The organism is Isoptericola sp. NPDC058082 (assembly GCF_042885055.1).
Lineage (GTDB): Bacteria > Actinomycetota > Actinomycetes > Actinomycetales > Cellulomonadaceae > Isoptericola.
The window spans coordinates 537,161-593,408 of sequence record NZ_JBHVSQ010000001.1; the positions used below are offsets into that span (position 1 = coordinate 537,161).

At 75.8% G+C, this 56,248-nt stretch carries 51 protein-coding genes, 1 pseudogene and 1 riboswitch (1 of these 53 only partly in view); of the genes and pseudogenes, 27 read left to right on the forward strand and 25 right to left on the reverse strand.

Annotated features, from left to right (window positions below):
• Positions 1–85: 85 nt before the first annotated feature.
• The 7 genes from ACFVS0_RS02530 to ACFVS0_RS02560 all read right to left on the reverse strand — a co-directional run bounded on the left by ACFVS0_RS02530 (position 86) and on the right by ACFVS0_RS02560 (position 8,229).
• Complete coding sequence (locus ACFVS0_RS02530; RefSeq protein WP_430587070.1) at positions 86–3,055, reverse strand: DEAD/DEAH box helicase; 2,970 nt, start codon at positions 3,053–3,055, stop codon at positions 86–88.
• Positions 3,056–3,121: 66 nt separating this feature from the next.
• Positions 3,122–4,105 carry a diacylglycerol/lipid kinase family protein gene (locus ACFVS0_RS02535; protein WP_430587071.1) on the reverse strand — a complete coding sequence of 328 codons (984 nt, stop codon included), beginning with the start codon at positions 4,103–4,105 and terminating at the stop codon, positions 3,122–3,124.
• A 49-nt stretch (positions 4,106–4,154) separates the two neighbouring features.
• Positions 4,155–4,895, reverse strand: coding sequence for a twin-arginine translocase subunit TatC (gene tatC, locus ACFVS0_RS02540; protein WP_430552016.1), 741 nt, complete (start codon positions 4,893–4,895; stop codon positions 4,155–4,157).
• 36 nt (positions 4,896–4,931) lie between these two features.
• Positions 4,932–5,231, reverse strand: a complete 300-nt coding sequence (tatA, locus tag ACFVS0_RS02545; protein ID WP_430587072.1) for a Sec-independent protein translocase subunit TatA — start codon at positions 5,229–5,231, stop codon at positions 4,932–4,934.
• A gap of 436 nt (positions 5,232–5,667) precedes the next feature.
• Positions 5,668–6,105 (reverse strand): hypothetical protein, encoded by a 438-nt coding sequence (locus ACFVS0_RS02550; protein ID WP_430587073.1) that lies wholly within the window; start codon positions 6,103–6,105, stop codon positions 5,668–5,670.
• A gap of 5 nt (positions 6,106–6,110) precedes the next feature.
• Entirely contained in the window at positions 6,111–7,109 is a 999-nt protein-coding gene (locus ACFVS0_RS02555; RefSeq protein ID WP_430562486.1) for a helix-turn-helix transcriptional regulator, read from the reverse strand.
• A complete protein-coding gene (locus tag ACFVS0_RS02560; protein WP_430587074.1) occupies positions 7,102–8,229 on the reverse strand; it encodes a helix-turn-helix transcriptional regulator in 1,128 nt (375 codons plus the stop codon). The genes ACFVS0_RS02555 and ACFVS0_RS02560 overlap by 8 nt, the downstream gene beginning before the upstream one ends.
• Before the next feature lie 130 nt (positions 8,230–8,359).
• Between ACFVS0_RS02560 and ACFVS0_RS02565 the strand changes: the two genes are divergently transcribed.
• The 8 genes and pseudogenes from ACFVS0_RS02565 (at position 8,360) to ACFVS0_RS02600 (ending at position 15,367) form a co-directional block, all read left to right on the forward strand.
• On the forward strand, positions 8,360–9,559 hold the full coding sequence (locus ACFVS0_RS02565) for a DUF3866 family protein (RefSeq protein WP_430587135.1): 1,200 nt from the start codon (positions 8,360–8,362) through the stop codon (positions 9,557–9,559).
• A gap of 9 nt (positions 9,560–9,568) precedes the next feature.
• Positions 9,569–10,306 carry a DUF4129 domain-containing protein gene (locus ACFVS0_RS02570; RefSeq protein WP_430562484.1) on the forward strand — a complete coding sequence of 246 codons (738 nt, stop codon included), beginning with the start codon at positions 9,569–9,571 and terminating at the stop codon, positions 10,304–10,306.
• The gene (locus tag ACFVS0_RS02575; protein ID WP_430587075.1) at positions 10,303–10,905 is read left to right on the forward strand and encodes a hypothetical protein; all 603 of its coding nucleotides are present in this window, start codon (positions 10,303–10,305) and stop codon (positions 10,903–10,905) included. Before ACFVS0_RS02570 ends, ACFVS0_RS02575 begins: the two co-directional genes overlap by 4 nt.
• Positions 10,902–11,939 carry an AAA family ATPase gene (locus ACFVS0_RS02580; protein WP_430587076.1) on the forward strand — a complete coding sequence of 346 codons (1,038 nt, stop codon included), beginning with the start codon at positions 10,902–10,904 and terminating at the stop codon, positions 11,937–11,939. The genes ACFVS0_RS02575 and ACFVS0_RS02580 overlap by 4 nt, the downstream gene beginning before the upstream one ends.
• Positions 11,936–13,270, forward strand: a complete 1,335-nt coding sequence (locus tag ACFVS0_RS02585) for a DUF58 domain-containing protein (RefSeq protein ID WP_430587077.1) — start codon at positions 11,936–11,938, stop codon at positions 13,268–13,270. Before ACFVS0_RS02580 ends, ACFVS0_RS02585 begins: the two co-directional genes overlap by 4 nt.
• The gene (locus tag ACFVS0_RS02590; RefSeq protein ID WP_430562481.1) at positions 13,267–13,854 is read left to right on the forward strand and encodes a hypothetical protein; all 588 of its coding nucleotides are present in this window, start codon (positions 13,267–13,269) and stop codon (positions 13,852–13,854) included. The genes ACFVS0_RS02585 and ACFVS0_RS02590 overlap by 4 nt, the downstream gene beginning before the upstream one ends.
• A 40-nt stretch (positions 13,855–13,894) precedes the next feature.
• A pseudogene (locus ACFVS0_RS02595) lies at positions 13,895–14,467 on the forward strand (Dps family protein); the annotation flags it as partial.
• Between the two features lie 210 nt (positions 14,468–14,677).
• A complete protein-coding gene (locus ACFVS0_RS02600; RefSeq protein WP_430587078.1) occupies positions 14,678–15,367 on the forward strand; it encodes a GNAT family N-acetyltransferase in 690 nt (229 codons plus the stop codon).
• Between the two features lie 71 nt (positions 15,368–15,438).
• Here ACFVS0_RS02600 and ACFVS0_RS02605 read toward each other — a convergent pair whose 3' ends face one another.
• Positions 15,439–16,146 carry a hypothetical protein gene (locus ACFVS0_RS02605; RefSeq protein WP_430587079.1) on the reverse strand — a complete coding sequence of 236 codons (708 nt, stop codon included), beginning with the start codon at positions 16,144–16,146 and terminating at the stop codon, positions 15,439–15,441.
• Between the two features lie 185 nt (positions 16,147–16,331).
• On the opposite strand from ACFVS0_RS02605, the gene ACFVS0_RS02610 reads away from it, so the two are divergent.
• Complete coding sequence (locus ACFVS0_RS02610; RefSeq protein WP_430587136.1) at positions 16,332–16,940, forward strand: IMPACT family protein; 609 nt, start codon at positions 16,332–16,334, stop codon at positions 16,938–16,940.
• A gap of 19 nt (positions 16,941–16,959) precedes the next feature.
• On the opposite strand, the gene ACFVS0_RS02615 is transcribed toward ACFVS0_RS02610, so the two are convergent.
• From ACFVS0_RS02615 to ACFVS0_RS02625, 3 genes are all read right to left on the reverse strand, one after another.
• Positions 16,960–18,396, reverse strand: coding sequence for a UTP--glucose-1-phosphate uridylyltransferase (locus ACFVS0_RS02615; RefSeq protein WP_430551933.1), 1,437 nt, complete (start codon positions 18,394–18,396; stop codon positions 16,960–16,962).
• Positions 18,397–18,483: 87 nt separating this feature from the next.
• Positions 18,484–19,104, reverse strand: a complete 621-nt coding sequence (locus tag ACFVS0_RS02620) for an L-threonylcarbamoyladenylate synthase (protein ID WP_430587080.1) — start codon at positions 19,102–19,104, stop codon at positions 18,484–18,486.
• A gap of 66 nt (positions 19,105–19,170) precedes the next feature.
• On the reverse strand, positions 19,171–20,181 hold the full coding sequence (locus ACFVS0_RS02625) for a threonine/serine dehydratase (RefSeq protein ID WP_430587081.1): 1,011 nt from the start codon (positions 20,179–20,181) through the stop codon (positions 19,171–19,173).
• Positions 20,182–20,275: 94 nt separating this feature from the next.
• On the opposite strand from ACFVS0_RS02625, the gene ACFVS0_RS02630 reads away from it, so the two are divergent.
• Positions 20,276–21,214 (forward strand): LysR family transcriptional regulator, encoded by a 939-nt coding sequence (locus tag ACFVS0_RS02630; protein WP_430587082.1) that lies wholly within the window; start codon positions 20,276–20,278, stop codon positions 21,212–21,214.
• A gap of 9 nt (positions 21,215–21,223) precedes the next feature.
• On the forward strand, positions 21,224–22,726 hold the full coding sequence (locus tag ACFVS0_RS02635; RefSeq protein ID WP_430587083.1) for a lipase maturation factor family protein: 1,503 nt from the start codon (positions 21,224–21,226) through the stop codon (positions 22,724–22,726).
• 350 nt (positions 22,727–23,076) lie between these two features.
• Here ACFVS0_RS02635 and ACFVS0_RS02640 read toward each other — a convergent pair whose 3' ends face one another.
• The 3 genes from ACFVS0_RS02640 to ACFVS0_RS02650 form a co-directional block, all read right to left on the reverse strand.
• Positions 23,077–24,948 (reverse strand): ABC transporter ATP-binding protein, encoded by a 1,872-nt coding sequence (locus tag ACFVS0_RS02640; protein ID WP_430551938.1) that lies wholly within the window; start codon positions 24,946–24,948, stop codon positions 23,077–23,079.
• Complete coding sequence (locus ACFVS0_RS02645; RefSeq protein WP_430587137.1) at positions 24,945–26,723, reverse strand: ABC transporter ATP-binding protein; 1,779 nt, start codon at positions 26,721–26,723, stop codon at positions 24,945–24,947. The genes ACFVS0_RS02640 and ACFVS0_RS02645 overlap by 4 nt, the downstream gene beginning before the upstream one ends.
• A 402-nt stretch (positions 26,724–27,125) precedes the next feature.
• A complete protein-coding gene (locus ACFVS0_RS02650) occupies positions 27,126–28,826 on the reverse strand; it encodes a bifunctional hydroxymethylpyrimidine kinase/phosphomethylpyrimidine kinase (protein WP_430587084.1) in 1,701 nt (566 codons plus the stop codon).
• A riboswitch (TPP riboswitch) is annotated at positions 28,817–28,959 on the reverse strand. (Overlaps the previous gene by 10 nt.)
• Positions 28,960–29,087: 128 nt before the next feature.
• Between ACFVS0_RS02650 and ACFVS0_RS02655 the strand changes: the two genes are divergently transcribed.
• From ACFVS0_RS02655 to ACFVS0_RS02675, 5 genes are all read left to right on the forward strand, one after another.
• A complete protein-coding gene (locus tag ACFVS0_RS02655; RefSeq protein WP_430562473.1) occupies positions 29,088–29,759 on the forward strand; it encodes a hypothetical protein in 672 nt (223 codons plus the stop codon).
• Positions 29,760–29,847: 88 nt separating this feature from the next.
• Positions 29,848–30,660 carry a YcnI family protein gene (locus ACFVS0_RS02660; protein WP_430587085.1) on the forward strand — a complete coding sequence of 271 codons (813 nt, stop codon included), beginning with the start codon at positions 29,848–29,850 and terminating at the stop codon, positions 30,658–30,660.
• On the forward strand, positions 30,657–31,289 hold the full coding sequence (locus tag ACFVS0_RS02665) for a copper resistance protein CopC (RefSeq protein ID WP_430587086.1): 633 nt from the start codon (positions 30,657–30,659) through the stop codon (positions 31,287–31,289). The genes ACFVS0_RS02660 and ACFVS0_RS02665 overlap by 4 nt, the downstream gene beginning before the upstream one ends.
• 205 nt (positions 31,290–31,494) lie before the next feature.
• A complete protein-coding gene (locus ACFVS0_RS02670; RefSeq protein WP_430587087.1) occupies positions 31,495–32,946 on the forward strand; it encodes a hypothetical protein in 1,452 nt (483 codons plus the stop codon).
• 60 nt (positions 32,947–33,006) lie between these two features.
• On the forward strand, positions 33,007–33,285 hold the full coding sequence (locus ACFVS0_RS02675) for an acylphosphatase (RefSeq protein WP_430551944.1): 279 nt from the start codon (positions 33,007–33,009) through the stop codon (positions 33,283–33,285).
• On the opposite strand, the gene ACFVS0_RS02680 is transcribed toward ACFVS0_RS02675, so the two are convergent.
• A complete protein-coding gene (locus tag ACFVS0_RS02680) occupies positions 33,275–34,000 on the reverse strand; it encodes a class I SAM-dependent methyltransferase (protein ID WP_430562470.1) in 726 nt (241 codons plus the stop codon). The two genes, ACFVS0_RS02675 and ACFVS0_RS02680, sit on opposite strands and share 11 nt — an antisense overlap.
• A gap of 63 nt (positions 34,001–34,063) precedes the next feature.
• On the opposite strand from ACFVS0_RS02680, the gene ACFVS0_RS02685 reads away from it, so the two are divergent.
• Positions 34,064–34,804: a class E sortase gene (locus ACFVS0_RS02685; protein WP_430551946.1), complete on the forward strand. Its 741-nt coding sequence runs from the start codon at positions 34,064–34,066 to the stop codon at positions 34,802–34,804.
• 13 nt (positions 34,805–34,817) lie between these two features.
• Positions 34,818–34,979, forward strand: coding sequence for a hypothetical protein (locus ACFVS0_RS02690; RefSeq protein WP_380242702.1), 162 nt, complete (start codon positions 34,818–34,820; stop codon positions 34,977–34,979).
• 3 nt (positions 34,980–34,982) lie between these two features.
• Here the strand turns inward: ACFVS0_RS02690 and ACFVS0_RS02695 are convergent, their stop codons facing one another.
• Positions 34,983–35,975 (reverse strand): LacI family DNA-binding transcriptional regulator, encoded by a 993-nt coding sequence (locus ACFVS0_RS02695; protein ID WP_430562469.1) that lies wholly within the window; start codon positions 35,973–35,975, stop codon positions 34,983–34,985.
• 41 nt (positions 35,976–36,016) lie between these two features.
• Between ACFVS0_RS02695 and ACFVS0_RS02700 the strand changes: the two genes are divergently transcribed.
• Positions 36,017–36,889, forward strand: a complete 873-nt coding sequence (locus ACFVS0_RS02700; protein WP_430587088.1) for an LLM class F420-dependent oxidoreductase — start codon at positions 36,017–36,019, stop codon at positions 36,887–36,889.
• Positions 36,890–36,915: 26 nt separating this feature from the next.
• Here ACFVS0_RS02700 and ACFVS0_RS02705 read toward each other — a convergent pair whose 3' ends face one another.
• Positions 36,916–38,715 (reverse strand): ABC transporter ATP-binding protein, encoded by a 1,800-nt coding sequence (locus tag ACFVS0_RS02705; RefSeq protein ID WP_430551950.1) that lies wholly within the window; start codon positions 38,713–38,715, stop codon positions 36,916–36,918.
• A gap of 121 nt (positions 38,716–38,836) precedes the next feature.
• Between ACFVS0_RS02705 and ACFVS0_RS02710 the strand changes: the two genes are divergently transcribed.
• Positions 38,837–39,256: a hypothetical protein gene (locus tag ACFVS0_RS02710; protein ID WP_430551951.1), complete on the forward strand. Its 420-nt coding sequence runs from the start codon at positions 38,837–38,839 to the stop codon at positions 39,254–39,256.
• A gap of 32 nt (positions 39,257–39,288) precedes the next feature.
• Here the strand turns inward: ACFVS0_RS02710 and ACFVS0_RS02715 are convergent, their stop codons facing one another.
• The 7 genes from ACFVS0_RS02715 to ACFVS0_RS02745 all read right to left on the reverse strand — a co-directional run bounded on the left by ACFVS0_RS02715 (position 39,289) and on the right by ACFVS0_RS02745 (position 45,748).
• Positions 39,289–40,491 (reverse strand): RNA polymerase sigma factor, encoded by a 1,203-nt coding sequence (locus tag ACFVS0_RS02715; protein ID WP_430587089.1) that lies wholly within the window; start codon positions 40,489–40,491, stop codon positions 39,289–39,291.
• Positions 40,488–40,901: a YciI family protein gene (locus tag ACFVS0_RS02720; RefSeq protein WP_430551953.1), complete on the reverse strand. Its 414-nt coding sequence runs from the start codon at positions 40,899–40,901 to the stop codon at positions 40,488–40,490. The genes ACFVS0_RS02715 and ACFVS0_RS02720 overlap by 4 nt, the downstream gene beginning before the upstream one ends.
• A 91-nt stretch (positions 40,902–40,992) precedes the next feature.
• Complete coding sequence (locus ACFVS0_RS02725; protein WP_430587090.1) at positions 40,993–41,733, reverse strand: NIPSNAP family protein; 741 nt, start codon at positions 41,731–41,733, stop codon at positions 40,993–40,995.
• A 126-nt stretch (positions 41,734–41,859) separates the two neighbouring features.
• Entirely contained in the window at positions 41,860–42,042 is a 183-nt protein-coding gene (locus ACFVS0_RS02730) for a hypothetical protein (RefSeq protein WP_430587091.1), read from the reverse strand.
• 85 nt (positions 42,043–42,127) lie between these two features.
• Positions 42,128–42,403, reverse strand: coding sequence for a metal-sensitive transcriptional regulator (locus ACFVS0_RS02735; RefSeq protein ID WP_430587092.1), 276 nt, complete (start codon positions 42,401–42,403; stop codon positions 42,128–42,130).
• Between the two features lie 54 nt (positions 42,404–42,457).
• A complete protein-coding gene (locus ACFVS0_RS02740; protein ID WP_430587093.1) occupies positions 42,458–44,194 on the reverse strand; it encodes an FAD-dependent oxidoreductase in 1,737 nt (578 codons plus the stop codon).
• A 72-nt stretch (positions 44,195–44,266) separates the two neighbouring features.
• Complete coding sequence (locus ACFVS0_RS02745; protein WP_430587094.1) at positions 44,267–45,748, reverse strand: MFS transporter; 1,482 nt, start codon at positions 45,746–45,748, stop codon at positions 44,267–44,269.
• Between the two features lie 59 nt (positions 45,749–45,807).
• Between ACFVS0_RS02745 and ACFVS0_RS02750 the strand changes: the two genes are divergently transcribed.
• Positions 45,808–47,691: a hypothetical protein gene (locus ACFVS0_RS02750; protein WP_430587095.1), complete on the forward strand. Its 1,884-nt coding sequence runs from the start codon at positions 45,808–45,810 to the stop codon at positions 47,689–47,691.
• A 26-nt stretch (positions 47,692–47,717) separates the two neighbouring features.
• Here ACFVS0_RS02750 and ACFVS0_RS02755 read toward each other — a convergent pair whose 3' ends face one another.
• Positions 47,718–50,612, reverse strand: coding sequence for an AAA family ATPase (locus ACFVS0_RS02755; protein ID WP_430587096.1), 2,895 nt, complete (start codon positions 50,610–50,612; stop codon positions 47,718–47,720).
• A 139-nt stretch (positions 50,613–50,751) separates the two neighbouring features.
• Here ACFVS0_RS02755 and ACFVS0_RS02760 point away from each other — a divergent pair, with 139 nt between their 5' ends.
• From ACFVS0_RS02760 to ACFVS0_RS02785, 6 genes are all read left to right on the forward strand, one after another.
• Positions 50,752–50,997, forward strand: a complete 246-nt coding sequence (locus tag ACFVS0_RS02760; RefSeq protein WP_430587097.1) for a hypothetical protein — start codon at positions 50,752–50,754, stop codon at positions 50,995–50,997.
• Between the two features lie 200 nt (positions 50,998–51,197).
• Complete coding sequence (locus ACFVS0_RS02765; RefSeq protein WP_430587098.1) at positions 51,198–52,712, forward strand: sugar ABC transporter ATP-binding protein; 1,515 nt, start codon at positions 51,198–51,200, stop codon at positions 52,710–52,712.
• Positions 52,709–53,740, forward strand: coding sequence for an ABC transporter permease (locus tag ACFVS0_RS02770; RefSeq protein ID WP_430587099.1), 1,032 nt, complete (start codon positions 52,709–52,711; stop codon positions 53,738–53,740). The genes ACFVS0_RS02765 and ACFVS0_RS02770 overlap by 4 nt, the downstream gene beginning before the upstream one ends.
• Positions 53,737–54,786 (forward strand): ABC transporter permease, encoded by a 1,050-nt coding sequence (locus ACFVS0_RS02775; RefSeq protein ID WP_430587100.1) that lies wholly within the window; start codon positions 53,737–53,739, stop codon positions 54,784–54,786. The genes ACFVS0_RS02770 and ACFVS0_RS02775 overlap by 4 nt, the downstream gene beginning before the upstream one ends.
• Complete coding sequence (gene rhaS, locus ACFVS0_RS02780) at positions 54,783–55,829, forward strand: rhamnose ABC transporter substrate-binding protein (protein ID WP_430562458.1); 1,047 nt, start codon at positions 54,783–54,785, stop codon at positions 55,827–55,829. Before ACFVS0_RS02775 ends, rhaS begins: the two co-directional genes overlap by 4 nt.
• 62 nt (positions 55,830–55,891) lie before the next feature.
• On the forward strand, positions 55,892–56,248 hold the 5' portion of the coding sequence (locus ACFVS0_RS02785; protein WP_430551966.1) for a TetR/AcrR family transcriptional regulator. Its footprint extends 258 nt past the window's final position; the window shows 357 of its 615 coding nt (coding positions 1–357); the start codon lies at positions 55,892–55,894; its stop codon lies off the right edge, out of view.

A 56,248-nucleotide genomic window follows, 5' to 3' on the forward strand; every position in this document is an offset into this window, starting at 1 on the left:
CGCCCACCACACCCCAAAACAGCACAAATGGCTCCCCCCCCCCCGCATGGGTCGCCATCGTTCCCCCCCCCCCCCCCCGCTGCCGTCACACGCTGGAGTAGGCGACGACGCCGCGCAGCACGGCGGTCTGCGCCTTGCGCGCCGTGGCCCGCAGCGCGGGACGCGGGGCGGCCTTCGCCAGCTGGTCCAGCACGTCGAGCACCTGCTTGCACCAGCGCACGAAGTCCCCCGCCGCCACGTCCGTGCCGCGCAGCACCGCGTCGAGGTTCTTCCCGGACGCCCACCGGTGCACCGGGGCGACCAGGCCCAGGTCCAGGGGGCCCGTCGCCTCCAGGCGGTGCGCCGCCTCGAGGTCGGTCACCTCGGACCAGGCCCGGGTGGTGGCGTCCAGCGCGAGGGCGAGCCGCCCGTGCGGCCCGCCCGGCACGAACGGCTCGGACGCCTCCTCGCGGCGCCCCGAGTACACGACCGTCGACACCGCGGCCGCCAGCCCGGGCGCGTCCAGCTCGTCCCAGATGCCGCGGCGCAGGCACTCCGCGAGGAGCAGGTCGTCCTCCGCGTACAGGCGGCCCAGCCACCGCCCGTCGTCCGTGACCGCCAGGGTCCCCCGCTCCCCGCCGTCGTGGTCCGGCGAGGAGGCATCCTCGCCGGTGCGGGCCAGGTAGCCCAGCCGCGTCAGCACGTCGCAGGTGCGGTCGAACGTGCGGGCGATCGACCCGGTGCGCCCCTCGACGCGGCGCACCAGCTGCTCGTGCTCGGCGCGCAGCCGCTCCCACCGCTCCGCCCAGCGGGCGTGGTCGTCGCGGTCCGGGCAGCCGTGGCACGGGTGGGCGCGCAGCGCCGCGCGCAGGCGCTGCAGCTCGGCGTCGGACGCCGCGTCACCGCGTCGTCCGGCCTGCCCACCGTCGCGCCGCCCGGGGTGCCGGCCGGAGCCGCCGTCGCCCGAGAACGCGCCGAGCGCGTTGCGCATGCTCGAGGCCAGGTCGCGCCGCTGGTCGGGGCGGCGCGGGTTGAACCCCTTCGGGATGCGCACCACGCCGACCACCTCCACGCCGCCCGGCGCGTCCGCGAGGGTGAGCTTCTTGACCTGCTTCTCCTGGGTGAGCACGGTGGGCCGCGGCCCGTCGAAGCCCCGGTCGTCGCGGCCCGCGTCCAGGATGACGACGTACCCGCGCCGCCGCCCGGACGGCACCTCGACCACGTCGCCCCGACGCAGCTTCTCGAACGACGCGACCGCGTCGGCGCGCCGGGCCCCCGACGCGGCGCGCGACAGCTCCTTCTCGCGGTCCTTGATGGCGCGCCGCAGCCCCATGTACTCGGCGAAGTCGCCCCGGTCGCACGCCATCGCCTCGGCGTACCCCTCCATGGCCTCCGCGTGCGCCTGCGCCTGCTTCGCCAGGCCGACCACGCCCCGGTCGGCCTGGAACTGCGCGAAGCTCGTCTCCAGCACGTCGCGCGCCCGCTCACGGCCCACCTGGCCCACCAGGTTGACCGCCATGTTGTACGTGGGCCGGAAGCTGGACCGCAGCGGGTACAGCCGCTTGGACGCGAGCCCCGCCAGCGCCACCGGGTCGAGGCCCGTGTGGTCGACGACGACGGCGTGCCCCTCGACGTCGATCCCGCGCCGCCCCGCCCGGCCGGTGAGCTGCGTGTACTCCCCCGGCGTCACCGGCTGGTGCGCGGTGCCGTCCCACTTCACCAGCTTCTCCAGCACCACCGACCGGGCGGGCATGTTGATGCCCAGCGCCAGCGTCTCGGTGGCGAACACGACCTTCACCAGGCCGCGGGAGAACAGCTCCTCCACGGTCTCCTTGAACACCGGCAGCATGCCCGCGTGGTGCGCGGCGATGCCGCGCGACAGGGACTCGGCCCACGACCAGTACCCGAGCACGTCGAGGTCCTCGGTCGGGATCGTGGCGGTGCGCTCCTCCACCACCCGCCGGATCCGCGCCTCCTCCTCCGCGTTCGTCAGCCGCAGGCCCGCGCGCAGGCACTGCTGCACCGCCCCGTCGCAGCCCGCGCGGGAGAAGATGAAGTAGATGGCGGGCAGCAGCGCGTCCGCGTCGAGGGAGTCCACGACGGCGAACCGCGGCGGCGTGCGACGGTGCGCCACGGGCCCGCCGGCGCCCGGCCGGTTCCCGCCCCGGCCCCGGTACCCGCGGTCGCCGCGCCCCCGGTGCCCGTGCCGGCCGTGGCCCGACTCCGCCCGCGCCGACACGCGGAACATCGCCTGCAGGTCCGGGTTGATCGGCGGGTTCGTGCCGGGATCGGTCGGGTCCACGTGCCCCGCGTACAGGTCCATGAGGCGCGGCACGCCGCGCGGCTCCGGCGCCGAGACGACCACGTGCTGCCACAGCGGCACGGGCCGGCGCTCGCTGACGACCACGGCCGTGTCGCCGCGCACGGTGGCGAGCCAGTCGCCGAACTCCTCCGCGTTCGACACCGTCGCTGACAGGGACACGAGCTGCACGTGGTCGGGCAGGTGGATGATGACCTCCTCCCACACCGGGCCGCGGAACCGGTCGGCGAGGTAGTGCACCTCGTCCATGACGACGTACGCCAGCCCGTCGAGGGCGGACGACCCCGCGTAGAGCATGTTGCGCAGCACCTCGGTGGTCATGACGACCACGGGCGCGCCCGCGTTGATGGACGTGTCCCCGGTGAGCAGTCCCACGTTCGCGGCGCCGTGCCGGGCGACGAGGTCGGTGTACTTCTGGTTGCTCAGCGCCTTGATCGGCGTCGTGTAGAACGCCTTGCCGCCGCGCGCGAGGGCGAGGTGGACGGCGAACTCCCCCACCACCGTCTTGCCGGCGCCGGTGGGTGCGGCGACCAGCACCCCGCGGCCCTCCTCGAGCGCGACGCACGCGTCCACCTGGAACGGGTCGAGCTCGAACCCGACCTCCTGGCGGAACAGCCGCAGCTCGCCCTCGGCGTCGGCCTTGTCGCGCGCGCTGCGCTCCCGCGACGCGGCGTACCGCTCCGCGGGGGTGAGGGTGCCGGTGCCGTCGGGCGTGCCGGCGCGCGAGCCGGAGCCGGGACGGGATCGAGGGGTCATGCCATCAGCCTAGGCGTCGCCGCCCCGGGGTCCGTGCGGCGCCCCGGGGCGATTCGTGGCGCGCCCTCAGCGTGGTTCGACCAGCACCTGCAGGGCGCGGGCCCGCACCTCGACGCGCAGCGGCAGCGCGCCGAGCCGCTCGCCGTCCGCGTGCGCGACCGGCAGGGGACGCTCGCCCGCGACCCAGGCCTCCGGCCCGGGCTCGATCGTCACCGCTCGCGCCCGCACGACGTGCACCTTGCGACGCCGCACGTGCCCGCCGGTGAACATGCTCGGGAAGACGGCGAGCGCGCCCGCCTTCGACAGGTCGGTGGCGACCAGCACGTCCAGCAGGCCGTTGTCGAGGGAGGCCGACGGGGCGACGCGGATGCCCCCGCCGATCTGCGGCCCGTTCGCCGCGGTGACCAGCGCGGCGCGGCCCGTCCACGTCGCCGTCCCCGCCGGTCCGGGCCGCAGGCGCAGCCCGGGGCCCTCGACGACGCCGTCGAACGTCAGCCGGTACGACCAGGGGCGGTAGCGCACGAGCTCGAGCGCGGCGGCCACGGTGTACCGGGCGCTGCCGCGCGGGTGGCGCAGCCGGTTCGCGCGGGCGTTCACGGCGGCGTCGAGGCCGGCCGAGACCGCGCCCGCCAGCCAGCGCGGGCCGCCGGCGAGGCCGGGGCCCGTCGCGAGCGCGGCGTCGACGGGGCGACGGCCCGCGGGGCCGGCGTCCAGCGCCCGGCACAGCGCGGCGCCCGCCGCCGCGGGGTCGCGCACGGGCAGCCCGAGGGTGGCGGCGAAGTCGTTGCCGGTGCCGACCGGCACGATCCCCAGCGGGACCCCGGTGCCGGCGACGGCCTGCGCCCCCAGGTGCACCATGCCGTCGCCGCCCACCACGACGAGCGCGTCCACGGGCAGGCCCGTCCCGTCGACGGCGGCACGGGCCCGTGCCAGCGCGGCGTCCGCGTCGGGACCGGACAGGTCGACGACGTCGTGCCCCGCCCGGCGCAGCCCGGCCAGCACGCCCTCCCCGGCGTACGCGGCACGCCCCTTGCCCGCGGTCGGGTTCACGACCACGCCCAGGCGACGCGCGCGCGTGCTCCCCCCGTGCGGGTCCGGCTCAGACAGTGGGGGCGACCCTGCGCTTGTCGACGCGCCGGTCGTGCAGCACGCAGATCCCGAGGGCCCCGAAGTACAGCACGCAGATCGGCAGGGCCACGAAGATCATCGTCAGCGCGTCGGGCGTCGGCGTCATCACGGCCGCGAACACGAACGCGACGAGCACCGCCCACCGCCAGCCCTTGGCGAGCGTCTCGTGCCGCAGCACCCCGGCCATGTTGAGGCCGACGAGGAACACCGGCGACACGAATGCGATGCCGAACGCCAGCACGAGGCGCATGACGAAGCTGAGGTACCCCTGCGCGTCGGTGAAGTTCACCGCCCCGTCGGGCACGAACCCGGCCAGGATGTCCACGGCGTGCGGGAGCACCCACCAGGCCAGCGCGGCGCCGCCGAGGAAGAGGGGCACCGCGGCGCCGAGGAACCCGTAGGCGTACCCCTTCTCCCGCCTCGTCAGCCCGGGGGTCACGAAGGCCCACAGCTGGTAGAGCCACCACGGGCACGTCACGATGACGCCGAGGAAGAGCGAGACCTTGATCTTCATGTCGAGCGCCGACGCCATGCCCGTGAAGTTGAGCGCGATCGTCTTGCCCTGCTCGAGCGCGGCGACCTCGAGGGGCGCCTGCAGCGCGGAGAGCAGCGGTTCGTACAGGACCCATCCGGCGACCGCACCCACGACGAGGCCGCACGCGGCGAGGAAGAGCCGCTTGCGCAGCTCCAGCAGGTGCTCGCGCAGGGGCATGCGCCCCTCGGGGTCCCGGGTGTCTCCGGGCACCGACTACGCCCGCGGCTGCTTCGGGTCGATGAGACCCGGGATCTGCTCCTGGCCGCCCGCGGAGGCGGGGGGCGCCTGCGTGGCGGAGGTGGCAGGACCGGAGGTCGACGGCGACGTCGTCGTCGAGTCGTCGGACGGCTCGTTCGAGTCGTTGAGCTTGCCGTCGTCCGTGAGGTCCTTGACCTCCTTCTTGAAGATCTTCAGCGACTGGCCGACGCTGCGCGCCAGGTCAGGGAGCCTGCGCGCCCCGAACAGCAGCAGGATCACGACCACCAGCACGATGATGTGCCAGGGCTTGAGCATGCCCATGAGAATGGCTCCTCGTTCTCGTCCGCCCGTGGGCGGGGTGTGTCGGGGTCAACCCTAGTGGGTCCCCGCGGCGGCGAAGGTGACGTTCGGGTGACGACACGTCCCCATCATCGCTCCGAACAACGTTCCGGTCGCAGTTCCGGTCGCAGTTCCGGTCAGAACGGGTAGCCCTGCAGGACGCCGCGGCCGCCACGTCGACGTCGGGCAGCACGCCGTCCCGACCGCCCGGTCGAGGTCGGCCGGGGACGCGTCCTCCACGGTGGCGAGCGTGGCCCCCGTCGCCGGCGACACGACGGGCCGCGTCCCGGCCAGGCGGGTCCAGCCACCGACGTACGCGGTGCCGTCCCAGGTCTGCGGTGCGAAGGACGTCATCGTGCCCTCCCGGTGTGCGTGCACGGTGACGCTCCACGTCACGTCACGCCACGTCACGTCACGCAACGTCGCTCGACGGGGTGCGGCGGTGATGCGGAGGCTGGCGCCTCCGCGCAGGGGTGCGGGACCTCAGGTCGGCGTGCGCCGCCTTGTCGGCGTTCCGCGCGGCCAGCCAGCTCTCGGACTCCCACCGGCGCCACGTCGCCGCCCGGCGCTCGCGGCGGGCCGCGGCCCGCTCGGCCTTGAGCCGGCGCCGCTCGGCGACGCGCTCGCGCAGCACGACGGGGTCGTCGAACAGGGTGGGCGACGTGTCGACGCGGTGCGCCTCGGCCTCGGCGACGGCGGCGGAGATGCGGTCCGTCGCGGACCCGAGCACCTCTCCCGCGCGGGACGCCTCACGCAGGGCGCGCATCCCCGCGCGCCACAGGTGACGGCCCAGGAAGAACGCGCCCACGAGGGTCGCGACGACGAGCCCCGCCCAGATCCAGCCCCACATGCGGGTCAGCCTACGGTCTCGTCGGCGGTCGTCGCCGCGTACGCGGCGAGGGCGGTCCGGGCGGAGTGCGCGACGTCGTGCGCCACGTCGGGCGGGTCGACGGCGACGACGTCGGGCGCGTTGGCGAGCAGCAGGCGCCGCAGCCACGCCGGGTTCGTGACCCGCAGCCGCACCTCGACGGTGCCGTCGGGCAGGTCGCGCACGGACTCGGCGGGCACCTCCTCCGCGACCCACCGCGCCGCGGACGCGAGCCGCAACGTCGCCGCGGGGGCGCCCCGGTGTGCGACGGACGCCCACACGTCGGCGCCCAGGTCGCCCGCCACGGCGACGTCACGCTCGGCGACCGGCTCGTCGAGCACCCGGGCGTCGAGGATGCGGTCCACCCGGAACGTGCGACGCCCGTCCACCCGCAGGCACCACCCCACCAGGTACATGGCGCCGTCCTGGGTGAGCAGGCGCAGCGGGTCGACGTCGCGCTCGGAGGTGACGTCGGCCGCGTTCACGTACCGCAGGTGCAGGCGACGGCCCTCGGCGAGCGCGGTCGTGACGGCCGCGACCACCCGCGGGTCGCCCTCGCCCTCGAGCTGCACGTCGACGGCGCCCGCGGCCTCGCCGGTCGCGGCGGTCAGCTTGTCCAGGGCGGAGGCGACGACGGCTGCCCGCCGCCGGTCCGCCTGCACCGCGGGCGACGCGTGCATCGCGCGCAGCGCGGCGACGAGCGCCACCGCCTCCCGCGTGCCGAGCCGCAGCGGCCGCGTCATGCCGCGCGCCTGCGTCAGGGTCACGACGCCGTCCTCCAGCGAGAACGCGTCGAAGTCGATGAGGTCGTCCGGCATGTACCCGGGGGTGCCGGACACCCACAGGGCGTCCACGTCCTCGCGCACCTGCCGCGGCGTCACCCCGAACCGGTCCGCGAGCTCCTCCACCCGCACCGGCCCCGCGCCGTCGAGGAACGCCACCAGACCCAGCAGCCGCACCAGCCTGTCGTCGGCCCGCTCAGCCATCCGTCGCCTCCCCTGCCGTGCCCGCATCCCCGGCGTCGAGCCCCGCGGCCGCCTCCAGGCGGCGCAGCACGTCCGCGCGCAGCTGGGGCGGCGCCAGCACCACCACCGCCGGCCCGTACCCCGCCACCTCGTCCGCGAACGCCGACAGGCTGCGGAACTCCACCTCCAGCAGGTCGCGCCCGTCGTGGCGGCCGGCACGACGCGCGTCCTGGCCGCCGTTCCCGTGGTTCCCGTGGCTCCCGTCGTCGCCGTCGGCCACGGGCACCGCGCGCGCCCGCAGCGCCTGCGCCCGCTCCGGCACCACCGCCAGCCGCGCCCGCTGCGGCACCCCGACCCGCTCGCCGAGCATGGCGTCCACGTCCACCGCGTCGGGCACGTCGAACGCGCCCGCCTGCGACCCCACGCGCACCTTGCCCGCGATCCGCGACAGCCGGAACACCCGCGCCGCGCCGCGCGCCCGGTCGAAGCCCACCAGGTACCAGCCGCTGCCCCGCGCTGCGATGCGCCACGGCTCCACGTGCCGCGTCAGCTCCTGCCCCGTGCTCGCCGCCCGGTACCGGAACGACACGTCCCGCCGCTCCGAGACCGCCTCCAGCAGCGGCACGTACGCGTCGCCCGCCGCCCGCACCCGCGGTGCCAGCCCGGCCACCGCGTCCCCCGCGACCTCCCCCGCGCCCGCCGCCCGCAGCTTCGTCATCGCGCGCGACATGTCCGTGCGCAGCGTCTTGTCCGACCACAGCTGCGCCGCCAGCGCCACCACGCCCAGCTCCGCCGGCGTCAGGTCCACCGCGCCCAGCGCGTACGCGTCGTTGTCGATGCGGTACCCGACCTCGTCGCTGTGCCCGCCCCCGTCCACCGTGACGATCGGGATGCCCAGCGCCCGCAACGTGTCCTTGTCCCGCTCGAACATCCGCTCGAACGCCTCCGTCGACGGCGCGTCGCCGTACCCCGCCACCCCCGCGCGCACCTGCTGCTTCGTCATGGACGCGCTCGTGTTCACGAGCGCGATGACGAGGTTGAGCAGGCGCTCGGCCGGCGGGGTGCCCCGCGACGACGGCGCAGGGTCGGACGGCGCGGCGACGGGCGGGCCGGAGGCCGGGTCCACGGGGTTCGCAGGCATCGGCACCAACCTAGTCGCCGGTAGCCTCTCGTGGGTGACGACAGTGCCGAACCAACCCCAGCCCCGCACGCCCCGCGACGCCCGCGACGACGCGCCCACCGGGCACGTCACCTCGCACGTGACCTCGCACGTGACATGGCGCACCGGCACCGTCACCGCCCGCGGCGCCGCCTGGACCGGCGCCCGCGAGGTCACCCTCCGCCTCGACACCCCCCTGCCGTCGCGCGACCTCACCACCGCACCCTGGGAGGTCCGCGGCCTCGCCTACACCGCCCTCGTCGGCGACCCGGACGTCGGCGACCGCCTCCTCCTCAACGTCTCCGCCCTCGCCCGCGGCCTCGGCACCGGCGGGTACGCCCTCGTCGTCGGCCCCGCCGGAGACGCCACCGCCCTGCCCGCCGACCCCCACGCCGGACCCGGCCACCTCGTCAAGGCCCGCTACACCCCCCTGCAGGCCATGGTCCTCGGCGTCGACGAGCAGGAGTCCACCCACCACGACACGCTCCGCGACGCCGACGACCTCACCGGCCTGCCCGTCGTCGTCGCCGACCTGCACTCCGCCCTGCCCGCCGTCGTCGCCGGCGCCCGCCACGCCGCAGACCTCGCCGGACGACCCCACCCCCGCGTCGCCTACGTGATGACCGACGGCGGCGCCCTGCCCGCCGCCTTCTCCCGCACCGTCGCCACCCTCCGCGACACCGGATGGCTCGACACCACCGTCACCGTCGGACAGGCCTTCGGCGGCGACCTCGAGGCCGTCACCGTGCACACCGGCCTCCTCGCCGCCCGCCACGTCGCGGGCGCCGACCTCGTCGTCCTCACCCAGGGCCCCGGCAACCTCGGCACCGGCACCCGGTGGGGCTTCTCCGGCGTCGCCGCCGGAGAAGCCGTCAACGCCGCCGCCACCCTCGGCGGACGCCCCGTCGCCTCCCTGCGCGTCTCCGGCGCCGACCCCCGCGACCGCCACCGCGGCGTCTCCCACCACAGCCTCACCGCCTACGGCCGCGTGGCGCTCGCGGCCGCCGACGTCCCCGTCCCGGCCCCCACCGCCGACCTCGAGGCCCTGCCCACCTGGGGCGCCGAGCTCACCCGCCAGATCCACGACCAGGCCGTCACCCTCGCCGACGCCCCCGCCCACCACCGCGTCCTCGACGTCGCCGCCGACACCGCCCTCCTCCACGCCCTGCGCGGCTCCCCCGCCCGCCTGTCCACCATGGGACGATCCCTCGACGGCGACCCCTCCGCGTTCGTCGCCGCCGCCGTCGCCGGCGTGCACGCCGAGCACCTCAGCCACGAGCACCGCACCCACGAGGACGCCACCACCCGATAGCGTCGGCGCATGGCCCCACCGACGCGGACCCGGCACGCAGCACGCCGCGCCCTCGCGCCCCTCGCCGGGGCCGCCCTCGCCCTCCTCGTCGTGCTCGGCGCCGCCACCGCCACCCCCTGGCGCTTCCGCCTCCCCGACGTCGCCCTCCCCGGGCCCGAGGCCTCCGACCCCGTCCAGCCCCAGATGCCCGGCGACATCGTCCCCGGGGACCAGCCCCCGCCCTCCTACGACGTCATCACCTGGATCGTCGTCGCCCTCTCCGTCGCCGGAGCCGTCCTCGTCGCCGCCCTCCTGTGGCTCCTCGCCCGCCGCGTCGTCCGCGCCCTCGCCACCCCCGAGGACGACGACGGCGACGGCCTCACCCCCGGCCACGCCACCACCGCCACCGTGACCGACCTCCCCCTGCCCGAGCTCCAGGACGCCGTCGCCACCGCGCTCGCCCGCATCGACGACGCCGCCACCCCGCACGACGCCGTCGTCGCCGCCTGGGTCGCCCTCGAGGACGCCGCCGCCGAGCACGGCACCCGTCGCGACCCCGCCCAGACGCCGACCGAGTTCACCGCCCGCCTCCTCACCGCGCGCCGCGACGACGGCCACGCCGTCCCCGCCTCCGACGTGGACACCCTCCGCCGCCTCTACCAGCACGCCCGCTTCACCGACCGCCCCGTGCACCCCGACGACGTCCACGCCGCCCGCACCGCCCTGTCCCGCATCGCCCGCGCCCTCGACCCTGCCCCGCACCCATGACCCGCACCCGACCACCGCGCCCCGCACCCCTGCGCGCCCTGCTCACCGTCGCCCTCCCGGCGCTCGCGGCCTGCGCGGCACTCACCCTGACCGGAGTGCTCGACCCGCTGCACGCCGCTCTGCTCGTCGTCGTGGTCACGACGGCGGTCGTGCTGTGGCGGCGCCTCGACGACGGGGACGAGGCCCCGTGGCCGGACGTCGTCCACGACCGTCGCGAGGGTGCGCGCAACGACGTCAGCGAGCTGGGCTGGGCCACGTTCACCCGCAGCGGCGCCGTGGGCGACCGCGTGCTGCGCCGGGTCCGGGACCTCGCGGCGGCACGGCTCGCCGAGCGGGGCGTCGACCTCGCCGCGCCCGGCGGCCCGGAGGCGGCCGCGCACCTCCTCGGAACGGACGTCGTCGACGGGCTCGTCTCCCGCCGCCCCGTGAGCCGGGTCGAGGTGCACCGCTGGCTCGACGCGATCGACGCGATCGACACGATCGACGCGATCGACACGGTGCCGACGAGCGTGCCGATCCCGGTGCCGACGACACGACCGGCCGCGGCGCCGGCACCTCCCACGCCCCCCGACCGACCTGCAGGAAGGCCCCCGAGATGACCGTCGACCCGCCCGTCGACCCGCCCGCCGACCCGCCCGCCGACCTCGGGTCGAGCAGCCCGGAGCACCCCCTCCCCGTCACGGAGGTCGCGGCCCTGGGCCGACGCGTCCTCGACGAGGTCGGCACGGCCGTCGTCGGCATGCGCGACACCCTCGAGCTCGCCCTGGCCACCGTGCTCGCGGGCGGCCACGTGCTCTTCGAGGACGTGCCCGGGCTCGGCAAGACGCTCGCCGCCCGCTCGCTGGCCACCGCCCTCGGCCTCGACTTCGCGCGCCTCCAGTGCACCCCGGACCTGCTGCCCAGCGACATCACCGGCTCGTCGGTGTTCGACCCGGCGAGCCGCGAGTTCGTCTTCCGCCCCGGCCCGGTGTTCACGGGGCTCTTCCTCGCCGACGAGATCAACCGCACCCCGCCGAAGACGCAGTCCGCGCTGCTCGAGGCGATGGCGGAGCGGCAGGTCTCGGTGGACGGCGTCAGCCGGCCGCTGCCGCGCCCGTTCCACGTCATGGCCACCTCCAACCCCGTGGAGTACGAGGGCACCTACCCGCTCCCGGAGGCACAGCTCGACCGGTTCATGGTCCGGCTCGAGGTGGGCTACCCGGACCGGGCCCAGGAGCGGGACGTGCTGCTGCGCCGCGTCGCGCGGCGCCAGGAGGCGGCCCCCGTGCGCCCCGTCGTCGACGCCGCCGCCGTCCTCGCCATGCAGGCCGGCGTCGAGACGACCGAGGTAGACCCGGACGTCGCCGGCTACTGCGTCGACCTCGCGGCCGCCACGCGCACCCACGGGGCGCTCGAGGTGGGTGCCTCGCCCCGCGGCTCGCAGAACCTCCTGCTGCTGGCCCGCGCGGTCGCCGTCCTCGACGGCCGCGACTTCGTGCTGCCGGAGGACGTCAAGCGGGTGGCGGTCCCGGTGCTCGCGCACCGCCTCACCCTCACGCCGACGGCATGGGCGTCGGCGGTCCGGGCCCAGGACGTCGTGTCCGAGCTCCTCGCCTCCGTGCCCGGGCCCGCCACGGTGGGCCGGCGGGGATGACCGGCGGCACGCCCCGCACGATGTGGCGGCGCAGCCCGCAGGCCGCGGCCGGCCTCGGCGCCGGGGTGCTCGTGCTCGGCCTGGGCCTGCTCGCCGGCCGGGCCGACGTCGCCCTGCTCGGCGTCGCCCCGCTCCTCGGCGCGCTGTGGGCCGGCCGTCCCGGGGCGTGGCGCGCCGGCGCGCCGCGGCGGGGCACCGGCGTCGCGATCGACCCGACCTCGGTCGCCGCCGCGCCCGGTGAGCTCACCGCCGCCCTGCGCCTCGACCCGGCACCCGGGACGGAGCTGCTGCACGCCCGCGTCTCCGCGCCCGGGCACCGCACGGCCGGGGTCGTGGTGGCGGCCGGCCCGCGCGACCTGCCCCTCACGCTGAGCACCGTGCGCACCGGCCCGCAGCGCACCTTCCACGTCGACGCGCGCGGGTACGGCGCCGGCGGCACGACGACCGAGGACCCCGTCGCCGTCACCGCGCCCGACCGGCTCGTGCTCCCCACCGCGATGCCGCTCGGACGCGTGCCCGTGCCCCGGCGCCTGCGGGGGCTCACGGGCCCGCACACGTCCCGGCGGCTCGGGGACGGCGACGAGCTGCGCGACGTGCACGCCTTCGCACCCGGCGACCGTCTGCGCCGCATCGACTGGCACACCACCGCCCGGCGGTCCCCCGACCTCGCGACGCTGTACGTCCGGCGCACCTACGCCACGGCCGAGGCGACCGCCGTGCTCGTCGTGGACTCGCGCGACGACGTCGGCCCCGACCTGCGGACCTGGCGCGGCACCGGGCCGCAGCGCGTCGACGAGCCGACGTCCCTCGACCTCGCCCGGCACGCCGCCGCGTCCGTGGCCGCGTCGCTCGTCGCCGCCGGCGACCGGGTCGGCGTGGACGACCTCGGCCGCCGCCGGCGACCGCTCGTCCCCGCCGCGGGCCGCCGACACCTGCGCCGCGTGCTGCACGCGCTCGCGCTGAGCAGCCCGGTCGGCGTCCCCGCGCGTCGGCTGCGTGCGCCGCAGGTCCCCGCGGACGCCGTCGTGTACCTGTTCAGCACGGTGCTCGACGACGAGCCGCTCGCGCTCGTGCGGGCGTGGCGCGCCGTCGGGCACCCCGTCGTGCTCGTCGACACGCTGCCCGAGGTGCGCGGGGCGCGCGAGGAGCACATGCGCCTCGCCTGGCGCGTCACCCGGGCCGAGCGGGACGACCGGCTGCGGCGCATGGCGGCCGAGGGGGTGCCCGTCGTGCGCTGGGCCGGCGACGCGCGTCAGGAGGCCGCCCTCCGGTTCGAGGCCCTCGTCCGTGCCGACGAACGGCACCGGCGCCCGGCGGTGGGAGCACGATGAGGCGCACCCTGCCCGCCCGGGTCCGTGCCTGGTGGCGGTCGCGGTACGAGACGGGGCGCCCGCTGCCCGTCGTCCGCGTCCAGGTCGGGCGCAGCCTGCCCGGCCTGGTGCTCCGCACCGCGTTCGTCGTCGCCGTGGGCGCGCTCGTGGTGGCGGCCGGGGTCCGGACGGACCTGATCACCGAGCTGGTCCTCGTGCTCGCCGGTGTCGTCGCCGTCTGGGCCGCGGTCCGCCCGGGGCCGGCCCCGGCGCACGTCGCCCTCGTGACGGCGGCCCTCGAGCTGCTCGGGTCGAACGCCGCGCCGTTCGACCCGGCGGTGCTGTGGCTCGCCCCGCTCGGCTACGTCGTGACGCGGCTCGGGTGGTGGGCGTCGCACGTGGCCGCGACGGATCGCGTCGAGCTCGCGGCGCTGCGCCACGGCCTGGCGCGGGACGGTGTCGTCGTCGCGGTCGCCCTCGCCGTCGGGTGCGCCGCCTGGGCGCTCTCGGGTCGCCAGGTGTCCTGGCTCGTGGCCCTCGGGGTCGTGGCCCTGGCCGCGCTCGCGTGGATCGTCGTCCGGCGCGACGATGGCGAGGCGCGCTGACCCCACGGCCGCGCCGACCCGACGAGGACGGAGACCTCCGATGGCTGACCGCAACACCCCCCGCTACACGGTGCCCTCGCTCACGCCCCAGCAGGGAGCGAAGGTGGCGACCATCCTGCAGGAACGGCTCAACTCCCTGACCGACCTGCACCTGACCCTCAAGCACGTGCACTGGAACGTCGTGGGCCCGCACTTCATCGCGGTGCACGAGATGCTCGACCCCCAGGTCGACGCCGTGCGCGCCATGACCGACGCCGTCGCGGAGCGCATCGCGACGCTCGGCTCCTCGCCCGTCGGGACCCCCGGCGCGCTCGTCGCCGCGCGCACCTGGGACGACTACGCGCTCCGCCGTGCCTCCGCGATCGAGCACCTGGGCGCCCTCGACGAGGTCTACGAGGGCGTGATCACCGCGCACCGCAAGGCCGCGAAGGACACCGAGTCCCTGGACGACGTGACGAACGACCTCCTCATCGGCCATCTGCACGAGCTCGAGCTCTTCCACTGGTTCGTCCGAGCCCACCTCGAGAGCGCCGGCGGCGAGCTCTCGACCGCGGGTGCCAGCACGGAGACGGGCGCCGCGCAGAAGGCGGCAGCCGGCGCCCGGTCGGCGTCGACCCGCAGCGCGAGCGCGAAGGCCGCCCCGAAGACGACGTCGAAGACTGCGTCGAAGGCGCCCGCGAAGACGGCCGCGGCCAGGACGTCGTCCGCCAGGACCACGGCCGCACGGAAGAAGAAGTAGGCACGGCACCCGGCCGTCGTGCCCGTGCCCGCAGGGGGTGTCGTCCGCTCCGGCGGACGGCACCCCCTGCGGCATGATGACCCCGTGATCCGCCCCTACCGCGACACCGACCGGGCCGCCGTCGCAGAGGTCTGCGTCCGCACCGCCGCCGCCGGCTCCGACGCCCGTGGCCTCTACTCCGACGACCGCCTCATGCCCGAGGTGTTCGCGCTCCCGTACCTGGAGTACGCACCGGAGCTCGCGTTCGTCGTCGTGCGCGCCGACGAGGAGCCGGCGCGCGACGCCGCCCTCGCGGACCCCGCGGACGACGTCCTGCGCGTCGACGAGGGCCGCCTCAGCGGGTACGTCATCGGCGTCGCCGACACCCGCGACTTCGTGGCGTGGTGGGAGCGGGCCTGGGGCCCCGGGTTCGCCGCGCGCCACCCGGAGGCCGGCGCCCCGCCGTCGGGGCGCGAGCCCGGGTTCTCGGAGGCGGCCCTGCTCGACGCCGGGAAGGATCCCGGCCGCATGGTGCGCGGCATCACCGCCGGCGAGCTCGACCGGTACCCCGCGCACCTGCACATCGACCTGCTGCCCGAGAGCCAGGGCCGCGGGCTCGGTCGCGCGCTCATGGACACCCTGCGCGCGGCGCTCGCCGCGCGCAGGGTCCCCGGCGTGCACCTCGGCATGGACCCGGGCAACACGCGCGCCCGCGCGTTCTACGACCGGTACGGCTTCCAGGAGCTGCCGTCGCACTCCCCCGGCGCGCCCCTGCTGGGCATCGACACCGCCTGATCGACCCGCCCTTCCTTGCCCTGGGTGAGGCTATCGCAGGAGCACCCCCGGGTCTCAAGGCGCTTGGCACACTATTTTTGCTCGGAATCGGGCAGCTCGGCGGATGGCGCCACCTCCCTGCCGAGGTCCGGCACGCCCGCGTCCACCCAGGCCCGCCGCACCTGCTCGAACCGGGTGGGCAGCGGCGCCCGCACTGCTCCGTAGCGTGCGTTCGTCCGGTGGGCGAAGCGCCGCCACGACAGCACCAGCCCCTGCCGCGTGATCGGCAGCCCGCTCGCCACCGTCGTGCCGTGGTCGTGCGTGTGGTGCACGGTGAGCAGCAGCGCGCGGGGCACCGAGCCCTCCAGCTCGGCGGCGAGCTCGGTGCGCACCACCATCCAGTGCCGCAGCAGCAGCACGACCTCGGGCGGCAGGCGGTGCTCCCGCAGGGTCCGGTGCTTGCCGTGCCGCAGCAGCACCCTCCCCTCCCCCGGGTCCCGCGTGCCCCCGACGCGGCCCCGGCGCGCGGCGGCGTCCGGCTCCGGCCCCAGGTCGAGGTCCTCCGCCCGCACGCGCAGCAGGTCGCCGTAGCGCGCCCCGGTCGCCCGCGTCAGCCCGGCGATCACGGCCAGGCGCACCACCTCCGGCTTCCCGCCGGGGCGCAGCGCCTCCACGGACAGCTCGCGCCACACCCACTCCGCCTCGTCCAGCGTGACCGTCGGTCGCGGGTACCGGGTGGCGGGCGGCGCGGCGGGTCCGTCGGTTCCGGCGGCGGGGTTCTCCCCCGTGCTCTGCGTCATGGGGCCCATCCTGGCGCTTGGCACACTTTTTCTTCGGAGGTGGTCCGGCGTGTCTCCCCCCGTCGTAGCCTCGTGCGGTGAGCCGACGCGACAGCCCCGCCCCCGCGACGCTCCATGGTGGGCCACAGGGTGGGCCCCGGGGCGGGCTCCCGGGCACGCTCGCCGCCCCCGTCGACCACGAGCTCGTGGTGAAGAAGTCGCGGTTCCTGGCCCACGTGTCCCCGGCCGGGACGGTCGAGGAGGCCGACGCCGTCGTCGCCCGGCTGCGCAAGGAGCACTGGGACGCCCGGCACCACTGCGTGGCGCTCGTCGTCGGCACGCACGCCGACCAGCAGCGCTCCTCCGACGACGGCGAACCCTCCGGCACCGCCGGCGTGCCCATGCTGGAGGTGCTGCGCCGCCGCGAGCTGACCGACGTGGTGGCGGTCGTGACGCGGTACTTCGGCGGCGTCCTCCTCGGCGCCGGCGGCCTGGTGCGCGCCTACTCCGGCGCCGTCGCCGAGGCCCTGGACGTCGCCGCGGCCGACGGGCTGCTGCGCCGGCGCGAGGTGCTCACGGAGGTCACCGTCGACGTGCCGCACGCCGACGCCGGCCGCGTCGACCACCTGCTGCGCGACTGGGCGCAGGTCCACGACGCCGTGCTCGAGGAGCCGACGTACGCCGCCGTGGCCCGGCTCGCCCTGCTCGTGCCGCCGGCCGCGCTCCCCCGCCTGCGCGAGGACCTCGCCGCCGCCTCCGCCGGCGCCCTCACGCCGGTCCCGGGCGCCGACCGCGTCGTCGACCTCCCCGCCTGACTCACGACGCCGGGGGCGGTCAGGGGGTGACGCCGTCCGCGGTGACGGTCGCGCCGTCGGGCACGGTGGCGGGCTCGCCCGCGTCGGCCAGGGCGGCGTCGCCCTCGGCCCGCACACGGGCGCCGAAGGTCCAGTCCCCCTCGACCGTGAGCGACGACGCCGTCCGCAGCGACGGCGCGCCCTGGGCGAACCGCGCGTCGAAGCCCGCGATCTGCTTGTAGGTCTTCGAGAGCTTCACCAGCGGGACGTCGACCTGGGCGACCAGGCGGTAGTCGTCCGTGAGCTCGTAGACGTCCGAGCGCATGAGCAGCAGGTCGCTCGTCGTCTTCACCGGCAGGAAGCGCTCGCGCCCCACCTCGATCGCCGTCGCGCCCTCGAAGACCGCGACGGCCGCGCCCATCGCGGACTCGATCTGGACGACGGCGGGCGACGACGGGTCCGTCGGGTCCACGGTCTTCTCGTTCCGGATCAGCGGCAGCTCCAGCACGCCGCCGGTGCGGTCCAGCTCGGCCGCGAGCGCCTCCAGGTCGAACCAGAGGTTGTTGGTGTGGAAGTAGCGGTGCACGGTCGGGTCGAGCGAGACGTCGACGTCGTCCGGGTGGGTCTGCGCCGTCTCGCGCTGCACGATGCGGCCGTCGCTCCTGCGCACCACGAGCTGGCCGCCCTTGACGTCGGCGGGCGACTTGAGGCACATCTCCGCGGCGTACGGGGCCCCGGACGCCGCGAACCAGGCGGCGATCGCGCCGTCGGGGGCGGCGCCGAGGTTGTCGGAGTTGGAGACGCTGGCGTAGCGGAAGCCCGCGTCCAGGAGCGCCCGCACGACGCCGGACGCGTGCAGCGCCGGGTACAGGTCGCCGTGCCCGGGCGGGCACCACTCGAGCGTCGGGTCGGCGGGCCACTCGACGGGTTCGAGGGTGTCGGCGCGCAGCTTGGGCTCGCGGTTCTGGAGGAAGTCCAGCGGCAACCCGTCGACGGCCAGGTCGTCGTACGGCGCCAGCGCGGCGAGCGTGTCGTCGCGGGTGCGGAACGAGTTCATCAGCACCAGCGGCAGGCGGGCGCCCGTCGCCTCCCGGGCGGCGCGCACCTGCCGGACGATGACGTCGAGGAACGTGAGCGCACCGTCCCGCCCGCCGGTGCCGTCGGCGTCCTCCGCGGGCGCGTCGTCCCGCACGGTGAGCAGCGACTTCGCCCTGTCCATGCCCATCGAGGTGCCGAGCCCGCCGTTGAGCTTGATGATCGCGGTCCGCGCGAGGGCGGCCTGGGCGTCGTCGCCCGAGACCTCGAGGTCGGCGTGCCGCGGCAGGTCGGTCAGCGGCTCGACGTCGGCCTCGCGCACGAGCCCGCTCTCCCCCGACTCCAGCAGGTGGTAGAAGCGGGTGAAGGTCTCGATCGCGGCGGGGGCGACGCCCTCCGCCTGCATCTTGGATCGGGCCAGGGCAAGTCCGCGGTCGCTCATGGGCGCCACCCTAGCCGCGTGCGGGAGGGCCCGCGGAGGGCGTCCGGCGGGTCGGGCCGCCGGGTCGAGACCGTCGGGTCGAACCGCCTACTCGAAGCGGGACGGGTCGCCGGCGCCGACGCGGACGACCTCGGGGTACCCCTCGGACCAGTCGACGACGGTCGTGGGCTCGGCCAGCACCTCGCCGGCGTCGACGACGGCGTCGATCACGTGGTCGAGCTCCTCCTTGACCTGCCAGCCGTCGGTGAGGGGCTGGTCGGCACCCGGGAGGATGAGGGTGGACGACAGCAGCGGCTCCTCCAGCTCGCGCAGCAGCGCCTGCACCACCCGGGAGTCGGGGATGCGCACGCCGATGGTCTTCTTCTTGGGGTGCGCGAGCCGCCGCGGGACCTCCGGCGTGGCCGGGAGGATGAAGGTGTAGGGCCCCGGGGTGGCCGCCTTGATGGCGCGGAAGGCGCTGTTGTCGAGGCGCACGAGCTGGCCGAGCTGGGCGAAGTCCGCGCACACGAGGGTGAAGTGGTGGCCGGCGTCCAGGTGCCGGATCTGGCGGATCCGCTCCGTGCCGTCGTGCTGGCCGACGCGGCAGCCGAGCGCGTACCCGGAGTCGGTCGGGTAGGCGATGAGCCCCCCGTCGTTCAGCAGCGCGACGACCTGCCCGATCGCCCGGGGCTGCGGGTCGACGGGGTGGACGTCGAAGTAGCGGGCCATGCCCGGCAGCGTATCCCCGCCCCGTGCCGCGCCACCCGACGAACGCCCCGCGGCGCGGCGGGCGGATCAGGCCGCGAGGGCGCGGCGGAGCTCCGCCTCGCTCGCGTTGCCCCCGGAGCAGACGACGCCCACGCGGCGGCCGGCGAACGCGGCGGGGTGCGTGAGGACGGCCGCGAGGGCCGCGGCGCCGGCGCCTTCGGCGACGGTGCGCGCGCCGGTGAGGTAGAGCCGCTGGGCGGCGGCGATCGCGTCGTCGTCGACGAGCAGGAAGTCTGCCAGCCGCTCGCGCAGCACGGCCTGGGTGAGCGCGAAGCCGCACCCGACGGCGAGCCCCTCGGCGCGCGTCGCGTTGGCGGCGGTCCGCAGCTCGCCCGCGCGCCAGGAGTCGTGGGCGGCCGGGGACGCCGCGGCCTGCACGGCCACCACCCGCAGCCCGGGGGCGAGCGCGGCCGCGACGAGACAGGCGGCCGCGGCGCCGGACCCCCCGCCCACCGGGACGACGAGCACCTCGAGGTCGGGCGCCTGCTCCAGGAGCTCGAGCGTCGCGGTGGCCACGCCGGCGACGAGGACCGCCTCGTTCGCCGCGCCCACGAGGCGCGCCCCGCTGTCGCCGGCCACCTCGCCGGCGCGGGCCCGGGCGTCGTCGAACGTCGCCCCGTGCAGCACGACGTCGGCGCCGAGATCGCGCACGGCCTGCTCCTTGAGCGGGTTCGGGCCCTCGGGCATGACGATCGTGCACCCGGTGCCGGTGCGGCGGGCGGCGTGGGCGAGCGCCTGGGCGTGGTTGCCGGTCGAGTAGGCGACGATGCCTCGCCGGCGCGCCTCGTCGTCGAACCCGAGCAGGAGGTTCAGCGCCCCACGCACCTTGAACGCGCCCGTGTGCTGCAGGTTCTCGTGCTTGACGACGAGGCTCGCGCCGGTGGCGCCCGCCGCCGCGGCGGCGCGGTCCAGCTCCGGGTGCGACAGCGCGGGCGTGCGGACCACGAGCCCCTCGATCCGCCGGGCGGCGGCCAGCACGTCGCGCATCGTCGGAGGCGCGGGCACCTCGGGAGCGGGCTGCGGGGTCGTCGTCGTCATCACAGCAGGATCGCCGCCCGCCGACCGATAGGTCCAATGCCTGTTCCGACTGCTCGCCATCGATACGGCCGATGATTGGCCGTAGGCTGGCGGCGTGTCCGTCGAGCCCGCTCCCCCGCCCCACCTGGACCTCACGCGCCTGCGCGTCCTGGCCGCCGTCGCGCGCACCGGGTCGGTGACGGCGGCGGCGCGCGAGCTGCACTACGCCCAGCCGTCGGTGAGCCACCACCTGGCCCGCCTCGAGGCCGAGGCGGGGATCGCCCTGCTGCAGCGCGCGGGCCGCGGCGTCCGCCTCACCGAGGCGGGCCGCCTGCTCGCCGCCCGCGCGGAGGAGATCCTCGGCCGCGTCGAGGGCGCCCGGCGCGAGCTCGACGCCCTGGTCGGCCTCCGCGCCGGCCGCGCCCGCCTCGCCGCGTTCCCCTCCGCCCTCGCCACCCTGGTGCCCGCCGCCGTCGCGGGCCTGCGGGCCGCGCACCCCGGGCTCGGCGTCGGGCTGGTCGAGGCCGAGCCGCCCGAGGCCGTCGCGGCGCTCCAGGCCGGCGACGTCGACGTGGCCCTCGTCTTCCGGCACACCGACGCCCCGCACGCCCGCCCCGCCATGGACCTCTCGCGCTTCGAGGTCACGGAGGTGCACTCCGAGCCGATCACCCTGATCCGCCGGGCGGCGGACGGGACCAGCGGCTCCCAGGACGGCCCGCCGCCGCTGGCCGACCTGCGTGACGCGGCCTGGATCGCGGGGTGCGAGCGGTGCCGCGCCGACCTGGTCGCACGCTGCGCCACCGCAGGCTTCGACCCGCGCATCGCGTTCGAGACGGACGACTACGTGGCCGTGCAGGCGCTCGTCGCGTCCGGCGCCGGGGTGAGCCTGCTGCCGTCACTCTGCCTGCGCGCGCATCGCAACCCCGACGTCGTGGCGCAGCCGCTGCCCGGCGCCACCCGCGAGGTGCTCGCGCTCACCGTCGGCGCGCCGACCCCGGCGGCGCGCGCTCTCGTGCAGCGCCTGGTCGAGGCGGGCGACGCCGCCCGCGACTAGCGTGGAGGCGTGCCCGGGCAGCTGGCGTGGCAGCCGGACCAGCTCAGCGGCTGGTGGGCCACCGCCGACTACGACGTCGCCCGCGAGGTGCTGCAGCGCGGCGTCGGCGCGCTGCTGTGCCTGGCCTTCCTCCAGGCCCTGGGGCAGTTCCGCCCCCTCCTCGGCGACCGCGGGCTGCTGCCCGTGCGACGGTTTACGGCGCGGGTGAGGTTCCGCGACGCGCCGTCGCTGTTCCACCTGCACTACTCCGACCGGCTGCTGGTCGCGGTGGGCGTGCTCGGGACCGCGGGGGGCGCCGCCGTGGCGGTGGGCCTGCCGCAGACCGGGCCGTGGTGGGTCACGACCGTCGTCCTCCTGGCGCTGTGGGCGGGCTATCTCTCCATCGTGTCCGTGGGCCAGCGGTTCTACGCGTTCGGCTGGGAGACGCTGCTGTGCGAGCTGGCGTTCCTGGCCGCCTGGTTCGGCTCCCCCGCCGTGCCCGTGCCGTTCCTGCTCGTGCTCGCAGCCCGCTGGCTGCTGTTCCGGCTGGAGCTGGGCGCGGGGCTCATCAAGTGGCGCGGCGACCCGGCGTGGCGCAACCTCACCGCCCTCGACGTCCACCACGAGACTCAGCCGATGCCCGGCCCGTTCAGCTGGCACGCCCACCACCTGCCGCGCTGGTGGCACCGTACGGAGGTGGTCGGCAACCACGTCACGCAGCTGCTCGTGCCGTGGCTGCTGTGGCTGCCGCAGCCGCTGCCGAGCGTCGCGGGCGGCGTCGTCGTCCTGACCCAGGGCTGGCTGGTGCTGACCGGCAACTTCGCCTGGCTGAACTGGGCGGCGATCGTGCTCGGCGCGGCCATGGTGTCCGACGGCGTGTGGCGCGCCCTGCTGGGCGCCCTGCCCGGTGACCTCGGGGGCGTCACCCCGGCGGCCGCCGGCACGCCCGGCGTGCCGCTCGGCTACCTCGTGACCGTGTCGCTCGTCGTCGCGCTCCTCGTGGTGCTCTCAGTACGGCCGGCGCTCAACCTCGTGTCGCGGCACCAGAAGATGAACGCGAGCTTCGAGCCGCTGCGCCTCGTCAACGCGTACGGCGCGTTCGGCAGCGTGACGCGCAGGCGCGACGAGGTGATCGTCGAGGGCACGCTCGCCGCCATTCCCGGGCCCGACGACTGGCGCGAGTACGGGTTCCGCGGCAAGCCCGGCGACGTCCACCGCCGCCCGCCGCAGGTCGCGCCGTACCACCTGCGGCTGGACTGGGTGCTGTGGTTCGTGCCGCTCGGCGCGCCCGTGCCGTGGCTCCCGGTGCTGTGCCGGCGCCTGCTCGAGGCGGACCCGGCGACGCTCCGCCTCCTGCGCGACGACCCGTTCGACGGCGCCCGGCCGCGGTGGGTGCGGATGCGCCTGTTCCGCTACCGGTACACGACGCCGGACGAACGGCGCCGGACGGGCGACTGGTGGGTGCGGGACGAGCTCGAGACGATCGTCGACCCGGTGAACCTCGCCCTCCTGTCGCGCCCCGGGCGGTCGTGAATCCCAGGCCGCCGCGCACACGCGCGGCATCCTCCCTCTCCGGCGACGACGGCTGAGCTCCCCTGCGCTCCCTGGTCCCGCCGAGCTACCTCGGCACGTTCGGAACTACCTCGGCACGTTCGGAACTACCTCGGCACGTTCGGAACTACCTCGGCACGTTCGGAACTACCTCGGCCGAAGGACGCTCGCACACGGCCGTGAGCCGACAGCGGACGGGGGCGCCGAGAGGTTCTTTCGCGGGGACGTATCCCTCCCGAAGTGGAGGGCGCCCCGGCGCCCGTGAACGCGTCCCCGCGAAGAACCTCTCGGCCGGCTCGTCCCCCCACCAAGGTCTCGGGCCGGACCCGGGACTACACGAGCGAGTCCTGCCAGGCCGCGTTGAGCTTGGCGTAGTGCCCGTCCCCCGCCGCCAGCTCGTCCGGCGTGCCGTCCTCGATCACGCGGCCGTGCTCCATGACGAGCACCCGGTCGGCGATCGCGACGGTCGACAGCCGGTGGGCGATGATGATCGCCGTGCGGTCGGCCAGCAGCGTCTGCAGACCGTGCTGCACCAGCCGTTCGCCGGGGATGTCGAGCGACGACGTCGCCTCGTCGAGCACCAGCACCGCCGGGTCGGCGAGGAACGCCCGCGCGAACGACAGCAGCTGCCGCTGCCCCGCCGAGACACGGCCGCCGCGCTTGTTGACGTCGGTGTCGTACCCGTCGGGCATGTCCATGATGAACTCGTGCGCCCCGACCGCCCGTGCGGCGGCCTCGATGTCCGCCTGCGGGGCCCCGGGCCGCCCGAGCGCGATGTTCTCGCGCACGGACCCGCTGAACAGGTACGCCTCCTGCGTCACCATGACCACGGCGCGCCGCAGGTCCGTCGTCGACAGGTCGCGCACGTCGACGCCGTCGAGCAGCACCCGCCCCTCGCTCGCGTCGTAGAACCGGGTCACGAGCTTGGCGAGCGTGGACTTGCCCGCGCCCGTCGTGCCGACCAGCGCGACCGTCTGCCCCGCGGGGAGCGTGAGGTCGAGGTCGGGCAGCACGACGGGGCCGTCCCCGTACCGGAAGGTGACGTGGTCCAGCCGCAGGGCGCCCCGCGCGTGCGGCAGCGCCACGGGACGGCGCGGCTCGACGACGGTCGGCTCCTCCGCCAGCAGACCGGACACCTTCTCGAGCGCCGCCGTGGCGGACTGGAACGAGTTGTAGAAGTTGCCGAGCTGCTGGATCGGCTGGAAGAACCGCTTCACGTACAGCAGGGCCGCCACCAGCACGCCGACGTCCAGCCCACCGGAGTAGACCCGCCAGCCGCCGATCGCGAGCGCGACCGCGACGGCCACGTTCCCGATGAGCACGAGCCCCGGCTGGTAGCGGCCGTTGAGCCCCATGGTGTTGAGGTTCGCGTCGCGGTACTGCTCGCTGAGCCGGCCGTACTCCGCCTCGGTGGTCGACTCCCGGCGGAACGCGTGCACGGCCCGCATGCCGGTCATCGTCTCGACGAACTTCACGATGAGCCGCGCGGACGTGGTGCGCTGCTCGCGGTAGAACACCTGCGAGTGCTTCTGGAACCACCGCGTGAGCAGCCAGGCCGGCACGAGCGCCACCGCGAGCACGAGGCCCGAGCGCCAGTCGAGCAGGAACAGGCTCAGCCCGGTGAAGACCATGAGCATGAGCGACGAGACGACACCCGTCAGCCCGCCGTCGAGCAGCTCGCGCAGCGCCTCGAGGTCGGACGTCTGACGGCTGATGATGCGGCCCGACGTGTACGACTCGTGGAACTCCAGGCTCAGCAGCTGCGTGTGCCGGAAGACGCGGCGGCGCAGGTCCAGGAGCACGCCCTGGGCGATGCGCGCGGCCTGGCGGACGTAGGCGCCGGCGCACAGGCCGCCCACGACCGCGGCGACCAGGTAGGCCGCGCCGACCAGCACGAGGGTGCCGGCGTCGCCGTCCCTGAGGTCGGGCACGGCGGAGTCGATGGCGAGGGACACGAGCCAGGGGCCGGCCACCTGGCCGAGGGTCGAGACCACGACGAGGAGGCCGGCGAGGGCGAGGGCGCCGCGACGCGGCCGGAGCAGCTCGCCCAGCAGCCGCAGCGACCGGGACCTGACGTCGCGGGATGCCTGGGCGTCGAGCTGGGTGGCGTCGTCCGCCGTCGCGTCGGTGGGCCGGCGGTGGTCGTCCGGGTCCGGCCCGGACGTCGCGGGCCGGGACGGTTCCGGAGTGCTGGGGCGGCTCACCGCTGGACCTCCTCGTTCTGGGCCTGCTCGGGTTCCTCCTGGTCGGAGTGCTCGGCGCACTCCTCCCAGTCCTGCTCCAGGCTGGAGATGACGTGCCGGTAGTGCGCGTCGGTGGCGAGCAGGTCGCGGTGGGTGCCCACGGCCGTGATCCGGCCGTCCTGGAGCACGGCGACCCGGTCGGCGAGCGCCACCGTGGACGGCCGGTGCGCGATGACGAGGCTCGTCGTGCCGTGCAGGACGTCGCGCAGGCGCGTGGTGACGGCCTCCTCGGTGGCGACGTCGAGCGCGGACAGCGGGTCGTCGAGCACGAGCACGGCGGGTCGTGCCGCGATGGCACGGGCGAGCGCGAGGCGCTGCCGCTGCCCGCCGGACAGGGACAGGCCCTCCTCCCCGATCCGGGTCTCGACGCCCCGCGGCAGGTCGGCGACGAAGCCCGCCTGCGCCACCTCGAGCGCCTCGTGCAGGCGCCGCTCACGCTCCTCCTCCGGCACGGCGTCGGGGCCGGCCTCGGGGACGCCGAGCAGCACGTTGTCGCGGACCGACGCGGAGAACAGCGTGGGGTCCTCGAACGCGACCGCGACCGCACGACGCACGTCGTGCCGCCGCATGCGCCGCACGTCGACGCCGTCGAGCAGCACCTGGCCGGCGGTGACGTCGACGATGCGCGGCACCACCATCGCGAGGGTGGACTTGCCCGAGCCCGTGAGGCCGACGAGCGCCGTCGTGGTGCCGACGGGGAGCTCGAGGTCGACGTGCTCGAGGACCGGGCGCGACGCGTCCTCGTACCGGAACGAGACGTCGCGGAGCTCGACGTGGCCGCGCGCCGGACCGACCTCCACCGGGTCGGCGGGGTCGGCCAACGGGTTCGGGGTCTCCATGACCTCGAAGAAGCGGTCGACGGCCGTGCGGGCGTTGAGCGTCATCGACAGGGTCATGCCGAGGTCGACCACGGGGCCGTTGATCACGGCGGTCGTCAGGAAGAAGGCCACGAGGCTGCCGACGGTGATCTGCCCCTGGGCGGCGAGCACCGTGCCGAGCACGAGGCAGACGGCCAGCGTGACCTCGGGGATGAGCTGCAGCGACGTGGTGACGGTGGCCTGGTTGCCCGCCTTGCGGATCTCCGTGCGGCGCAGCTCCTCCGCCTGGTCGGTGAACGAGTCGAGGGCGTCGCGCCCGCGGCCGAACGCCTTGAGCACACGGATGCCGTGCACGGACTCCTCGACGGTGGTGGCGAGGTCGCCCGACTGGTCCTGGGACAGGCGCGCGATGACGCGGTACCGCCTCGAGAAGCGGAACGCGATGACCGTCACCGGGATCGCGCCCGCGAGGTAGACGAGGCCGAGCCAGCCGGCGGTGGCCAGCAGGATGCCCACCCCGACGACGATCGTCACGATGCTGACGACGAGCTGCAGGAGGCCGAAGACCAGCCAGCGTCGCAGCAGGCCGAGGTCGCCCATGATCCGGCTCAGCAGCTGGCCGCCGGGCCACCGGTCGTGGAACGCGACGGGCAGGTCCTGCAGGTGGCGGAACAGCGCCATCCGCAGCTCGGCCTCGACCCGCGTGCCGGGGTACATCACGAGGTTGCGGCGCAGCAGGACGAGCCCGGCCTCCGCGACGCCCAGGACGAGCACGAGGAGGACGGGCACCACGAGGGCCCCGAGGTCGTGGGCGGCGGCACCCTCGGCGAGCGGGCCCTCGACCAGGGTCTGCAGCACGCGCGGGATCGCCAGCGCGGCGAGGCTCGCACCGATCGCGGAGAAGAGCCCGCCGACCATGCGCGGCACCGCCGGCCGGACGTACGGGTAGAGCCGGCGCACCGACGCGAACGTGGAGAGCTCGGAGCCCGCGGGGGCGACGGCGGGCCCGGCGGCGGCGGCGGCCGTGCGGCCGGGCGGCCCCGCGGCGCGGCCCGGCGGGGTGCCGGTCGCGACGGGACGGCGGGGAGCGGAGGAGGCGGTGCTCCTCCTGGGACTTTCGGAGGGATCGGCGCGGCGGGCGCCTCGGCTGCGGCTGCGCGAAGTGCGCTTCGTGTCGGGCATCACACCTATTCTGTCACTCGCCTCCGACACACTTGCCCCGGTCACGCGGTGCGCCGCGAGCTCGGGACACCGCTTACCGCCGCGGGATCCCGCCGTCGCGCACGACGGCGGGACCCGGACGGGCCGCGGTGGACCGGGTCAGCCCACCGCGACGCGCCCGACCGTGGGCTCGACCGTGGGCTCGACCGTGGGCTCGACCGTGGGCTCGACCGTGGGCTCGACCGTGGGTGCCCCGGTCTGGTCGAAGAACGCCAGCTCGTGCTCGCACGCCGCGTGGAACGTCGCCGCCATCCGGTCCCGGGTGACCGGGTCGGCCGCCGCGGCGGCGCGGCGCAGGATCGCGACGGCCTCGCGCGTCGCGTCCGCGAACGCATCGTCCGCGTACGTGCCCAGCCACGCCCCGTACGGGTGACCCGGGTGGTCGCGGGCGGCCAGCCGCTCCCCCACGTCCTGGTAGATCCAGTAGCAGGGCAGGACGGCGGCGACGAGGGTCGCGTAGTCGTCGCCGGCCGCGCGCAGGTGGTCGAGGTACGCGGCCGTCGTGGGGCTGGCGGGCACGTCCTGCGGCTCCCCGCCCAGCCAGCGGGTGTGCAGGTCGAGCTCGGTCACCAGCGCGCCGTGCGCGCCGCCGGCCCAGAACGCCTGCTCGGCCCGCGTGGGAGCCAGCTCGCTCGCCCGCGCGAGGCAGCGCGCGTAGTCGCGCAGGTAGAGCGCGTCCTGCTCCAGGTACGTGCGGAAGTGGTCGGCGTCGAGCGTCCCGTCGCCCAGCGACCGGACGAACGCCAGGTCGTCGATCGCGGCGCGCACGCCCGCGGCGTCGTCCCACCAGCGGGCGACGACGTCCTCCGCCCCGTCCTGACCTGATGCCCCGCCCACACCGGACGCACCGGCCGGCGCGAGCGGCTCCGCGCCGCCGGCGCGCAGCCCCACCAGGTGGTCGATCGGACCGTTCCCGCCGCCGACCCGCAGGGCCTCCCCGGCCCGGATCGCCGCGGTCAGCCAGGCCTTCGTGCCGCGCAGCGCCTCGGCCCAGTCCCCCGTGCGCGCGTACCGCGCGGCCAGCCCGCTGGACAACGAGCAGCCGGTGCCGTGGGTGGAGGTGCTGGTCAGGCGCGGCCCGGGGAGCTCCGCCAGCACGCCCTGCGGCCCGACGAGCGCGTCCGGGGCCCCCGCCCCCGTCGCGCCCGTCCCCGAGGGGCCCAGGTGGCCGCCCTTCGCCACCACCAGGACCCCGTGCCGGGAGGCCAGGCGCCGCGCCTGCTCGAGCGCGCCGGGCCAGTCCGCGGCCGACGGTTCCTGCGCGAGGACCGCGAGCTCGGGCAGGTTCGGCGTCACGACGTCCACCCGGGACAGCAGGTCCCGCACGGCGTCCTCGGCCGCCGGGTCGAGCAGGCGGTCCCCGCTCGTGGCGACCATCACCGGGTCCAGGACGACGGCGGGTCGCGCGCCCGTCGCGCCGGGCGGCAGGGCGTCGAGCCAGGCGGCCACGGCGTGGGCCACGGGGGCGGAGGCGAGCATCCCGATCTTCACGGCGTCGACGGCCACGTCGTCGGTGACGGCGTCGAGCTGCGCGGCCAGGAACGCGGCGGGCGGCACGTGCACGTCGCGCACCCCCCGCGTGTTCTGCACGGTCAGGGCCGTGACGGCCGCCATCCCGTAGCCGCCCGCGGCCGCGATCGACTTGAGGTCCGCCTGGATCCCGGCGCCCCCGGACGGGTCGGACCCGGCGACGGCCAGGACGCGGGGGCGACTGCCCCTCGTCGGCGCCGGGGCCGCGGGAGCAGGGGCGGTGGAGCCGGCGCTGCCGGCGGAGCTGTCTTCAGGTGCACGCGCACTCATGTCGACATCCCTTCGCTAGTACGAGCTAGATCAGGTTCGACGGGTGTGTTCTCAGCGCCCGCCGGCCGGGTCGCGACGTCGTCGTGACGATGTCGCGGCGATGACCGGTCGGGACGCACCCCGTGTCGTGCCGCCCACCGTAGCCCAGGCCCGCGCGGGCGGCGGGCGGCGTCCCGCGGCGCGTGTCGGCGTCATGCCGCGCCTCGCCAGGCGCTCGCGCCGCAGGCCCGCGGCCTGTTCGCAGCACGGTAGGGTGCGGGGGTGCCCGTGGTCGTCCGTCGTGCGCGCGAGCTCCTCGTCGCCGGCACGACGCTCAGCATCGCGGCCGCCGCCCACCTCCTGGCCGGCGGCGCGCTCCCCGGGGCACCCCTCGCCTGGCTCGTCGTCGTGGCGCTCACGGCACCGCTCGCGGTGTGGACCGCCCGCCGCCGGCTGACGCTCCCCCGCCTGCTGCCCGCGATGGTCGCGCTCCAGCTCGTGCAGCACACGACCCTGTCCGTGCTCGGCGCGGCGGGCACCGGCGCCTCACCCGCGACCCTGCTCACGACCCTGCCCTCGACGCCGGGGGCCGCGCCGGACGGGCACGCCCTGCACGCGCTGGGCCCGGGCTCCCTCGGGCCCGCGACCGGCGGCGGGCTGCACCTGCACCACGCGGACGACCCCGGGACGACGTCCTGGATGCTCGCCGCGCACGCTGCCGCGGTGCTGCTCACCGCCCTGCTGCTCGCGGCGGGCGACCGAGCGGCCGTCAACGTCGCGGGCCAGCTGCGGCTCGTCGCGGTCCTCGTGCTGGGCCCGGCGGCGCCGCCCGTCGTCCGCGAGCCCGCCGTCGTCGTCGGGCGCACCTGGCACCCCCTCCGGGCCCGCGCCGTCCGGCGCACCCCGCCACGAGGCCCCCCGCTGCTCCCGGGCGCCCTCGTGCGCGCCGCCTGACCCTGCCCTGGTCCGTCGTCGGACGGGGGCGGGTCCCTCGTCGACCGACGACCCCTGACCACCCCTGAGCACCAGGAGCAGCACACCCATGTCCAGGACCATCCCTGCCCTCACCCCTGCCCTCCGCGCGCGCCGCTTCGCCGGCGCCGCCGCCCTCACCGTGCCGGCCCTCGTCCTCGGCGCGGCCGCGGCCTCCGCGCACGTGACCGTGACCCCCGACGCGGCCGAGGCCGGGTCGTACGCCACCCTCACCTTCAAGGTCCCGAACGAGTCCGCCGAGGCCTCGACCACCGCCGTGAAGGTCGACCTCCCCACCGACACCCCGTTCACCAGCGTGTCCGTGGAGCCCGTGCCGGGCTGGACGGCGAAGGTCACCCAGGCGCCCCTGCCCGAGCCCGTGGAGGTGCACGGCACCACCGTGACCGAGGCGCCGGCGAGCATCGAGTGGACCGCCGACGACGCCGACGCCGGCATCGCTCCGGGCGAGTTCCTCCGGTTCACCGTGTCCGCCGGTGCCGTCCCGGACGGCGTCGAGGAGATCGCCCTGCCCGCCACGCAGACGTACTCCGACGGCGAGGTCGTCGCCTGGGACCAGGAGGCGACCGGCGACGCGGAGCCCGACCTCCCAGCACCCGTCCTGCAGGTGCTCCCGGCGGCCGAGGACGGCGGCCACGGCACGGCGTCGGCAGCCGGCGCCACGCACTCGGCCGCGGACGCCGGCGCAGACGCGGGCACGGACGCGGGCACGGACGCGGCGGCCGACGACGACGCCTCCGGCACCCTCCCGCTGGCGCTCGGCGCGGCGGGCCTCGGTCTCGGGCTGGTCGGCGCCGTCACGGGTGTCGCCGCCCTGGCGCGGACCCGCGCCACCGGCACCGGCACCGGCACCGAGCAGCGATGAGCGCGCGACGCGCCCTCCCCGCAGCCGGGTCGCTCGCCCTCGCCCTCGGCCTCGGGGCCGCGGGGGTCGCCGGCGCGGCGCCCGCGAGCGCCCACAACGTCGTCGTCGGCACGTCGCCGGCCTCGGGGTCCGAGGTGACGGAACCGCCCGGGTCCGTCGACGTGACGTTCGACGACGTCGTGCTCGACCTGTCCGCGGAGGGCTCCAGCACGGTGATCACCGTGACGGACGCCGACGGCACCGACTACGCGACCGGATGCCCGACGATGCAGGACCGCACCGTGTCGGTGCCCGTCGCCCTCGGCGAGGGCGGTGAGTACACGGTCGACTGGCGGATCGTGTCGGCCGACGGGCACCCGACCAGCGGCGCGTTCTCCTTCACCTACGACCCGCCCGCCGGGGCCGGGGCCGCCACCCCGGGGACGGACGCGCCGCCGTGCGCCCCGGCCGGGGCCGCGGGCGCGGACGAGGCGTCCTCCGGAACCGCTGACGGCGCGTCGGCCGCCGAGGACGGCGGGGGCGGCGACGCCTCCGAGCTGGTCGTGGTGCTCGGCATCGCGGGCGGCGTCGTCGTGCTCGCCGGCGCGGCGGTGCTCGTGGCGCTGCGGCTCGCGCGACGTCGCGGCTGACGCACCGCACCCTGCGACGTGTCAGGGCGAGGGCCGGGTATACCGCGCCCTCGCCCCGACACGTCGCGGCGGCCCCGAGCTGTCAGGGTCAGGGCCGGATATGCCCCGCCCTCCCCCTGACAGGTCGCGGTCGTGACCCTCCGGGACGCCTGCGTCGTCGTCGGGTCGTCCCCGCACCGGGCCGGAGCCGCCTACGATGCCGAGCATGGATGCGGGGCAGATCGTCGGGATCGTGACGGGCCTGGTCGTAGTGGTCGTGCTGGTCACGGCGGTGGCCTTCTGGGCGGCGCGGCGGCGCAGGGCCGCGCGTGGGCGGGCACAGGACCTCGAGGCGGAGCTGCAGCGGCTCGGCGTGGAGGCGGGCTCGGCCCTGGTGCGCGCCGACGAGCGGGCCCGCCTCGCCGAGGACGAGCTCGCGTTCGCCCAGGCCGAGCTGGGCGACCGGGAGACGCGCGAGCTCGCACCGACCCTGCGCCGTGCGCGGGAGCGCCTGTCCGAGGCGTTCCATCTCAACCAGCTCCTGCACGACCACGTCCCGGACACGGACCAGCAGCGCCGGGAGTGGTCGGCCCGCGTCGTCGACCTGTGCCGGTCGGCCGACGGCTCGCTGGACGAGCTCGACCGCGGCCTCGCCGCCCTGCGGCAGACGGTCCGCTCGACGCCCGACGCCGTCGACCGGGTCGACCGCGAGCTGGCCCGGGTCCGCGAGGCCGTGCCCGCCGCACGCGCCGACCTCGAACGCCTGCGGGGGCAGTACGACGCGCAGGCCCTGCTGCCCGTCGCGGACAACCCCGAGCAGGCGGAGCGGCTGCTCGAGTTCGCCGGCCGCAGCACCGCCGCGGCACGCAAGCGCCTCACGACCCAGCAGGTCGCGGAGGCCGGGGCCGCGGCCCGCGCGGCGGAGGAGGCCGTACGCCGCGCGGAGGGGCTGCTGCGCGCCGTCGACGACTACGAGGCCGAGGCGCTGCGCGCGGAGGCGGCGCTCGGCGCGATCGTCGCGGAGTCGCGGGCCGAGCTCGCCCAGGCGCGCGCCCTCCCGACGGCTCAGCGGGCGGGACGGATCGACGGCGCGGTGACCGCTCTCGAGGACGCCCTGGCGGCGCTGCCCGCGCCGGGCACGCCGGGCGACCCGGTGGGCTCCCTCACCCGGGTCCGCGAGGCCAACACCGCGCTCGACGACGCCGTGGCCGAGCGGGCCGAGCACGACGAGCGCACCCGCCGGGCGGCGTCCCGGCTCGGGCCCGCGCTCGACGACGCCGAGCGGCAGCTCGCCTCGGCGCGGTCCGTCGTCGACGACTACCGCGCCCCCGTGGGCCCCGACGCCCGGACGCGCCTGGCGGAGGCCGAGCGCGAGGTGGCGCAGGCACGGGCGGCGCAGGACCCGGAGCGCGGCGTGGCCGCCGCCCGCCGGGGTGCCGCGCTCGCCGCGGAGGCCGCGACGCTGGCGCACCGCGACATCGCCCGGTCCGGGCAGGGCCAGCGCTGGGACGGCGGGTACAACGGCGGCCCCGACGGGTACGGCGGCGGGTACGGCTGGCAGGGTGGCCGGCGCCCCGGTGGTCGCGGCGGGTCCGACGTCTTCGGCGCCGTCCTGGGCGGGATGGTGCTGGGCGGCATCCTCGACGACATCGGGGACATCGGCGACATCTTCGACTGACGGTGAGTTCGACCGACCGTGACGGCGGCGTCGACGAGCACGACGAGCACGGGAGGGTGTATGGCCACCACGGTGCGGCGGCGGGTGCGGGTGCACGGCCGCGTGCAGGGCGTCGGGTTCCGCTGGTCGACCCGGGAGGCGGCGCGCCGCGCGGGCGTGGGCGGCGTCGTGCGCAACCTCCCCGACGGCACGGTCGAGGCGGAGGTCGAGGGCACGCCCGACGCGGTGGACGCGATGCTCGCGTTCCTGCGCGAGGGCCCGCCCGCGGCCCACGTCACCGGCGTCGACGTCGAGGAGGTCCCGCCGCGCGGCGACACGGTCCTCGTCGTCAGCGACTGAGCACGTCGCGCGGCACGTCGCGCGGGGCGTCCCGCCCCGGCAGCCGCGCCGCCACGTGCTCGACGACGCCGGCCCGCGTGCGCCCGTGCTCCTCGACCACGAGCCCGCGCTCGAGCACCCATCGCATCGGCCGGCGCCGGAAGTGCTCGCCGGCCAGGGGCACGCTCACGACGTCCGCGAGCGCCTGCAACGCCTGGAGCGGCCAGGCGCTGGACGCCACGTGGTCGGCCAGCAGGAGCAGCCCTCCCGGACGCAGCACCCGTGCCATCTCGGCCAGGGCCGCCCGCTCGTCGGCGATGCCGCACAGCGAGAACGTGCACACGACCGTGTCGAACGAGGCGTCGGGCAGGTCGAGTGCCTGCGCGTCGCCGACGCGCAGGTCGGCGTCCGGGTCGAGGCCGAGGCCGAGCCGCACGGCACGGTGCCGCGCGACGTCGAGCATCCCGGCGCTCTGGTCGACGCCCACGAGGCCGCCCGGGCGCGCCGTCACCGCGGGCGGGTAGTGCTCGAGGTTGAGCCCCGTGCCGACGGCGACCTCGAGGGTGCGGCCCTCGGCCAGCGCGCACACCCGCCGCCGCAGGCCGGGGAACATCCTCCGCTCGGCGGCCGTGAACGCCCGGTCGTAGCCCGCGGACTCGCGGTCCCACCGCCGTCGTAGCCGCGCCGCACGCCTGCGCTGTGCGCGCCCCCGCGGCACGCCGTCGTCGCTGGTCACCGCCCCAGGGTCCCACGACCGCAGCGACCGCGACAGAGCCGCGGACCACGTAGCATTTCGCACGTGACGAGTCCTACCCACGCCCGCCCCGTCCGACGCCGTGGCGTCGGCAGCGCCGTCGTGGGCGGCGTCGGCGAGATCCTCATCACCCTCGGGGTGGTGCTCGGGCTGTTCGTCGTGTGGCAGCTGTGGTGGACGTCGGTCGAGGCCACCGCCCAGGCGCAGGAGGTCATGCAGGAGTTCGAAGCGACCCTGCCGCCCGCCAACCCCGAGCCGGCCGAGCTGCGCACGGACGCCCCGCCCGTGCCCGACGCCGTCGGCTACGGCGAGACGATCGGCACGCTCATCGTGCCCGCCTGGTACGGCCTGACGAACAACGCGATGCCGATCGCGGAGGGCACCGGCATGGACGTGCTCGACCGGGCGATGGCGGGGCACTACGAGACGTCGCAGCAGGTGGGCGACGTCGGGAACTTCGCGCTCGCCGGGCACCGCCGCACGCACGGCAACTCGTTCCGGCACGTCGACAAGCTGGAGAAGGGCGACCAGATCATCGTCGAGACGGCGAAGACCTGGTACGTCTACGAGGTCACCGACCACGAGATCGTCACGCCGGACCAGGTGGACGTGGTGGCGCCGGTCCCCCACCATCCGGACGAGAAGCCCACCGAGCGGCTGCTGACCCTCACCACCTGTCACTCGCTCACCCTGGGCGAGTACGGCAACGACCACCGCTGGATCACGTACGCGACCTTCGTCGGGTGGATGGACCGCGCCGACGGCACCCCCGAGCAGGTCCGCTGAGGCTGGAGACGACATGTACGCGTGGATCTTCCGCCACCTGCCGGGCAACGTGTTCTGGCGCGTCCTGCAGTCGCTGGTGCTGGTCGCCGCCGTGGTGGCGGTCCTCTTCCTGTGGGTCTTCCCCGCGATCGCCCCGTACCTCACGCTGCTGGAGGGCGACCCCGCGGTCGGCTGACGCTCAGCTGCTCGCGCGCACCACGAGCTCCGGGTCGAACAGCACCTCCTCGGGCGCCGACGTCGGGTCGTCGATCTCCCGCAGCAGGATCTCCGCGGCGGTGGTCCCGATGGCCTCGGCCGGCTGGCGCACCGTCGTCAGCGGGACGGCGCCGGTGGTCGCGAACGGGATGTCGTCATAGCCGACGAGGGCGACGTCGTCGGGCACCCGCACCCCGCCGTCCAGCAGGGCGCGCACGAGGCCGAGGGCGTGCATGTCGTTGCCGGCCAGGACGGCGTCCGGCCGCTCGCCGGGGGCCGCCGCGGCGATGCGGCGGCCCACCTCGGCACCCTCGGCCATGCCCAGGTCGTCCGAGTGCACGACCTCCAGCGTCGCCCCCGCGGTGGCGTCCACGACCTCCTGCATCCCGGCGAGCCGCCGGCGGACCTGCTGCACCCGGGCTCGGCCGGTCGCCGCGAGCAGCCGGCGGCGGCCGCCGTCCACGAGGTGCTGCGCGGCGAGCCGCCCGCCCTCCCGGTGCCGCAGCGAGACGGTCGACAGCCGCCCGGCCGGGTCCTGCTGGTCGACCACGACGACCGGGCTGCCGCGGTCCTTGCGCGCCGTCAGGGCGGCCATCTGCGCGTCGTGCGGGGCCACCACCATGCCGTCGAACCGCAGCTGCTCGAACAGGGCGACGAGGCGCTCCTGCTGCTCGGGCGACTCGTGGGTGCTGCCCGTGACGAGGGTGAGGTCCGCGCCCGCGACCACGCGCTCGACGGCGGTCACGACGTCCGCGAAGAACGGGTTGGACGCGTTGATCACCGACACGCCGACGATGCCGGAGCGCTGCCAGCGCAGCTGCCGGGCGGACAGGCTCGGCACGAACCCGAGCTGCTCCACCGCGGCCCGGATGCGCGCCGTCGTCGCGGGCGCCACCTTCTCCGGGCGGTTGAGGTAGTTGGAGACGGTCGCCGCGGACACGCCGACGTGCCGCGCGACGTCGTGGATGGTCACCATCGGCCCGCCCCCGCCAGGACGGGGCGGTGCAGGATGGGCGGATGGACACGCGACCCGCTCCCCGCGCTCCGCTGCGCTTCGGGGTCAAGCTCACGCAGGACGCCGCGGTCGGCACCTTCCGCCAGGTGTGGCAGGTCGCCGACGAGGCCGGGTTCGACCACGTGTGGGTGATGGATCATCTCGCCTCCCTGGGCGCGGACGACGACCGTCCGATCTTCGACGCGTGGGCCATGCAGGCGGCGATGGCCGTGGCCACCTCGCGGGTGCGGATCGGCTGCATGGTGTCGGGCAACTCCTACCGGCACCCGGTGATGCTGGCCAAGCTGGCCACGACCGTCGACCACCTGTCGGGCGGCCGGCTGGAGCTCGGGATCGGCGCCGGCTGGAACGAGCACGAGCACACGATGTACGGGCTCGACCTCGGCACCGTGCGCGAGCGCATGGACCGCCTCGAGGAGTCGCTGCAGATCCTCACGTCGCTCTGGACGCGGCCGCGCACCACGTTCGACGGCGCGCACTACCGGCTCGCCGACGCGGTCGCCGAGCCGAAGCCCGTGCAGCGCCCGCACCCGCCGATCTGGGTGGGCGGGTCCGGGCCGAAGCGCACCCTGCGGCTGGTGGCGCGGTACGCCGACGCGTGGAACGACACGTCCAGCTCGCCGGAGCAGGTGGCGGCGCTGGGCGAGGTGCTCGACCGGCACTGCGCCGACGTCGGGCGCGACCCGGCCGAGATCCGGCGCACCGTGCAGCTGCGGCTGCGCGAGCACCCGCTCGCCGAGCTCCCCGGGCTCGTGGAGCGGTATGCCGCGGCGGGCGTGACGGAGTTCGTGGTCGTGCTGTCCTCGGGCGAGGCCGCGCTGCGCGAGCTCGACGGCGTGGTCGCGGCGCTGCCCGCGCTGCGTGCCGCCGCCTGAGCCGGCCGGCACTCCGCTCCCCCGCACTAGGCCGCCCCGGCCTGCGCGGCGTGCAGCGCGGCGTACCGGGCGCCGCGCCGCAGGAGCTCGTCGTGGCTGCCGACCTCGACGACGCGGCCGTGCTCGAGCACGACGATGCGGTCCGCCGCCCGCACCGTGGAGAGCCGGTGGGCCACGACGAGCGTCGTGCGGTCGCGCATGAGGCGGTCGAGGGCGTCACGCACGACGGCCTCCGCCTCGGGGTCGAGCGCGCTGGTGGCCTCGTCGAGGAAGAGCACGCGCGGGTCGCGCACCAGCGCCCGCGCGATGGCGAGGCGCTGCCGCTGGCCGCCGGACAGCCGGGCACCGCGCTGCCCGACCACCGTGTCCCACCCGTCCGGGAGCGCGTCGACGAACTCGAGCGCGTTGGCGTCGCGCAGGGCCGCGCGGACCCGGTCGTCGGTCGCGGCAGGGTCCTCGCCGGTGGTGTCCAGCCCGTACGCGACGTTCTCCCGGATCGTGCCCTCGAAGAGCACCGACTCCTGCGGCACGACCGACACCCAGCGCCGCACGCTGCGCAGGTCGAGCTCGGCCATGTCCGCGCCGTCGAGCAGGAGGCGGCCCGCGGTGGGCCGCACGAACCCGAGGACGAGGTTGAGGAGCGTCGACTTGCCGGAGCCGGACGGCCCGACGAAGGCGACGGTCTCCCCCTCGCGGACCTCGAGGTCGACGTCGTGCAGCGCGTCCTGCGTCGCGTCCGCGTACCGGTGGGACACGTGCTCCAGGCGCAGGTGCCCGCGCACCTCGTCGACGCGCCGCCGCCCCTCGTTGCGCTCCAGGTCGGGCTCGGTGAGCACCTCCGCGATCGAGCGCACGGACTCCACGCCGCGCGCGGTCACGGGCACGAGGTTGAGCACCTGGGTGAGGCCCTGGGTGAGGAGCCCGAAGTACGTCGACAGCAGCACGACCTCGCCGGGCGTGACGGGGATGAGCCCGGTGAGGGAGACGACGGCGGCGAGCACCAGGCAGCAGACGCCGAGCAGCTGCATGGCGACCCACGAGACGGACGCGACCCGCCCGTTGAGCAGGTCCAGCCGCAGGGCGGCACGCCGCACCTCGTCGGCGCCGTCGGCGACGCGGGACACGGCCGTGCGCTCCAGGCCGTGGGCGCGCGTCACGGGGATGAGGGACGCCATCTCCCCCACCTGCGCCGAGAAGCCCTCGATCTCGCGGCGGAACTCCGCGTTGCGCGCCTGCGAGCGCCGCGACATCGTGCGCCGGATCACCAGCGCCGTCGGGATGGCGAGCGCGTACACGGGCAGGAACTCGGGCACCTTGAGCGCCGTCATGGTGATCGCGCCGACCATCACCATCGCCGCCGACAGGAGGGGGTGGGTGACCTGCTGGAGCATCAGCTCGACGTTCTCGACGTCGCGCACCACCTTGCTCTGCACGACGGCGGAGCTGGCCCGCGAGTAGTACCCGATGGACAGCTCCTGCAGCCGCTCGACGAGCGCGTTGCGCAAGGCCGCGCCCGTGTCGCGCACGACGGTCATGAAGTTCCGCGTGTACACGATGTGGTTCGGGTAGTTCTGCGCCAGGAGCGCGACGGCCACGGCGAACCAGATCAGCACGGTCGTCACCGGTCCGCCGTCGGCGACGACGTCGATCACCGCCCCCGTGATGACCGGCAGGAACCACAGGGGCGTCTCCTTCACCGCGAAGGCGAGGAGCGCGACCGTCATGCGGCGTGGCCGCGTGGCCAGCAGGCGCAGCAGGGAGCGCACCGGCCGTCGGCCGTCGAGGAGGGGCTGGTCGGACGTGCTGGCAAGGGCTTTCCGGCGCACGAATCGATTCTAGTCAGGACTTCGCCCCGGGCGCGGGTGCGGTCCTCACCACAGTCGGGCCGAGACGGTCGGTGGGCGCCCCGAGCGCGACTAACCTGATGCCGTGGCTACCTTCTCGAGCGTGACGCGCCAGCACATCCTCCGGGCGATCGAGGAGCACGACGACCGCGGCCCCGACGCCTTCGTCGGCGTCTACGGGTTCACGCCGACGCCCGGCCACACGTTCGTCCACGACGAGCGCACCTACGACTCCAAGGCCGTGCTCGGCGTCGCGCACAAGTACGCCACGGGCGTCCCGGCGCGCGCCGAGGACCTCGTCGACGCCAAGTGCGACGACGCCGGCATCCTGCGCAAGCACGGGTTCGCCGCCACCGCGCCGGCGTCGGCCGCACCGGCGCCCGCACGCAAGACGGCCGCCCCGCGCCGCAAGGCCGCGAGCGCCCCCGCCCGCAAGCCCGCCGCCCCGGAGCCCGAGCTCGCGATCTGCCCCACCTGCTTCACCGCGCTGCCCGCCACCGGCATCTGCGACGAGTGCGGCTGAGCGCCCGCGACCGCTGACCCGCCGCGCCCCGCTCAGCCGGCCTGATGGCGCACGCGCGCCGCCTGCGTCGTCAGGTGGGTGCGCTCGGCGGTGCTCGTGGCCGCGTCGGCCGCCAGCGCGTAGTGCCGCGCCGCCGCGTCGAGGTCCCCCGCCCGCTCGTGCAGGTAGGCGGCCGCAGCGTCGCGGCGCGGGACGTCGGGCGGCAGCGCCTCCACCAGGCGCAGACCGGCGAGCGGCCCGTCGACGTGCCCGACGGCGACGGCGCGGTTGAGCGCCACCACCGGGTTGCGGGGCTCCAGCCGGAGCAGCTCGTCGTACCACTCGAGGACCTGCGGCCAGTCCGTCTCCTCCGCCGTCGCGGCGTCGTCGTGGAGGGCGGCGATCGCGGCCTGCGCCTGGTACGGCCCGAGCCGGTCGCGGGCGAGGGCGCCCTGCAGCAGCGCGACGCCCTCCGCGATCGCCGCGGTGTCCCAGCGGGAGCGGTCCTGCAGGTCGAGCGGCACCAGCTCGCCCGTCGCGGTGGTGCGGGCGTCCCGGCGGGCGTGGTGCAGCAGGAGCAGGGCCAGCAGCCCGGCCGCCTCGGCGTCGTCGGGGACGGCGGCGACGAGCTGCCGCGTCAACCGGATCGCCTCGGCCGCGAGGTCGACGCCGTCCGCCCGTCCCGTGGGTCCGCCCGTGAAGCCCTCGTTGAAGATCAGGTAGAGCACGCGCAGCACGGCGCGCACGTCCCCGGGCTCGTCGAACCGCTCCCCCGCCACCGTCCTCTTCGCGCGTGAGATGCGCTGTGCCATGGTCGCCTCCGGCACGAGGAACGCGCGGGCGACCTGCGCCGTCGTCAGCCCGCCGACCGCCCGCAGGGTGAGGGCCACCGCGGACGCCGGGGACAGTGCCGGGTGGCAGCACCGGCTGAGCAGCAGCAGGGTGTCGTCGGCCTGCTCCGTCGGGCCCGGCGGGGGCTCGAGCGTCACGCGGATCTCGCGCTGCGCGCGGGACGACGACGACCGGCGCGCGTCGACGAACTTGCGCCACGCGACCGTGACCAGCCACCCCTTGGGGTCCGACGGCGCGCCGCCCGGGGCGTCCCAGCGGCGCACCGCCTCCAGGAGCGCCTCCTGGACGGCGTCCTCCGCCGTCGCGAAGTCGGCACCCCGGCGGACGAGGACGCCGAGGACCTGGGGGCCCAGGTCTCTCAGCGTCCCGTCCCACGACCGGGCCCGGCGTGGGGGCTCGCTCACCCCGTGACCTCGGCGTCGTCGGTGAGGAACGGGCGCACCTCGATCCACTCGTGCAGCGGGCGCCCGCCCGGGCCGGGCGCGGACGACAGGAACGCCGCCGCCTCGTAGGCCCGCTCCGGGGACTCCACGTCGATCGCCATCCACCCGGCGATGAGGTCCTTGGTCTCGGCGAACGGCCCGTCCGTCACCGGGGGGAGGCCCGCGCCGCCGTACCGGACGAACTCGCCCCGCGGCGAGAGCGCCTGCGCGTCCACGAACTCGCCGCGTTCCTTGAGGTCGTCGATCACCCTGCCCATGAACTCCATGTGCGCGGCGACCTCGTCGGGCGTCCACCGGTCCATCGGCACGTCGGTGCCGGGCACCGGCTCCGGGTTGCCGCGGTAGTGCTTCAGCAGCAGGTACTTGGCCATGGTTCCATCCTGTCGTCGCGGGCGGTGCGTGTCACCGCCGACGCTCCTGGGACGGAGCAGCACCCCGGTTCTCGACATCCGCCCGGTCCGCCTACCGCAGCGACGACCGCGGGGTCGGCGCCAGACGCAGGCGCTGCACGGGGCGCGCCGACGCCGCGGCGAGCGGCGTCAGCACCTCCTCGCGCCAGCGCGCGGAGGACTCGAGCCGCGCCAGCCGCTCGGCGCCCCCGTCCGCGTCGTGGCGGACCAGCGACACGAGCACCTCCTCGCCGGCGCGCACCGGCAGCGCGGGGAACGTGTTGGCGGCGTGCTCGGTGCGCAGGGACGCCACCGGCTCGACGCCGGCGCCCGCGAGCAGCGGGCGCGCCACCTGCTCCAGGTGCTCCGCGGGTGCGTCGTCGAGAGGTCCGTCGAGGTACCAGACGGTCGCCACGACGGTCGAGCGCACCGGGGCGGGCTCCTCCGAGGCCCGTCGCGGCGGCGGGACGGGGAACCCGCCCGACGGGGACGTCGGGCGCAGCAGGAGGACGTCGTCGGAGTCGACCATGGTGGCGTTCGCCCGGTCGCGGTGCGCCCGCCACACCGGCCCGTCGTAGAACTCGGCGAGGGCCCGCGCGCGGGACGTCATGTCGTCGAAGCCGCGGAGCCACACGAACCGGTCGGGGTGGTCGAGGTCGCGGAACTGCCCCAGGAGCGTCATCCCCGCCGCCTCCTGCGGCTCGAGGAGCTCGCGCTCGAACAGGTCCACGAGGTCGTCCCGGCGGCCGGGGTGCAGGGTGTACTGCCGGAGCTCGACGACGGGGCAACGGACGGGCCGGCTCACGAGGGTCACCGGTCACGCTCCTCATCGGTCGCAGCGGTGGCGACCGGCGACGGCGGCACGGTCGACCGCTCCGCAGTCTCCCCGCCGTCGCGCGGCGGGGTCAAGGGACCGGCGCCCCGTCGTCGCCCGCGGGGGTCAGCGGCCGAACAGGCGGGCCAGGAAGCCGCCGCCCGCGGGACGGTCGCCCGAGGTCGGCTCGTCGTCGTGGCCGGGGCACCACTGCCCGGCGGGGACGGAACGGCGCACGTCGTCGACGTGCTGGCCGCAGCCGTTCCAGGTCGTCCTGCCGCAGGTCTTGCAGGTGACGGGGTAACACACGGTGGGGTTCTCCTTCGGTGGTTCGGGTCGGTGTCTATTCCGGTCTCGGCCGGGCTCGGCCGGGCGCGGCCGGGGCGCGGGCCGCTCAGGCCAGCGTGAGGAAGAGCTTCTCCAGCTCGTCGGTGGTGAGGCCGTCCTCGCCGGAACCGGCGTCCGGGTCGGCGAGGCACTCCTTCATCGCGGTCGAGATGACGGCGAAGCCCGCGCGGTCCAGCGCCGCGGAGACGGCGGAGAGCTGGGTGACGACGTCGCGGCAGGACCGGCCGTCCTCGACGGCGTCGATCACGGCGTTGAGCTGGCCACGGGCGCGCCGCAGGCGGTTGAGGATGCGGCGCTGGGCGTCGCTGTCGGTGGTGAGCATCGGGCCCTCCCGGGCGTTCGGTGTGGTCGGTGTCGTCGGTGTGGTCGGTACCGGTCAGGCGAGGGCGGGCTCGGGCACCACGGGCAGGTCGTGGGCGCGGTCGCCGAGGACGGCGCGCAGAGTGAGCGTCCCGCCGGACAGCGAGGCGGAGTCGAAGCCCGCCTGCACGAGGACCCGGTGGGCGATCGCCGACCGCACCCCCGACGCGCACAGCACGCGCACCGGCCGTCCCGCGGCCGCGGCGCGCACCTCGTCGAGGCGGTCGCGCAGCTCGGTGTGCGGGATGAGCAGGGCGCCGGGCAGGTGCCCGGTCGCGACCTCCTGCGGGGTGCGGACGTCGAGCACCAGGGAGTTCGCCAGGACGGCGTCCACGTCCTGCGCGTACCAGAGCCGCAGGGTGCCGTCGAGCACGTTGGAGCCGACCATCCCGGCGAGGTTGACCGCGTCCTTCGCCTGGCCGTACGGCGGGGCGTACGCGAGGTCGAGGTCGACGAGGTCGCCCACGGCCATGCCGGCACGCAGGGCCGTGGCCAGCACGTCGATGCGCTTGTCGACGCCGTCGCGCCCCACCGCCTGGGCGCCGAGCAGCAGCCCGTCGTCCGGACGCACGTGGAGCACGAGGTGCACCTGGCTGGCGCCGGGGAAGTACCCGGCGTGCTGGTTCGGGTGCAGGTGCAGCGTGCGGTAGGCGAGCCCGGCGGCATCCAGCGCGGCGCGGTTCGCGCCCGTCGTCGCCGCGGTCAGCTCGCCGACCCGCACGATCGCCGTGCCCAGCGGCGCCGGCAGGGGCCGGGCCGTGCCCGGCCGGACGACGTCGTCGGCGACCAGGCGACCCGCGCGGTTGGCGGGTCCGGCCAGGGCCACGGGGCGCCGGAGGCCCGTGACGGCGTCGGCCTGCACGACCGCGTCGCCGACCGCCCACACGCCCGGGGCGGAGGTGCGGCCGTGCTCGTCGACGACGATCGCACCGCGCTCGCACTCCAGCCCGGCAGCCTCGAACGTCTCCGTGTCCGGTCGCACGCCGACCGACAGCACGACGACGTCGGCCGGCACCCGGGTGCCGTCGCCCAGCACGACGACGTCCTCGTCGGGCCCGGCCTCGACGGCCTCGGCCGCGACCCCGGCCCGCACGACCACGCCGAGCCGACGCAGCTCCTGGGTGACCGGGTGGGCGACCTCGTCCTCCAGCGGCGGCAGCACGTGCGGTCCGAGCTCGACGAGGGTGACCTCGAGGCCGGCGGACGCGAGCGCCTCTGCGGCCTCGACCCCGATGAACCCGGCGCCGAGCACGACGGCACGGCGCGCGCCGGCCTGCACACGCTCCCGCAGCGTGCGGGCATCGTCGACGGTGCGCAGCGTGCGCACCCGCGCGGAGCCGAGCCCGTCGATCGGCGGGCGCACGGCGCGCGCGCCGGGCGCCAGCACGAGGGCGTCGTACGGCAGCTCGACGACGCCGGCGGCGGTGGTCGCGGTGACGACGCGCCCGTCGGTGTCCAGCGCGGTGACGTCGTGGCCGGTGCGGACGTCGAGGGCGAGGGCGGCGCGCAGGGACTGCGGCGTCTGCACGAGGAGCCGGTCGGCGTCGGGGATCTCGCCGCCCACGTGGTACGGGAGGCCGCAGTTCGCGAACGAGACGTGCGCGCCGCGCTCGAGCACCACGATCTCGGCGGTCTCGTCGAGACGTCGGGCTCGGGCGGCGAAGCTCATGCCGCCGGCCACTCCCCCGACGACGACGATCCGCCGGCGCGCGGGCGAGGCGGCGGCTTCGGGTGCGGTGCTGCTGTCGATCATGCGGACGACGATACCCCGGGGGGTATTGCTCGTCCCAATCGGCTGGTCAGCGGCGCGCACCCCGTGCCGCGCTCAGTCGTCGCCCTCGCCGTCGCGCTCGGCGTCCTGCGCGGACAACGGCGTCGCCACGTCCTCCAGGGAGCGTCGCTCGGCGCCGACGCCGAGGAACATCGCCACCACCCCGCCGGCGATCATCAGCGCGGCCCCGACGTAGTACCCCACGGCGATGCCGGAGATGTCCTGCGCCTCGCTCGCCGACTCGATCAGGCGGCCGAACAGCAGCGGCCCGGTGATGCCGCCGACGGCGGTGCCGACCGCGTAGAAGAACGCGATGCACAGCGCGCGCGTCTCCATCGGGAACACCTCGCTCGCGGTGAGGTACGCGGAGCTCGCCCCCGCCGACGCGACGAAGAAGATCGCCATCCCGAAGAGGGTCAGCGTCCACGCCGTCAGGCCGCCGAGCATCAGGCCCGCGACGGCCAGCAGCACGCCGGACACGAGGTACGTCCCGGAGATCATCCGCACCCGCCCCACCTTGTCGAACAGGGGCCCGAGCGCGACCGCGCCGAGGAAGTTGCTCACCGCGAAGAGCGCGATGTAGGTGCCGGTCTGCCCCACCCCGAGGAAGGTCTGGAGGGTGTCGCCGAACGTGAAGAAGAACGCGTTGTACAGGAACGCCTGCCCCACGAACAGCGCGAGGCACAGGATCGTGCGCCGCGGGTACTCGGAGAACACGGTCCGCGCGACCCGCGCCAGGCTCACCGTGTGCCGCTGCTTCACCTTGAGGGAGCCCTCCGGCTCCGGCAGGTCCACGCCGTCCTGCTCGGCGACGCGCCGCTCGATGCCGGTGACGATCCGCTCGCTGTCCTGCTCGCGCCCGTGGATGAACAGCCAGCGGGGGCTCTCCGGCACGTTGCGCCGGACGAACAGGACGCACAGCCCGAGCACGGCCCCCAGCGCGAAGCACAGCCGCCACCCCAGCCAGGCCGGGATCAGCTCGGGGTTCAGCAGCGGGATGGTCAGCAGCGCGCCGCCCGCGGCGCCGAGCCAGTACGACCCGTTGATGGCGATGTCGATCCGACCGCGGTACTTCGCGGGGATCAGCTCGTCGATCGCGGAGTTCACCGCCGCGTACTCGCCGCCGATGCCCAGCCCCGTGACGAACCGCATCGCGAAGTAGTACAGCGGGTTCATCGAGAACGCCGTGAGCACGGTGCCGGTCAGGTACACGAGCAGCGTGAGGATGAACAGCCGCTTGCGGCCGAACCTGTCGGTGAGCTGGCCGAACACCAGGGCCCCGAGGCACGAGCCCGTCACGTACACGGCGCCGGCCAGCCCGATGTCCGCGCTCGTAAGGCCGAGCCCGGTGTCCCCCTTGAGGGCGTCGGACAGGTTGCCGACGATCGTCACCTCGAGGCCGTCGAGGATCCAGACCGTCCCCAGGCCGACGACGATCATCCAGTGCCAGCGCGCCCACGGGAGCCGGTCGAGCCGGGCGGGGATGTCGGTGGTGATGGTCCGCAGCGTCGTCGCGCCGCCCTGGGTCGAAGGCATGCTCCGTGGTACGCCGCCCCCGAGATGCACGCACGGCGACGACTTGTACGTTCGTTCACATGGTTGCTCACCCGAACGGACCACGAGACCCGCGCGTCCGGCACCGCCGGGCGCTCCGCACCGCGAGCGCCGCGGCCCTGGCCGCACCGCTCGCCCTGACCGCCGCGGCGGCCGACGGGACGGAGGGCCGCACGGCCTCCGGCCTCGCTCCCCCGGCCTCCGCCCTCGTCACCGACGACCCCCCGGGCCCGACGGGCGGCATCGACGGCGACGCGGTGCGGTACCGGCTCCAGCACGAGGTGTCGGACGACGCACGGACCGCCTCCCCGCAGACCGACGACGCGACCCGGGTGCAGGAGGAGGACGCCGGCGACACCGTCCGGGACCGCGGGGCGTCCGCCCAGCGCCTTCCCGGGAGCCCCGACGCGCGGGCCGCCGCCGGCTGGGAGGTGCGGGTGGACGGCGGGCTCGGCACCGCGGCGATCGAGCCCGAGGAGGTCGCGCCGAACCCGGAGGACGACGGCTCCCTCTCCCTGGCCCGCGACCTCGGGCTCGGCGCCGAGCGCCGCGGGATCACGACCGACGGCGTGGTCGGGGACGGGCCGCACGGCTCGGAAGGCTCCGCGACCGGCGACTTCGACTTCTACCGCGTGGACGCGGCGCGCGGCGAGACCCTCACCGTCGACCTCGCCCCGGAGGGCGCGCTCGCGCCGAACGCGCTCCTGTACGACGCCGACGGGGAGCTGCTGGTCGGCGCGCAGGACATGACCGGCGACGGGGCCGTGCACCTGGCGCAGCGCCTCGAGACCGGCGGCACGTACTACGTCGCCGTCGGCGCGTACCTCCCGGGCGACCCCACCGACCCCGCGTCCGGGCCGGGCGTCGTCTCCGAGGGGCCGTACTCGATCGACGTCACGCTGCACGCGCGCGGGGCGGCGGACACCGACGTGTACGCGGTCCCGCTGCGCCGGGGCGACGTCGTCGGCGCGTCCGTCTCGGGCGGCGCCCGCCAGGTCGCGCTCCACGAGCTGGACGGCGACCTCGTGCAGTCCTCGGCGAGCGACCCCGGGCCGATCTACCCGGACGGCTCGCCGCTGCCCCGGGGCGGGAACGCCACCGCCAACCACGTCGTCGACCGGACGGGGCTCTACCTCGTCGCGGTGTCCGACGGCGCCGGCGACTACGAGCTCACCGTGGGCGCCCACCGGGCGCCGTCGGCCCGCGGCGCGCAGGAGCAGACGGTGCTGCTCGACTTCAGCGGGCCGTCGTTCGACAACCGCGTGTTCGGGGCCGCGGTCACCGATCCCGGGGTGCGCGACGTCAGCCCGATGCGCGACTTCCTGCCCCGCTGGGGCCTCACCGCGGCGGACGAGCGCGCGGTGGTGGACGCCACGACCGCGCTCGTGCGCCAGACGCTGCGCGACGAGATCCCCGGGTCGCGGGTGCGGGTGACCAACGACCGGGAGGACCCGGACCTGTGGGGCGCGCCGGGGGTGAGCCGCGTGATCGTCGGCGGCACCGTCGCCGAGGCGGGCATCATGCCGGCGTTCGGGCTCTCCGAGTCCATCGACCCCGGGAACTTCGCGCGCGAGGAGACGGCGATCGTCATGCCGGAGCTCATGAGCGGCGACCATGCCGCGTCGCTCGACCGGTTCCTCACCGCGGACAGCGACCGCGTGCAGGCCGTCTCGCAGGCGCTCGGCTACACCGCCGCCCACGAGATCGGGCACTTCGTCGGCAACTTCCACACCGACGACCACGACGTCGGCACCAGCGTCATGAACACCGGCAACCTGCTGCACATGTTCGCGGTCGGGCCCGACGGCGTCGCGGGCACCGCCGACGACGACCACGTCGCGATGCGCACCGCCCGGTACGACCGCCTGCAGGGCATCTCGGGCGTCGAGGACACCGTGAGCCGGACGGCCGTCGCCCTGCGCTGACGGATCGACGGCGCGCCGCCGGTCCGTCAGGGTCGGCGGCGCGCCATCCCGGACAGCTCGACGCGGTTGCGCGCGCCCGTCTTCGCCAGCAGGTGCGAGACGTGGGTGCTGACGGTCTTCTCGCTGATCGTGAGCGCGTCGGCGATCTCGGCGTAGGTCCGGCCCGCGGCCACGAGGGCGAGGACCTCGCGCTCGCGCGCGGTGAGCCCGGCGACGGGGCCGGCCGGCACGTCGACCTCGCCGGCCGCGGCGGGCTCGTCGAGCGGCACGCGGGCCCGCACGGCGAGATCGCGCAGCGCGTCGGAGACAGGGACCGCGTCGAGCGCCTCCGCCGCTGCCAGACCGCGGCGCAGCAGGCGGACCCCAGGGGCCCGGGAGCCCGCGGCGAGAAAGGCCTCCGCGCCGCGCCGGCACGCGTACGCCTCCTCCCAGGCGAGCTCGCCCGCCGCCGACGTCTCGGCCGCCACGGCCCAGAGCGCGCCGTCGTCGGCCCCTCGGACGCGCGCCGCCTCGGCGGCGACGAGCGCCTCGAGCGCGGTGACCTGCGCCTCCCCCAGGGGCGTCGACGGCCCGACGTCGCGGACGACGCGCGGGAAGCGTGCCCCGAAGGCCTCGGCCCGGCGGGCGACGGCGTCGTGCGAGCCGCGCCTTGCGGTCCGCGCCGCGTCCGCCAGGTCGGCGAGAGCCCGCAGGGCGAGCGGCACGAGCCACTCGGACATGGTGGGCACCGGGCCCTCGCGCGTCAGGCCCCGCAGCGCCGCGTCGTACGCCCCCTCCGGGTCGCCGCCGGAGAGGTGGACCTCCGCGCGGACCGTGTCGAACTGGAACGCGACGAAGTCCCCGAGGTCGGCGAAGCGCTCGTCGGCCCGCGCGAGGTGCGCGACGGCCTCCTCCGGGCGGCCCTGCAGGGCCGCCAGCCGGGCGGCGACGACGCGCGCCTTGACGTCGGCAAGAGGGCCCGGGTCCGCCGACAGCGTGTCCCGGAGCCGGTCGACCGCCTGCCGCCAGTCCCCGACGGCCAGCCAGCTGTCCGCCTCGTCGGCCGACATCACCGCGGCATACGTGTGCGGCCCCCCGAGCGCGACCATCCGCTCGCGGTACCGGCGCAGGCCTTCGGCGTACGTCCTCGAGGTCCCCACCTCGACCGCGTTGAGCCGCCACAGGACGGCGTGGACGTACGCCCACCAGTTCCGCACCCGGGCCGCGACCTCGATCGCCTCACCCCCGTACGCGATGCCGGCCGCGGCGTCCGCGGCGAACACCGCGAGCATCGCCTGCGCCGCGAGCGCATAGGTGAGCGCCTCGTCGTCGCCGGCCGCACGGGCGATCTCGACCGCCCTCGGCGCGAGCGGTTCCAGCCCCTCGACGCCGTGCCAGGTGCCGGAGTGCACGAGCTCGGAGAGGGCGAGCGCGTGGGCGCCGCTGCGCGGCTGCGCCTCCGACAGCCGCACCGCCTCGCGCACCACCGCGACGTTCATGAAGTCCCGGCCGGTCGAGTACTCGAGGTGCACGCGGCGCACGAGCAGCCGCGCGACGGACAAGGGCTCGGCGACCGGGTCGACCGCGCCCAGCAGCGCGTCGACCGCCGCGAGCTCGGCGTCGAACAGCCCGGCGTCCTTCGCGGCCGTCCGGGACCGCTCGAGCAGGTCGCGCCGCGACTCCGCCGGCGACTCCTGCTGGGGGTGCAGGTCGAGGGCGCGCGCCAGCAGCCGCTGCTGCTCGGCGGCCCCGCCCCCGGCGCCCGCGACGTCCGCCGCCCGCAGGGCCGACGCGTAGGCGCCCGCCGCGTCCCCGGCCCGGTAGGCGTGATCGGCGAGGGAGACGACGTCGCGCACGTCGCCGCCGGCCCGGTGGCCCCCGGCGACCGCCTCGGCCGCGAGCGCCGCGCACCGCCCGTGCAGCAGGTGCCTGCGGGAGTCGTCCAACGACCGCTCGAGGACCTCCGCGCTCAGCGGGTGCCGGAACCACGCCGCCCCGTGGGCCCCTGACGCCAGGAGTCCTGCGGAGACGCCCTCGGCCAGCCCGGCACGCACCGCGTCGACGGGGACGCCGCACACCCGGGCGAGCGCGTCCGGTTGGGCCGGCGCCCCCACCACGGCCAGCCCCTCGGCCACGGCCCGCTCGCCCGGCCCGAGGCGGTACCAGGCCGCCACCACCGCGTCGCGCAGGTCCTCGGAGTACGCGTCCGGCAGGTGCCGGGCGTCCGGTGCCAGCCCGTCGGCGAGCAACCTGGTGAAATACGGGTTGCCGTGGCTGCGGGCGTACACGTCCTCGACGAGCGACTCGTGCGGAGGGGCGCCGAGCAGCGCCGCGAGCTGCGTCGCGGTGGCGACCCGGTCCAGCAGGCCCAGCCGCAGCTCCGTGCAGCCCGGCATCCGGCGCACGTCTGCGAGCCACCGCCGCACGCGCTGCCCGTGCGGGTCCTCGCCGCTGCGCACCGTGGCGACGATCCGCCGCGCCGCGCGGCGCGGCGCCCCGACGAGGTACAGGAGGACGTCCAGGGTGCTGCTGTCCGCCCACTGCAGGTCGTCCACGAAGAGCACCACGGGCCCGGCGTGGTCCAGCCCGTCGAGCCACGCGTCGAGGCGCACCGGCGCGGCCGCGTCGTCGAGGTCGGGCGGCGGGGGCGCGTCCACGCCCGCGGCGGCGCCGTCGCCGAGCGCCGTCCGCAGCGGCAGGTACGGGATCGAGATCGCGTCCAGGGGCAGACAGGGCGCGTGGAGCGTGACGAGCGGGTGAGATCGCGCGGCGGCACGGATCGCGGCCTCCACGAGCACCGTCTTGCCGACGCCGGCGTCGCCCTCGACGAGGACGGCCCGCGGAGCATCGTCCGCCGTCGTGACCAGCAGGGACGACAGGCGGGAGAGCTCCGGCTCACGCCCGACGATCGTCGTCGTCGACGGTCCGGCGGTCCCGGCCATGCCTCCAGGATGGCACCGCCGCGCGGGGCTCAGGGGGTGAGGTCCTGATCTCAGGGACCGATCCCGATGCCCCGCGGCGGGCGCTGCCCGGACGATCGCGGCAACGGCACCTTCTGCCGCCACCCCCTGGAGGCCCGTCATGTCCACCCATCGCCTCGCCCCGGCCCTGCCCGCCGGCCTGATCGTCGTCGGCCTGATCGTCGCCGCCGTGCTCCTGCCCGCACCGGCCGGCGCCGACGAGATCGGCGCCGGACCGACCACCTCGCCCCCCGGCTGCGCCCTGGAGCGCGTCGACGACCAGCTCGTGCGCTGCGACGAGCTCACCGGCGCGGGCGTCCCGGCGCCCGGTTCTGTCCCGGAGTGGAGCCCCGGCTCGCTCCGCTGACACCCCCGGCGACGGCGGCCGCCCCGGGAGGGGCGGCCGTCGTCGTGCCCGGCGGGGTCGGGCGGACCCGGTGTCACGACATCGACACGATCCGCAGCGGCGCGTTGACGGTGCGCACCGGGGCGAATAGCGTGCTGTGGCAGGCACTTTGAATCGTTTTTAGGCATCGCTCGCGACAACGACGTCGGAGGGAGTGGCCCATGGCGAGCCCACCCGAGGGGCCCGTGCTCGAGCTGCGGGACGTGCGCAAGTCGTTCGGACCCGTCGTCGCGCTGCGCTCCGGCGCGCTGAGCGTCGACGCCGGGTCGATCCACGCCCTCGTCGGCGAGAACGGCGCCGGCAAGTCGACCCTGGTGAAGATCCTGTCCGGCCTGTACCGCCGCGACGCGGGCACGTTCCGGCTGCACGGGCACGACGTCGACTTCACCACCACCGCCGAGGCGAGGGCGGCGGGGGTCGCGGTGATCTACCAGGAGCCCACCCTGTTCCCGGACCTCAGCGTCATGGAGAACATCTTCATGGGCCGTCACCCGCTGCGGACCGGACGCCGGGTCGACCGCCGGGCGATGCGCGACGACGCCGCCGCGCTGTTCGCCCGGCTCGGCGTCTCCCTCGACCCCCTGCGCCCCGCGGAGGGCCTGTCGATCGCCGACCAGCAGATCATCGAGATCGCCAAGGCCATCTCCCTCGACGCGAGCGTGCTCGTCATGGACGAGCCCACCGCGGCGCTGTCCGGGCACGAGGTGCGCCGGCTGTTCCAGGTCGCCCGCGGTCTGCGCGACGAGGGCCGGGCCCTGGTGTTCATCTCCCACCGCCTCGACGAGGTCTTCGACCTGTGCGACGCCGTGACCGTGCTGCGCGACGGCGAGTACGTAGCCACCACGGCGGTCGACGCCACCACGGTCACCGAGGTCGTGACGCACATGGTCGGCCGCACCGTCGACGACCTGTACCCGAAGGTCCCCGCGCCGATCGGCGACGTCCGGCTGGAGGTCCGCGGCCTGCAGCGCGCGGGCGTGTTCCACGACGTGTCGTTCGACGTCCGGGCCGGGGAGATCGTCGCCCTCGCCGGGCTCGTCGGCGCGGGCCGCAGCGAGATCGCCCGGGCGGTGTTCGGCGTGGATCCCTACGACGCCGGCAGCGTCCGGCTCGACGGCCGCCCGGTACCTCCGCGCAGCCCGCGCGCGGCCGTCCGGGCCGGGATGGCCCTGGTCCCGGAGGACCGCCGGCAGCAGGGCCTGGTCACGGACTCGACGGTCGCACGGAACGTCACCGCCGTGATCCGGTCCCGGATCGCCCGGCTCGGGATGCTCACCTCGCGGCGCGAGAGCGACGCCGCCGCGCCCTGGGCGTCGCGGCTGGAGGTCAAGACGAACGCGCTGGACATGCACGGCAGCACGATGAGCGGCGGGAACCAGCAGAAGGTCGTGATCGCCAAGTGGCTCGCGACCACACCGACCCTGCTCATCATCGACGAGCCCACGCGCGGCATCGACGTCGGGACCAAGGCCGAGGTGCACCGCCTGCTCTCGGAGCTCGCCGGGCAGGGCATGGCGATCCTCATGATCTCCTCGGAGCTGCCGGAGGTGCTCGGCATGGCCGACCGCGTGCTCGTCGTCGCGGAGGGCCGCGTCACCGCCGACCTGTCGCGCGACGAGGCCACCCCCGAGGGCGTCATGCACGCCGCCACCGCGACCCTGGAGCACCAGCCGTGACCGAGCAGCTGGTGGAGCCCAGCCGCCTCTCCCCCGCCCGTCGCGCCTGGCGCACGGTGCGCCGCTCCCGCGAGCTCGCCATCGCGCTCGTCCTGCTCGCCGTGATCGCGGCCGCGACCGCCGCGAACGACAGCTTCCTGCTCAGCCCGAACAGCTGGCGCGACCTGCTCCTCACGCCGTCGGTGCTGGTGGTGCTCGCGGTGGGCCAGGCGGTCGTGATCATCACCCGCAACGTCGACCTGTCGGTGGGCTCGATCCTGGCGCTCACCGCCTACCTCAGCGGGCGGCTGTTCATCGCCAACCCGGACCTCCCGGTGCCGGTGGTGTTCCTCGTGGCCATGCTCGCGGGCGCCGCTCTCGGCCTCGTGAACGGGCTGCTCGTGGGCCTCGGGCGCGTGCCCGCCCTCGTGATCACCCTCGGCACGCTGTACGTGTACCGGGGCGTCGTCCTCACCTGGGCCGGCAGCGACCGGGTCAACGCGTCCGACCTGCCCGGCACGTTCCTCGCCCTCGGGACGCGGACCGTGCTGACGGTGCCCGTCCTGGCGGTGGTCGCGATCGTCGTGCTCGCCGCCGTGGGCTACTACCTGCACACGGCCCGCGGCGGCCGCGAGCTGTACGCGATCGGGTCCGAGCCCGAGGCCGCGGTGCTCTACGGCCTGCCCGTCCGCCGCCGGGTGATCGGCGCGTTCGTGCTCTCGGGCGCGCTGGCCGGGCTCGCCGGGATCATGTTCGCGGCCCGTTACGGCACGATCAGCTCCGGGGCGGGCCTCGGCACGGAGCTGCAGGCGGTCGCCGCCGCGGTCATCGGCGGGGTCGCCATCTTCGGCGGCAGCGGCACCGTCTGGGGCGCCGCGCTGGGCGCCGTCCTGCTCGTCACGATCAACCGCGCCCTGCCGATCCTCGGCATCCCCGACTTCTGGCAGCAGGCCGTGGTCGGCGTCCTGATCATCGGCGCGATCGTGCTCGACCGGCTGCTCGCGAACCGCACGGCCCGCCGCCTCGTCCGCGCGAGGGACGCCCGATGACGGCCCCGGGACGCCCCGAGCAGGCCGGGCGCACGTACGCCGCCCACGCCCGACCCTGGTGGCAGCGCGCCCTGCTCACCCGCGAGGCGGGGATCATCGCCCTGCTCGTGGTGGTCGTCGCGCTCTCGCTCCAGTACGTGGACAACTTCCGCAGCCCGCTGACGCTCCCCTACCTCGTGCTGGACACCGCGCCGATCCTGCTCATCGCGCTGCCGATGACGCTCGTGATCATCACCGGCGAGATCGACCTGTCGGTCGCCTCCGTGGTGGGGCTCTCCAGCGTGACCGTCGGCCTCCTGGTCGAGGCGGGCTGGTCGGTGCCGGCCGCCGCCGGTACCGCGCTGCTCGTGGGCGTGGCGTGCGGCGCCCTCAACGGCTTCCTCGTCGCGTTCGTCGGGCTGCCCTCGCTCGCCGTGACGATCGGCACGCTCGCCCTGTACCGCGGCGTCGCCGTGGGGCTGCTGGGCACCAAGGCCGTCACGGACTTCCCCGAGCGCTGGACGGACCTCGCGACCGCCCGGCTCGGGGACACCCAGCTCCCGGTGGTCCTCGTGCCGATCGTCGTGCTGGCCGCCGTCTTCGTCGTCCTGCTGCACTTCACGCCGTTCGGCCGCGGGGTCTACGACATCGGCCTCAGCCCCGACACCGCGCGGTTCAGCGGCGTGGGCGTGGCCCGGACCAAGCTCCTGCTCTTCGTCCTCACCGGCGCGGTCGCCGCCTTCGCGGGGGTGTTCTTCACCCTCCGCTACGGCAGCGCGCGCGGCGACAACGCGACGGGCATGGAGCTGCAGGTGGTCGCGGCCGTCCTGCTCGGCGGCGTGTCGATCTTCGGCGGCCGGGGCGCGCTGCACGGGGTGCTCGCCGGCGTGCTGCTCATCGGCGTCGTCTCGAGCGCCCTGCGGCTGGAGAGCGTCACCGTCAACGTCATCAACATCATCATCGGCGCGCTCCTCGTGCTGTCGGTGATCTCCCCGAGCGTCACCGCCTGGATCGTCCGGCGCCGACGCCCGACCACCCTGCGGCCCGTCGGAAAGGAAGAACGATGAAGCTCACGAACCAGCGGTCGGCCGCCCTCGCGGCCCTCGCGATGACCGCGGCCCTGGCCCTCGCCGGATGCTCCTCCGGGGGCGACGACGGCGGCGGGGGCGGCGGTGAGAGCGGCGGCGGCGGGGGCGGCGACGTGTCGGTCGTCATGCTGCCGAAGAACCTCGGCAACCCCTACTTCGACACCAGCACGAAGGGCGCGAAGGCCGCCACGGACGAGTTCGGCGGCTCCTTCTCGGAGGTCGGGCCCGACACCGCCACGCCCGACGCGCAGGTGCCCTTCATCAACACCGCGGCCCAGCAGGGCACCCAGGCGCTCATCGTGTCGGCCAACGACCCGAAGGCGATCTGCGACGCGCTCGACGAGGCCCGGCAGGCCGGCACGAAGGTCGTGACCTTCGACTCCGACACCGACCCCGCGTGCCGTGACCTGTTCGTCAACCAGGCCTCTGCCGAGGGCATCGCCGAGGTGCAGGTCGACATGATCGCCGAGCAGATCGGCGACGCCGGCGAGGTCGCCATCCTCTCCGCCAGCGCGAACGCCACGAACCAGAACGCGTGGATCGAGCTCATGGAGAAGGACCTGGCCGACAACCACCCGGACATCACCCTGGTCGACACCGTCTACGGCAACGACGACGACCAGACCTCGTTCGACAAGACGGCGGCGCTGCTGCAGTCGCACCCGGACCTCAAGGGCATCATCTCGCCCACCACCGTGGGCATCGCCGCGGCGGCCCGATACGTGTCGACGTCGGACGCGAAGGGCAAGGTCGCCGTCACCGGCCTGGGGACGCCGAACCAGATGCGCGAGTACGTCAAGGACGGCACGGTCACCGAGTTCGCGCTCTGGAACCCGGAGGACCTCGGGTACCTCGCCGCGTTCGCGGCGGACGCCATGGTCGAGGGCACCATCACCGGGGCCGAGGGCGACTCCTTCACCGCCGGCAAGCTCGGCGACTTCACCGTCGACGCCGACGCGACCGTGCTGCTCGGCGACCCCTACCGGTTCAACAAGGACAACATCGACGACTTCGACTTCTGACGGTTCGGGGCCTGTCGGCCACGGCCTGACGGCCGGTCGCCCACGCCGGGTAGGTTGGCGGCGTGGGCGGACCGGGCGGGGCAGACGACGAGGCGCCCCGGCGCGGCTACGCGAAGGGGGCGGCGCGCCGGGCACAGATCCTGGACCAGGTGCTCCGGATGGTCGCGGAGCACGGGGTCGACGCGTCGTCGCTGCGGTCCGTCGCCGACGCGGTCGGCGTCTCGCACGCCACGCTGCGGCACTACTTCCCGTCGCGCGACGACCTGCTCGTCGCCGTCTATCACGAGCACGAGGTCCAGCGGAGCGACGCCGGCGGGCCGCCGTCCTCGGCGGTCGGCGGGATGCGCGAGAGCGCCGTCCTCAACCGCGAGGTGCCCGGCCTCGTCCAGCTCTACACGACCCTCGCCGGCGACGCCGCG

Bases quoted from the DNA above. Each gene is read 5' to 3' on its own strand.
- ACFVS0_RS02735 (WP_430587092.1), bottom strand. From the start codon at position 42,403: ATGCTCACCACCGACAGCGACGCCCAGCGCCGCATCCTCAACCGCCTG.
- ACFVS0_RS02530 (WP_430587070.1), bottom strand. From the start codon at position 3,055: ATGACCCCTCGATCCCGTCCCGGCTCCGGCTCGCGCGCCGGCACGCCC.
- ACFVS0_RS02670 (WP_430587087.1), top strand. From the start codon at position 31,495: ATGGATGCGGGGCAGATCGTCGGGATCGTGACGGGCCTGGTCGTAGTG.
- ACFVS0_RS02575 (WP_430587075.1), top strand. From the start codon at position 10,303: ATGACCCGCACCCGACCACCGCGCCCCGCACCCCTGCGCGCCCTGCTC.
- ACFVS0_RS02570 (WP_430562484.1), top strand. From the start codon at position 9,569: ATGGCCCCACCGACGCGGACCCGGCACGCAGCACGCCGCGCCCTCGCG.
- ACFVS0_RS02755 (WP_430587096.1), bottom strand. From the start codon at position 50,612: ATGGCCGGGACCGCCGGACCGTCGACGACGACGATCGTCGGGCGTGAG.
- ACFVS0_RS02690 (WP_380242702.1), top strand. From the start codon at position 34,818: ATGTACGCGTGGATCTTCCGCCACCTGCCGGGCAACGTGTTCTGGCGC.
- ACFVS0_RS02625 (WP_430587081.1), bottom strand. From the start codon at position 20,181: ATGACGACGACGACCCCGCAGCCCGCTCCCGAGGTGCCCGCGCCTCCG.
- ACFVS0_RS02720 (WP_430551953.1), bottom strand. From the start codon at position 40,901: ATGGCCAAGTACCTGCTGCTGAAGCACTACCGCGGCAACCCGGAGCCG.
- ACFVS0_RS02775 (WP_430587100.1), top strand. From the start codon at position 53,737: ATGACGGCCCCGGGACGCCCCGAGCAGGCCGGGCGCACGTACGCCGCC.
- tatC (WP_430552016.1), bottom strand. From the start codon at position 4,895: ATGCCCCTGCGCGAGCACCTGCTGGAGCTGCGCAAGCGGCTCTTCCTC.
- ACFVS0_RS02750 (WP_430587095.1), top strand. From the start codon at position 45,808: ATGGTTGCTCACCCGAACGGACCACGAGACCCGCGCGTCCGGCACCGC.
- ACFVS0_RS02650 (WP_430587084.1), bottom strand. From the start codon at position 28,826: ATGAGTGCGCGTGCACCTGAAGACAGCTCCGCCGGCAGCGCCGGCTCC.
- ACFVS0_RS02660 (WP_430587085.1), top strand. From the start codon at position 29,848: ATGTCCAGGACCATCCCTGCCCTCACCCCTGCCCTCCGCGCGCGCCGC.
- ACFVS0_RS02745 (WP_430587094.1), bottom strand. From the start codon at position 45,748: ATGCCTTCGACCCAGGGCGGCGCGACGACGCTGCGGACCATCACCACC.
- ACFVS0_RS02695 (WP_430562469.1), bottom strand. From the start codon at position 35,975: ATGGTGACCATCCACGACGTCGCGCGGCACGTCGGCGTGTCCGCGGCG.
- ACFVS0_RS02765 (WP_430587098.1), top strand. From the start codon at position 51,198: ATGGCGAGCCCACCCGAGGGGCCCGTGCTCGAGCTGCGGGACGTGCGC.
- ACFVS0_RS02590 (WP_430562481.1), top strand. From the start codon at position 13,267: ATGAGGCGCACCCTGCCCGCCCGGGTCCGTGCCTGGTGGCGGTCGCGG.
- rhaS (WP_430562458.1), top strand. From the start codon at position 54,783: ATGAAGCTCACGAACCAGCGGTCGGCCGCCCTCGCGGCCCTCGCGATG.
- ACFVS0_RS02555 (WP_430562486.1), bottom strand. From the start codon at position 7,109: ATGGCTGAGCGGGCCGACGACAGGCTGGTGCGGCTGCTGGGTCTGGTG.
- ACFVS0_RS02550 (WP_430587073.1), bottom strand. From the start codon at position 6,105: ATGTGGGGCTGGATCTGGGCGGGGCTCGTCGTCGCGACCCTCGTGGGC.
- ACFVS0_RS02760 (WP_430587097.1), top strand. From the start codon at position 50,752: ATGTCCACCCATCGCCTCGCCCCGGCCCTGCCCGCCGGCCTGATCGTC.
- ACFVS0_RS02560 (WP_430587074.1), bottom strand. From the start codon at position 8,229: ATGCCTGCGAACCCCGTGGACCCGGCCTCCGGCCCGCCCGTCGCCGCG.
- ACFVS0_RS02585 (WP_430587077.1), top strand. From the start codon at position 11,936: ATGACCGGCGGCACGCCCCGCACGATGTGGCGGCGCAGCCCGCAGGCC.
- ACFVS0_RS02665 (WP_430587086.1), top strand. From the start codon at position 30,657: ATGAGCGCGCGACGCGCCCTCCCCGCAGCCGGGTCGCTCGCCCTCGCC.
- ACFVS0_RS02605 (WP_430587079.1), bottom strand. From the start codon at position 16,146: ATGACGCAGAGCACGGGGGAGAACCCCGCCGCCGGAACCGACGGACCC.
- tatA (WP_430587072.1), bottom strand. From the start codon at position 5,231: ATGCTCAAGCCCTGGCACATCATCGTGCTGGTGGTCGTGATCCTGCTG.
- ACFVS0_RS02580 (WP_430587076.1), top strand. From the start codon at position 10,902: ATGACCGTCGACCCGCCCGTCGACCCGCCCGCCGACCCGCCCGCCGAC.
- ACFVS0_RS02700 (WP_430587088.1), top strand. From the start codon at position 36,017: ATGGACACGCGACCCGCTCCCCGCGCTCCGCTGCGCTTCGGGGTCAAG.
- ACFVS0_RS02740 (WP_430587093.1), bottom strand. From the start codon at position 44,194: ATGATCGACAGCAGCACCGCACCCGAAGCCGCCGCCTCGCCCGCGCGC.
- ACFVS0_RS02615 (WP_430551933.1), bottom strand. From the start codon at position 18,396: ATGAGCGACCGCGGACTTGCCCTGGCCCGATCCAAGATGCAGGCGGAG.
- ACFVS0_RS02675 (WP_430551944.1), top strand. From the start codon at position 33,007: ATGGCCACCACGGTGCGGCGGCGGGTGCGGGTGCACGGCCGCGTGCAG.
- ACFVS0_RS02645 (WP_430587137.1), bottom strand. From the start codon at position 26,723: ATGGTCGGCGGGCTCTTCTCCGCGATCGGTGCGAGCCTCGCCGCGCTG.
- ACFVS0_RS02620 (WP_430587080.1), bottom strand. From the start codon at position 19,104: ATGGCCCGCTACTTCGACGTCCACCCCGTCGACCCGCAGCCCCGGGCG.